Raw genomic sequence first — 57,671 nt, forward strand, 5'->3', positions numbered from 1 at the left:
ACACCTTATTTTATATCAATCTGTTTTTTGAATCGGTGTATTGGTAGAACAGGTTCGGAATATTTTTTAAGTGAGAGTTCTATCTCAGTCTCTTCTAGTATCTCTAAAAACGAATAAACGGCGTTCAAAGAGCTGACCTTCGGCGATAAGTCAAAAAATCTCAAAACATGAGGAGCTGTTTCGAGATTTTCATCCTTAATGCTCCTGCGATTACTCGTCGCAGTTTTTACTTGGTGAGCGCTCAGGTCAAGACACTCTTTTCACAACCTCATGTCTGAACTAGTTTAATGTCACCGCTGTCCCACTACAGGTGACCATTAGCATTCCGTTATCGCTCCCCAATACTTCATAATCCATTTTCATCCCAATGACTGCATCTGCACCTAATGATCGAGCACGCTCTTGCATTTCTGCTAAGGCCTCTTCACGTGCAGCAAGCAATTCATCCTCGTAGCTTTTTGAACGTCCGCCAAAAACATTGCGAAATCCTGCCCCGATATCTTTTAATACGTTGATTCCAGTAATGACTTCACCAAAAACAATGCCTTTATATGCTGTTACTTCTTTATTTTCCACGTTGTTTGTTGTTGTAATGATCATTCGATCACTCCTTTCTTTAAAAATAGTATATCAAAATTTATTTTTTAAGTCGCAATTGGAATTAGCTAGTCAATTACAGCGCATCATTTCCAAAAAATGGACATTCTATTATATACTGGAACTATGCAAAAGAATGTAGTTGATGATCAAAAGAATGAAAGCGCAAACTTGGCGTGACCACAAAAGGAAGAAGGAGAAATGGCATGAAAAAAAGTATCTTACTTGTTTCCCATAGTCAACAGTTAACGGATGGACTCAAAGAAATGATTGAACAGATGCAACAATCAGAAGATGTGTTACTTTTTTCCTTAGGAGGAGTAGAGGGAAGAATTGGTTCTGATCCGATGAAAATCATCGATGCGATCAACCAATCAGCTGATTCCGCCATGTATTTTGTGTTTGCGGATATCGGGAGTGCGGTTTTGAACGCTGAAATGGCCAAGGAAATGTTGGATGAAGACCAACAAAAGAAATACTACCTTGTGGATGCGCCACTTGTTGAAGGGGCTTTTGCTGGAGCGATCACAGCAGGTATCACGGATGATCCTCAACAAATACTAACGGAAGCACAGAATGCGGGAAAGAAAGGGTGGACGTGAAATGAAAAAAATCATGAATAATCCTAGTACGATCGTAGAAGAAATGTTGTCTGGTTTAGTGATAAGTTATCCAGAAATGATTCACCAAGTAGCTGATTCTCGAGTAGTAGCAAAAAATGATCAAGTAGAACAAGTTGGCTTGGTTTCTGGGGGAGGAAGTGGTCATGAACCAGCGCATGCAGGTTTTGTTGGTTCTGGGATGTTGAGTGCTGCAGTTTTAGGAGATGTTTTTACTTCGCCGACGCCTGATCAGATTCAGATAGCTATCAAAGAAGCGGATCAAGGAAAAGGCGTTTTATTGATCATCAAGAATTATACAGGAGATGTACTCAATTTTGACATGGCTAAAGAAATGGCGGCTATGGAAGGGATTGAAGTAGAAAGTGTTGTAGTGGATGATGACATTGCGGTGGAAAATAGCACATATACTGCTGGCAAACGTGGAGTAGCTGGAACAGTTCTTGTGCATAAAATCTTAGGGGATGCCGCTAGGAAAGGTGCATCCTTGCAAGAATTGAAGGAACTAGGAGATAGACTAGTTCCAGCGATCAAGACGATTGGTGTGGCATTGCGTGCGGCCACGGTTCCTGAAGTAGGAAAGCCAGGATTTGAATTAGCCGAAGATGAGATCGAATACGGAGTAGGGATCCATGGCGAGCCTGGTTATCGTAGAGAAAAGTTGCAACCTGCTAAAGTATTAGCTGAAGAATTAGTAACAAAAATTTTAGCTGACTACCCAGAAAAACCAAAAGAAGTTGGAGTGCTAGTTAATGGGATGGGTGGCACGCCATTGATGGAACTTTTTGTTTTTATGAATGATGTCCAATCATTACTCGATCAAGAAGCAGTCAAAGTGACATTTCATAAAGTCGGTGATTTTATGACTTCTTTAGACATGCAAGGATTATCTCTGACGATGATTGACCTAACAACTAAGAAATGGCAGGAAGCATTGGAAAGTGAAGTTCACACAATTTCGTGGTAGAAGGTGGGAGAATGATGGAACTAACGGTCAAAGAAATTCAAGCGTGGTTAACGGATTTTACAGAGAAAATCGATGAAAATAAAAGTTATCTGAGTGAGCTCGACACGCCGATCGGTGATGGCGATCATGGCAATAATATGGGGCGAGGGATGACGGCTTATCAAGAAGTGTTTCAAAAAGAACAACCGAAAACGATCAGTGACACGTTCAAGGTTCTTTCGATGGCAATGATCTCAAAAGTTGGAGGTGCTTCTGGACCATTATATGGTTCTGCCTTTATGAATATGATGAAGGCTACAAAAGACATTGATGTGATTACATCACAAGAACAATTAGGGAAAATCATTGAAGAAGGAAAAAATGGGATTCAAGCTAGGGGGAAAGCAGAAGCAGAAGAGAAAACGATGCTAGATGTCTGGTTACCTGTTACTGAAGCCTTGAAGAATAATCGATTAACAGAAGAAGTGATTGAAGAAGCGAAGGAACATACAAAAGATTTAGTAGCTAAAAAAGGACGTGCCTCTTATCTAGGGGAAAGAGCCATTGGCCATATCGATCCCGGAGCAGCTTCTAGTGCTATTTTCTTTGAAACTTTATTAACTAATATAGAATCATAAATAACAAAATATTTATATAGCTGACTTTTTGACCAGTAAAAATGGGAACAAAAGTCAGTTTTTTTCTATTCCAGAACACTTATGAGAATCTGCTTTCAAATCAAAAAAACAAAGGATAAACAATTTTAAAACAAAAATTTCCAAACTGAGAAAATGTCGGAGAAATAACAGTTGTCGCGCGTGTTATTCTTAACACACTAAAGTAATAAAGGAGATAAGCAGATATGGGGGATTTAAATAACAAAAATAAAAATGTGGCAGTATCTAGTTTAGAAATGGAACAGGAAGAGAAATTTAAGAAATATAAAAAGGAAAGTATAGCAGCGTATGTCACTAACGACAAAGCTAAAATTGCGTCAATTGAACAAAACAAACAAAACCTGTTGAAAAAACACGGAAAATCAGATCTACGTCTAATGAGCGAATATTCTTTTGGTTCATATAAGGAATCATTAGTTGTTCCTAAAAAAGAAGTACAAAAGTGTTTTGAACTAAATAAAGACATGAGTTCAGTAATTAGTATGCAAAACAAGTTAGAGCGTGATGAAGACAAAATGAAAATAAAAATTCAGTCGTTGGAAGAAGAGATAGGCGTAGAATTGACTAGCTACACTAGTGAAAAAAACAACATTGATAACAAATTGAATCGGTTAAATGCAATACCAGTACTAATCAAGGAGAAGACTGATGAAATCGATAAGATCAAAGCTTCACCGTTTAGAAGATTTTTAAGTTATTTTACAGGTGAAATAGGAGCATTGGAAAAAGAGAAGCGTTCATTGGAAGATGAACAAAAGCTTATAAAAGGTAAACTGGAGTCTGATCTAACATCACTTTATGGGAAAGGCTATAATTTGAGTGGAGAGGTTGATAGTGAAAAGATAAAGAAGAAATGGATAAATAAAATAACGAAAGAATATTCTGATTTGAATATGAATGAACAATTTAGTATGGTGAAGAAAGGTTTTATAGATTTAAATAATAGAGTATCAGCCAGTCTATTTCCGTACGTGGCACCGCTATTAGGCGAACTTGCTCGCTCAATTTATACGACCGAAAAAAATTTCTTAGAGACACAGCAGAGATTTGAAAATATCAAGAATTATCGCCCACAAGTACTAAATGCGGAGTTACATGAATATCAGAATAAAGTACAAGCCGAAATGAAAAGAAATGATGAACAAAAAACAAATGGTCCACGTGAATTATATACTCTGATAGAAGGGGTTACGCAGCCACAAAGCCAACCAGGGAAACAGCAAAGCCAACCAGGGAAACAACAAAGATCAACGCCTGAACACGATTCACGTAATTAGTAATATGTTTGGAAAGTTTCGTTTGTCCAAATGCGTTTCGTCTAAGTTTAGGCACAACGCATTCGTTTTCGAAATATCTCGATTATTAAATGGTAAGGAGTAAAAAAATGCCAAGACTACCAAAAGCAGAAGAGCTCAAAACAAAAAAGCAACTTTTTAAGCTTGTTGAAAAAAATGTATTATCAAAAAAAAACATCAAGATTTACCAATTAACTGTGGTAAATGGAAATAAAAAAAAGAGAATAGAGCTGAAAATTCCCATGCTATTGGATAAGGAATTTTTACATACATATAAAACGATCCTAGAGTTAGATAAGCAAAGACAAAAGCAGTATGCTCGAGTTTCTTATTTGAAAAAAGAACGGATGAATCGATTAAATTATTTAAATCATGCAAAAAAATTAGACGTAGAACCACGAGATCAGGAAAATATGAAGGTTCATTTGACTCAACGAATCGATAAATTGCAGGATAGTATGAACAAAAACGAAGAAAAATTAGCAAAAGGTGTGAATTGGTTACAAAAATATATGTTGAAAAAAGAAATTGACGCTCAAAAAGCTGAGTTAGCATTAGGGAAAAAACTTCTAGGAACAAAAAGTCTTGAAAAGTTAAAGAAAGATGCGAGCAAGGAAAGAAAGCAGTTTGGAAAGTTGAATGTTCAACTGGAAAACACTACTCAGAGTCAATCACCACTTCTGGTTGCCAAAATGATGCCTTTGATTAATAGTTTTAAAGGATTGGTAAAACAAGATATAGAATATACAGATAAGCTGATCGCCTCTCTGGAAAAGCATATGGAATTAGAACAAGGGAATGGACAGCGACAAAAAGCTCAATTAAAAGACAAAGTACAGGAAACTACAACAAAGCAGAATCCAGTTAATAGACAACCAATTACACAAGCAAAACAAGATCTAAATGATAAAGGAAGATGATTATCGAGTATTTTCACCGAAATAATTCCATGCTCACTCTTTTCTTGCTATTTTTATTGTTTCTCTCATTGATAGTCTTTACAATGTAGGATAGGGAAATCGTTAAGAAAGAAGTGGCGGAATGGATTTATTAACTAGTGATTATGAATTATTTGATCGTTCGATGTATACCTTTAAGCAGCTAAAAGAAAGTTATACTACTGAAGAATTAGTACAGCTTAAGGTGAGGTATCAAACACACTGGCAAAAGTGGAAAAAAATGAATGAACAAGTGGCAAAAGCAACCCCCTTGCAATGGCAGATGAGAAAACCAAAAATCGAAAGTTGGACGAATGGTTGGAATCTCAGAAGCCATTTTTGGTGTGCGTACCGTAGTGAAGGACGCCAACAGGAAAATGCTTGTTTAGCTACTTTGCTAAATAAAAAACAATTCCAAATCTATTTGATGTTTCAACACTATAAAAGTGAAGAACGCCAAGGAAGTATTTCGTCCTTCAATCATCTACTAACGGTTTTAGAGGAATGGAGTAAGCACATTCCAGTTGAAGAGTATTATATTTGGCCACAACCAGAACATGAACTGGTGGATCACCTGCCGTTAGCCACCTATTTGACGGATAAGCAAAAACAAATCGAATTAAAAAAAGCAATGGAGGATAAAACCTTCCAACTTGGTAAGCTTTATTTTTATCCGAATGAATTAAAAGATGCTGAAAAGTTGATTCTAGATGGTATGCAGGAATTGATGCCTTTATACCTTCGATTGAATGGGAAATAATAACATTCAGTAGGGTGAGAGAAAGGGGTATCTGATCGCTTAGATGATCGAAAACGTTAAAATAATAAAGTAAAAGAAGTAAATTTGTCGTTGATAAATACTAGTTTATAAAATTTTCTTAAGCTTCAAAAAGTTTTAAAATTTTCATTTGATGGTCAAATGAGCGCCATTGAATGGATCATTCATCTTAGAAAAAACGGATGAAATAAAGGGATCAATGAGTTATTTTAGGTAATTGGATGCAAATAATTTTAAAAAAAGAATGTTCGGATTTTACTGTTTTATTCCATTGTTGAAGAAGTATAGAAAGAAATTTTTATCTTTTTTATTGACAAAGAAAAAATAGCGTTCTATGATAGACACATATTAACTTGATAACAGGCAATGATCAAAACGCAGTAGTTATTAAAGCCAATGTTTCAGAGAGCTAGTGGTTGCTGAGAACTAGTACAAGCTTTAAGACGAATTACATTTTAGGAGCCTTTGGCATTGATTTGTCACGTGACAGCGTTAAATGTTTGAGTGATATGTTTTGAATGAAACATATAAAATGGGTGGTACCGCGAGATTTCGTCCCTTGGTTAGTTAACCAAGGGATTTTTTTTATTGATTTTAATTAGTATGAATGATAGCAGGTTCCTGCTTTCACAATAAAATGATACGGAGGGATTTAACATGAATATTATCGACGAATTAACTTGGCGTGATGCCATTAACCAACAAACGAATGAAGAAAGACTTCGTGAACTTGTTGACGAAAAGAGTATTTCACTATATTGCGGAGTTGACCCAACTGGGGATTCTATGCACATCGGACATTTGATTCCATTTATGATGATGAAAAGATTTCAATTGGCAGGACATCATCCATACATTCTGATTGGTGGCGGAACAGGTACAATTGGAGACCCAAGTGGTCGTAAGACAGAACGTGTCTTACAAACAATGGAACAAGTCCAACATAATGTTGATGCTTTATCTAACCAAATGAGAAAATTATTTGGGAAAGATGCAAACATCACGTTTGTGAATAACTATGATTGGTTATCAAAAATCTCATTACTTGAATTTTTACGTGATTACGGTAAAAACTTCAATATTAACACGATGTTAGCGAAAGATATCGTAGCAAGTCGTTTGGAAGTCGGTATCTCATTTACAGAATTTACTTACCAAATCTTGCAATCAATTGACTTCTTGCACTTACACAAAACATATGATGTTCAACTACAAATCGGTGGTGCTGATCAATGGGGGAACATCACAGCTGGATTAGACTTAATCCGTAAATTAGAAGGACCAGAAGCAGAAGCATTCGGTTTAACGATCCCATTGATGTTAAAAGCGGATGGGACAAAATTTGGTAAAACTGCCGGTGGCGCTATCTGGTTAGATCCTGAGAAAACATCACCATTTGAGTTCTACCAATTCTGGTTGAACCAAGATGACCGAGATGTTGTGAAATACTTGAAATTCTTTACTTTCTTATCACAAGAAGAAATTGAAGATTTGGCGAAAAAAGTTGAAACTGAACCTGAAAAACGTGAAGCACAACGACGTTTAGCAGAAGAAGTGACGAGATTCGTTCATAGTGAAGAAGACTTGAAAGAAGCACAAAAAATAACAGAAGCATTGTTCTCTGGAAACATCAAAGAATTAAATGCAGCTGAGATCGCTCAAGGATTTGGTAAAATGCCAAACGTTGAAATTTCAAGTAAGCCTGAAAATATCGTGGAATTATTGGTTTCCACAAAAATTGAACCATCAAAACGTCAAGCGCGTGAAGATGTTTCAAACGGAGCTATAAGTATTAACGGTGACCGTGTTACCGATTTAAATTTTGTCATAGATCCATCGAAGGAATTTGATGGTAAGTTTGTGGTTATTCGAAAGGGTAAGAAAAATTACTTTTTGGCCAAAGTAGTTGATTAGAATTTAGTAATTTTTTGGCTTGAAAATGGTCAACTCTATTACAAGATTCCAATTTTGAAACCCAACCTAAAAGGGTGACGTGGGATCTCGTTAATACAATCTTTACGAGGGAATTTACTTTTGTAAATTCCCTCGTTTTTTTTAATTTTTTTAAATGTGTAAACAATTTACACAATTGACAATTATTATAAAATGATTAAAAAACCACTTGTGATTTAGTTTACAGAAATAAAAAACAGGTGTAATGTAGGGCTCGACAAAATTTAAATATTTTTTAGGAGGGTTTCACATGGAATCATTGTCAAATGAATTAAACCTAAATGCACTATTTATCGGAGACAAAGCGGAGAACGGCCAACTCTATAAAGATTTGTTGAACGATTTAGTAGATGAACATTTAGGCTGGCGACAAAACTACATGCCACAAGACATGCCAGTTATTACACCAGAAGAACAAAGTAGTGCAAGTTTTGAGCACACAGTCAATAAAACAAAAGATGTTTTATCTGAAATCTCAGCTCGTATGCGTACTCACTCAGTACCATGGCATACAGCTGGACGTTATTGGGGTCATATGAACTCTGAAACATTAATGCCATCTTTACTAGCATATAATTTCGCAATGCTATGGAATGGTAACAACGTTGCTTACGAATCTTCTCCAGCAACAAGTCAAATGGAAGAAGAAGTAGGACTAGAGTTTGCGAAATTAATGGGCTATAAAGATGGCTGGGGACACATCGTTGCTGATGGTTCTTTAGCTAACTTAGAAGGTCTTTGGTATGCACGTAACATCAAATCACTTCCACTTGCAATGAAAGAAGTTGCACCTGAATTAGTCTCAGGAAAAAATGACTGGGAATTGATGAACATGTCTACAAAAGAAATCATGGACTTGTTAGATAGTGTTCCAGAAAAAATTGATGACATCAAAGCACATTCTGCACGTAGCGGAAAACATTTACAACAATTAGGAAAATGGTTAGTACCACAAACGAAACATTACTCATGGCTAAAAGCAGCTGATATCATCGGTATCGGGTTAGATCAAGTAATCCCTGTACCAGTTGATCACAACTATCGAATGGATATCAACGAACTTGAAAAAATCGTTCGTCAACTAGCAGCTGAAAAAACACCAATCTTGGGTGTAGTCGGTGTTGTTGGTTCGACAGAAGAAGGAGCCATTGACGGTATCGATAAAATCGTTGCATTACGTCGAGTATTAGAAAAAGATGGTATTTACTTCTACTTGCATGTTGATGCTGCTTACGGCGGTTATGGTCGTTCCATTTTCTTAGACGAAGAAAATAACTTTATTCCATTTGAAGAATTAAAAGATGTTCATGCAAAACATCATGTATTTACAGAAAACAAAGATTATATCTTAGAAGATGTACACCGTGCCTTCAAAGCAATTGAAGAAGCAGAATCTGTAACAATTGATCCACATAAAATGGGTTATGTTCCTTACTCAGCTGGTGGGATCGTCATCAAAGACGTACGTATGCGCGACGTTATTTCTTACTTTGCTACTTACGTGTTTGAAAAAGGCGCAGATATCCCAGCATTACTTGGTGCATACATTTTAGAAGGTTCAAAAGCAGGAGCAACTGCTGCTAGTGTTTGGGCTGCACATCATGTCTTACCACTTAATGTAACTGGTTATGGTAAATTGATGGGAGCTTCAATCGAAGGAGCACATCGTTTCTATAACTTCTTACAAGATTTATCATTTAAAGTCGGCGATAAAGAAATCGAAGTACATCCATTAACTTACCCAGATTTCAATATGGTTGACTATGTATTTAAAGAAAAAGGCAACGACGATCTAGTTGCAATGAACAAATTGAATCATGACGTTTATGACTACTCTTCATACGTTAAAGGTAGCATCTATGGTAATGAATTCTTGACATCACACACTGACTTTGCTATTCCAGATTATGGCAACAGCCCATTACAATTTGTGAACCAATTAGGTTTCTCAGATGAAGAATGGAACCGTGCAGGAAAAGTAACTGTTTTACGTGCAAGTGTAATGACACCATACATGAATAAAGCAGAAAACTTCGAAGAATATGCTGGAAAAATCAAAGCAGCTCTTCAAGAAAAATTAGAAAAAATCTACGCAAATCAATTACTAGCAAGCGAAGAAAAATAATAAAATAAAAAACATTCTGAGTATAAGAAGTAGAAGTCACTTTTATTGTATGCTATAAAACCGAATAAACGGTGGTAGCTCAATCGAAAAATACAGTTGAAGGATCTTTAAAATACAAAAAGTTATTTTTTAGATTCTTCTGCTGGTTTTTCTGAGCTCAGCACTTCTGTTATCTGCTCAGGTGTTTTTTGTTTTACAGGTTGTCTTTGAAGCGATACAAGTAATCTGTTCAAAACAGCCGAGGTTGTAATGAAATAGCTTGCGCTCTTTTAGGTATTTGGTATGAATGAAGAGAAAGATCGAAAAGCTTCAATACAAATACAGCGAATGGAACACAAGACTATTTCAGATTTTTCTTTTTTAGCAAATAATAACTAATAAAATCCAGTCACTAAGCATCGTTTTTATACTAAAAAAGTTGTGGGGAACAACCTCTTGGCTTTTGTCTTGCGACTTGGGATTACTTTGAAGACAACGTTTTTTTATTCAAAAAAAACAAGGAGCGTGTCAACAGTGAGTAAATCACAAGTAAGTAAAATGGGTCTTGGGACCTTTGTCGGTCTGACGATGGCTTTGTGTGCGACAGTTCGGAGTATTCCGACTTTAGCAGCCGTTGGTTGGACATTGATTTTTTATTCAATTTTTGCCGTACTGTTTTTTGCCGGTCCTATTTCGATGGTTTCTGGTGAGCTTTCTACGATGCTTCCACAAGAAGGTGGACCACAATTATGGGTCAAAACTGCCTTAGGAAGTAAATGGGGATTTGTTGTTGCCTGGTTGCTTTGGGTTCAAATGTTCCCAGGGATGGTTATGGTTGCATCAACATTAGGTCCATTATTAGGAAATACATTCGGGAACGTAGAATTAGGCAATAATCATTTATTTGTATTAGGTTGTATTTTAGTTATTTATTGGATCATTACAATTTTGAACTTGAAATTTGATATGGCCAAAGTTGGTGGGAACATCGGCGTTTGGTTAGGTGTGTATATCCCAGTGGTTATCATGTTTGTCCTTGGTTTATTCGCCGCATTCAAAGTGGGTCTAGTATCTAATGGTTACTTAGGAGATTTTTCTTGGTCAAAAGCTTTCCCAGATTTACAACATAGTGAATCATTGAAATATCTTGCAGGTATCACATTTATTTTTGTTGGTATCGAAATGAGTTCTGTTTATATGCCTCGTTTAAAAGATGCAACGAAAAACTACACTAAAGGGGTCTTTATTGCGTTGATTGGTCTTGTTTTATTGAACGTGATCAATGCAATGTTAGTTGCCAATGTTGTACCAAATGGAAAAATGGAATTAGCAAACATTACGCAACCAATCTTGATTTATTGCCAAATCCTTGGCTTACCAACAATTATTGGGAACATCTTCAGCTTTATGGTGTTTATCGGTGTGTTACTTCAATTATCTGCATGGGTAACTGGACCATCTAAAACGATTATCCAAGTAGCACGTGAAGGTTTCTTACCACCTAAATTTGGATTCCATAAAGAAAATGAATATGGTGTTTCTCGTAATGTCGTATTAACTCAATCAATCGTTATTTCATTATTCGCTTTACTTTACGGCGTAATGGATGACGTCAGTGCTGTATTCTTAACATTAACAAATGCTACAACTGTTATTTATTGTATCGTCTATATTTTGATTGCTGTTTCATTGATCAAAATGAGAAAAAGCCATCCAGATTTAGAACGTCCTTATCGAATTGGTAAAAAAGGAAATGGAATGGCTTGGGTAGTTAGCTGCATGTTGATTTTCTCTATCATTGCAGTAGTTGTATCCACTTTAGGAACATCTACCTTGACGGATGCATTATTGGTAGCAGTTATTGCAATCGTTATGTTTGTCATTCCTTTGATTATCAATCGTTTTAAAAATGATTCTTGGGGAAGCGAAGTAGAAAAGAGTTTAAAAGAATAGAATAAATAAGAAGCAAGTAAAAAATGTAAATAGGGAAGGGGGCTATGACAAAAATCTTGTCACAGTCCCTTATTCCTAACAAACGGTGTTCCAGAAGTAGCTCATGTCTGTTACAGCATGGTTTGCCAAATGTATGCTTTTTAATCAGGGAACCTTTGCGAAAATAACGCTAATCATAAGGTTCAGCGGATTTGAGAAAATAATCGTCATTAGCATCGTCTATCCGCTAAAACAAAAAAATGATGCTATGACCAGTTGTCCTACCAAAAGAACGCTTTTTTTAGGTAGGGCTTTTTTTGTAAAAAAAATAGGAGAAGATACGATGAATAAAAAAATATCTGTGAAAGAAAGTATGGCAGTTTTATTCATATTGTTGGCGATATTAGGAATACTGATTATTGGATTTCAATTGTCTCCGCATATTCCTATACTAATCGCTTTCATGTGTTTGTTATTTTACGGACGATTTAGAGGTTTCTCATGGGATGAGATTCATGATGGGATTGTCAAAGGAATTACTCCAGGGATCATCCCAATTTTGATTTTTCTGTTGATTGGTGTTTTGGTAGCTTCGTGGATTTTATCTGGAACAATTCCAACGATCATGGTTTATGGTTTCCAATTGATCTCGGTTCGCTTTTTCTTACCGACTGCTTTTCTTGTTTGTGCAATCGTCGGGATTACGGTGGGAAGCTCATTTACAACGATTTCGACGATCGGTATTGCTTTTTTAGGAATCGGTCATATTTTAGGTTTTAGTGATGCGATGACGACAGGAGCAGTTGTTTCGGGGGCTTTTTTAGGAAATAATTGTTCGCCGTTATCTGATACTACGAACCTGGCGGCAGGGATCGGAGAAGTAAATTTATTTGAGCATATCGCTCAAATGCGTTACACTGATTTGCCGGCATTTTTAATTGCTATGTTATTTTATGTTTTTCTTGGGAATGGAAGTCACACAGCGGATCTACATGCGATCACGGATATGATCCAAAACATGAAAGCAGGTTTCTGGATCTCTCCATGGACGTTGATCCCATTAGTGATCTTGTTTGGTGGAGCGATTAAAAAAATTCCAGCGATTCCAACACTACTAGTTGGTTCAACTGCTGCGATTGTTCTTTCCTTCATCAATCAACCACATTTAACGATGTCAAAAGTAGCTAATATTTTAATGAACGGCTATGTTGCCCATACAGCAGACCCTAAAATCAATGAATTGCTTTCAAGAGGGGGAATTGTTAGTATGCTTGGTTCAGCAAGCTTGATTCTTCTAGCTTTAGCTTTGGGTGGCTTGTTGATCAAATATACGATTGTGGAAACGATTGTTCAGGAATTGCGAGAAAAAATGGATCGGCCTTCTCGCTTGGTTGGCTTTACAGCATTAAGCTGTATCGGGATCAATTTGATCGTAGGCGAACAGTACTTGTCGATCATTTTACCAGGCGAAACCTTTAAGCGATCGTTTGATCGTGCGGGCGTTAATAAAAAGTATCTTACCAGAACTTTGGCAGATGCTGGAGCAACCGTTAATTCACTCGTTCCGTGGGGAGTTAGTGGTACCTTTATTATGGGCACGATGAAAGTCAGTGCATTACAATATCTACCATTTACTTTCTTCTCGATCTTAGCACCGATTTTTACGATTTTGAGTGGTTTCTGGCTTAATCAAAAGATGAAAAAACGTACCAGTGAATAGTCTAGGCACCATCAAGGTTTGAGAACGAGAATCGAAATAGCTTTTTATACTCAGTTTCTTTTTCATGAAAAAGTTATTTGAAGAGTGTAGATTCTTAAAAAATGAACCTGTATAGTAAAAAAACAACTGAAGACACTACAAATAGTTTATTTGTGTGTTCAACAGTTGTTTTATTTTTTTTCTTGTAAGCGAGGAACGACGGTTTCTCGTTTGACGAGTTGATGAGGAATGACTAAACGAACACCGCTGCTGATTTCATCGTGGATCAATTCGTATAATTTTTGCATTGCAACCCTTCCTAATTCAGAAATATCGATATCGATACTGGTTAAATAAGGGTGAGTCAATGTAGCGAAAATAGAGTTATTGAAGCTGATGATCGATAGGGTATCAGGAATTCGATAGCCATACATTTGTGCTAGTTGCATCGTTCGTAAGGCAAAAATATCGTCAATGACTACCAGCGCTGTTGATTGTGACTTTTTCAAAATGGCATCAAAAGCTAAATAATCTTCGGGTTGTTCGATCACTACACTAGGATGAACTGTAAGTCCAGCTAGCATCAAGGCTTTTTGGTAGCCAAAATAACGTTCGAAGTAAAGGCTCTCGTGGGTTGTATTGGTTACGAAAAGAATGTTTTCATGACCGTTTTGAATCAAGAAATCCGTGGCTTGTTTACCTAATAATTGGTTATCATTATCGACATAAATGATTTCATTCTCATGTCGGTAAGGCTGACCAATCAAAGTGAAGGGGATCTCATTCGTATAGAGATAATCTATGACAGGATCTTCACTGTCGGAATAAACTAAAATAAACCCATCGACTTGTTTTTGCAGATGCATTCGCTGCACGTTTTCTAATAAAGTATCAAAATTTTTGGCTGTTGCTATAGCAGTTGTCAGATCATAACGGCGTGCTTCTTCATTGATCGCTTCCATGATCTCAAGATAAAAAGGATTCCCAATCCGTTCTTTTGAATCAAGGGGTGGGAGAATGACGCCAATTGCGCTAGAAATTCTTTTCCCTAGATTTCTAGCAGTGATATTTGGTACATAGCCTAGTTCATCCATGACTTTTCGTACTTTCTTTTTGGTTGCCTCTGAGATGCTTGGATGGTCATTGATGACCCGTGAAACAGTCGAGGTCGCAACACCAGCTTTTTTGGCTACATCCTTCACTGTGATCGCCATAAACGATACACCTCTTTTCTAGACTTGCTTTTCATTTAAACGATGAAATTGATAAGTGGTAGAGCAAATTTTTTCTTGTCCCGGATATAATGCGATTGACCCAAATTCAGGGAAATGAACGGCATCAGGAAGTTCTTGTGGTTCAATTGCCAACCCATAATTTGAGTGCATTTTTTGGCCATTGATTAAAAAATCTGCTTCAAATCCAGTCGTAGAAAATAATACCATACTTTTGCTCGTCGTTGCTATAGACAACTGGCGACCAGCTTGCTTTTCGGTCAAGGTAAGTATTTTCTTCGTTCGTTTAGGCGTACTTAAAACAAAAGCATCATCTAGTCCGTTTGGATCATTCGTTAAAATTTCCATTAGCGAATGTGAGTGTTTAAAATTAAGCGGTAAGTCGCTGAGAGCGATCACTTCACCAGTTGGTATTTTTTCGTGATCTAAGGCTAATATTCCATCTGTTTGGATCGTTAGTTCATGATCGTAGATATCTCGTTTGCCATTGCCAGAAAGATTGAAATACGCATGATTCGTTGGGTTGCAGATGGTTTCAGTCGAGCTGCTTGTCTTGGTGATCATTTCTAATTTATTTTGGGTTATCTGATACGTAACGGTTGCGGTGATCGGACCGGGATAACCGGAAAAAGTATCCTGCAAATAAAAAACAACACCGATCGCTGTAGGAGTCTCAAAAACTTCTACCTCCCAATACTGAAATGCCCAACCGTTTGAACCACCATGGATATGGTGATTTCCTTCGTTTTTTTCTAGTTGGTGATCAGCCCAAGAACCATTTTTAATTCTGCCAGCGACTGGTCCAATCGTTGCCCCAAAATAGCTTTGATCTTTTAAAACGTCTTCTAAGGAATCATAAGATAATAAGACATTTTCTAAGTGACCATTTTTATCTGGAGCCAGAATTTGATGAAGCCTTGCCCCGTAGTTGAGAAGAACGACTGTTAGTTCGTCGTTCTTCAATGTGATTTGCTTCAAGTTGGTGTTGGGAATGGGGGTCACAGTGATGGCGGGTTTAGACATACTGTGCCCACTCATTTTTTAAATAGTCTAGTGTAAGGCAAGTCGTATCAGGTACGACTGGGATATCTTTTCCAAGATCTTCTATTCGTCCAACACCAATTGGAAATGCCCCGCTAGCACGGATTGCTTTGATCCCAGATTGTGCGTCTTCGATCCCGATGCATTCTTGTGGGGATAAGCCAATTTCTTTTGCGGCCAATAAGAAAATATCGGGAGCCGGCTTACCAAGTTTGATTGTTGCGGGATCGGCAATTGCATCGAAAAATGGCGTTAATGCCATTTTAGCAAGGAGGAAAGGTCCGTTTTTACTAGCTGAAGCAAGGGCAATCTTGATCTTGTTTGCTCTCAATTCTTCAAGTAATGGCAATATCCCTGGAAAAACATCTGTAGGCGTGATCGCTTGAATCATTTCAAGATAGTACTCATTTTTTCTGTGCGCTAATTCTTGAAATTCTTGTGGGGAAAACTCACTTTCTTTTTGTCCGTAGGAAAGCAATAAGCGAAGTGAATCTTCTCGACTAACCCCTTTCAATTGTTCGTTGAATGTTCGATCAATGGGAACACCGATTTCCTGACCTAATTTTTTCCAAGCGCGATAATGAAACTCCGCAGTATCTGTAATCACCCCATCTAAGTCAAACAAAACTCCTTTAAACATCTAATTCCTCCTTACGCAAAGGTACCTTTAACTGGTCTTCTAAAAGATACGTTTTTTCGTACACCTTTAATGGGCAACTTTCGCCTGATACTAAAGTCAATTGCACCTGTTCACTAGACACCGAAACAAATAATAAACGACCACGATAATTCACATGGAAGGAGTAGGCTGTCCACGTGTTTGGTAAGAAAGGAGCAAAACGTAACTGTTCGTGATCTGTTTTCATTTGAGCGAATCCTTGGACGATTGCGAGCCAACTACCAGTCATCGACGTGATGTGTAAGCCGTCTTCGGTATCGTTATTATAATTATCTAAATCAAGGCGGGCTGTCCGTTGATACATTTCCACTGCCTTATCCTCCATACCTAATTCAGCAGCTAAAATGGCATGGATGCTTGGTGAAAGGGAAGACTCATGAACGGTCATTGGTTCATAAAAATCAAAGTTCCGTTGTTTTTCTTCTTTACTAAACGAGTCGTTGAAGAAATAGATTCCTTGTAGCACATCCGCCTGCTTAATGAAACAAGAACGTAAAATTTTGTCCCAAGACCAATGTTGGTTTAATGGAAGCTCGCTAGGAGATAGCTCTGATACCGGCAATAATTCTTTATCTAAAAATGTATCATGTTGGACAAAAATACCTAATTCTTCATCTTTAGGAAAATACATATTTTCTGCAATGGTTTGCCAATTCGTTAGTTCTTCGTCAGTGATCGTTACAGTAGTTTCTGTTTGGAATTTTAAATAGTTTTCTCTAGTATACGTTAATACCCAGCAAGCTATCGTATTGGTATACCAGTTGTTATTGATGTTGTTTTCATATTCATTCGGACCAGTCACACCATGGATCATATATTTGTTATGACGTTTTGAAAAATGAACCCGATCTGCCCAAAAACGAGCAATCTCAACTAATACTTCTAACCCTTCTTTTTTCAAATAAGCGGTGTCACCTGTATAGTTCGTATAGTTGTAAATCGCATAAGCGATCGCACCGTTACGATGGATCTCTTCAAAGGTAATTTCCCATTCGTTGTGGCATTCGACCCCTGTAAAAGTAACCATTGGGTACAAGGCGCCTTTTAACCCTTGTTGTTGGGCATTATGAATAGCTTGAGGCAATTGATTATGGCGATATTTAAGGAGATTTTTTGTCACTTCAGGTTTTGCCAAAGCAAGATATAAGGGGACAGCGTAAGCTTCCGTATCCCAATAAGTAGCACCACCGTATTTTTCTCCTGTAAAGCCTTTAGGTCCAATATTCAAACGTTCATCTTCGCCATAATAAGTAGAAAATAGTTGGAAAAGATTGAAACGAATCCCTTGCTGTGCTTCCTCGTCACCTTCGATCACCACATCAGCCAGTGCCCAGCGTTTGCTCCAAGCAGTGGTTTGTTCTGCTTTTGCTTGCAGATAATGACTTTGTAAGTCACTAAATTCTTGGAGAATCTGTTGGACTTGCTGTGCTTCGGGGATGTCACGGCTCGTCAATACAATCACTTCTTTATCAAGTGTCACGGATTGATTCGTTGTTAAGTCGAAAGAAAATTCCCCAAGGACGGCTAATGTATCTTCGTGGTAAATTGGTTGCGCTAATTCTTCATTCACGAAATGTCTCATGGCAGCTGTTACGGTAAATTGTTCGATCGCAAAATTATTTGGAATCGTTTTGGTCATTAAGTAGGCCGTTTCATCAGAAGTACCTCGACCGATTTCATTCCAAAAATGTTCATCATAGTTACTATCTTCATTTTGAACGTTACTATCCAATTTAGAGATGACTTTGACCGTGCCATTTCCTTCGAGCATCGTAACTGTTAAACGAATATAAGCAGCTTCGCTTTTGACGATACTTAAAAAACGTTCAAAGGTGATCTTTAGTTTGTTAGTTGCAGTCGTTACTGTGTAACTACGTGATAACACACCGTTTTTCATATTCAATTCCCAATAAAAGTCTTCTGGTTCGATTGTAGCAAGGTCTAATAATTGCTCATCGATATAGATATCCATGGCAATAAAATTGATTGCATTAATCACTTTGCCAAAATATTCGGGATAGCCATTTTTCCACCAACCAACACGAGTCTTATCGGGGTACCAAACCCCAGCTAAATAAGTTCCTTGATGATGATCACCTGAATAGGCTTCTTCAAAATTCCCTCGCATGCCCATGTATCCGTTACCAATACTAGTTAAAGATTCCTGTAAACGGAGATTTTCCCGATCTAATGTGTTGGTGCTGATCTTCCAAGGATCAATTTGAAATAGGCGCTTGATTTGTTTCATTGTACTCCTCCTAGATAATTTCATTGATACGTTTATAATAAACGCAACCGATTGCGTAAGTCAATATAAATAAAGCAGAATTTTTTAGCGGGGATTTAAAATAAAGGGATAAAAAGGTGATTTTCCTGGAAAACATTAACTGTTTTGATAATAAGTTACTACTAAATGCGAAAAGAAAATGATTCTTCTGATAGCGACTGTTTGGGTAGAAAGTGAATAAAATCAAAAATAAAGCATTTACAAAAAAAGAAACAAAGGCTATAATAACTAACAACGAAACCGATTGCATAAAGGAGAGCAGGAGTTATGAAGAAATTATTTAATTTTGAGTTTTGGCAAAAATTTGGGAAAGCTTTAATGGTTGTTGTGGCAGTGATGCCAGCTGCGGGTTTGATGATCAGTATCGGGAAATCTATCCCGTTGATTGACCCCGATTTAGCTTTTTTAGTAACAACGGGTGGTGTCATTGAAAATATTGGTTGGGCGATCATCGGGAATTTACATCTGTTGTTTGCTTTAGCAATAGGTGGAAGTTGGGCAAAAGAGCGTGCAGGTGGTGCTTTTGCAGCAGGGATCTCATTTGTTTTGATCAACCGGATCACGGGAGCGATTTTCGGAGTGACGAGTGAGATGCTAGCAAATGAAGATGCCTTTACCCATACATTATTTGGCACGAAGATCATGGTCAAAGGATTTTTTACCAGCGTATTAGAGGCACCTGCGTTGAATATGGGCGTGTTTGTAGGGATTATTGCTGGTTTTGTTGGTGCAATGGCCTATAATAAATATTACAATTATCGTAAATTACCTGATGCGTTATCTTTCTTTAATGGAAAACGATTTGTTCCTTTTGTAGTGATTATTTGGTCAACGATTGTAGCTTTAGTATTGGCTGTTGTCTGGCCAAATGTCCAAGCAGGTATTAATAATTTTGGTCTTTGGATTGCTCAGTCACAAGAAAGTGCACCGGTTTTAGCGCCATTTCTTTATGGTACCTTAGAAAGATTATTGTTACCTTTTGGTTTGCATCATATGTTGACGATTCCGATCAATTATACGCAATTAGGGGGCACGTATGAAATCTTATCTGGTGCACAAGCAGGAACGCAAGTCTTTGGGCAAGATCCTTTATGGTTAGCTTGGGCTACTGATTTGGTGAATTTAAAAGGTGCGGGGGATTTGTCACAGTATGAATTTGTGTTGAACAACTGGACACCAGCTCGTTTTAAAGTGGGGCAAATGATTGGTTCTTCTGGTATTTTGATGGGGTTAGCTTTAGCCATGTATCGAAATGTTGATCTTGATAAAAAAGCGCGCTATCGTTCCATGTATTTCTCAGCTGCATTAGCTGTTTTTCTAACAGGGGTTACTGAACCATTAGAATTTATGTTTATGTTTGCTGCAGTTCCACTTTATATTGTTTATTCTGTGATCCAAGGGGCAGCATTTGCAATGGCAGATTTATTACCGTTACGTGTTCATTCCTTTGGAAACATCGAATTGTTAACTAGAACTCCTCTAGCGATGAAAGCTGGACTTGGTGGCGATTTGCTTAACTTCGTCATTTGCGTCATTTTGTTTGGAGTCGTTACGTACTTTGTGGCAAACTTCATGATCAAAAAATTCAATTTTGCTACACCAGGGCGTAATGGTAATTATGATAGTGACAGTAACGATAGCAGTGGGAATGGAGAACAAACGACAGTCCAAGCTGGCACGTCAGACCCACAAATCATCAAAATCATTCACTTATTAGGCGGGAAAGATAATATCAAAGATGTAGATGCATGTATGACACGGTTACGTGTGAGTGTAGCTGATCGTGAGAAAGTAGGTTCAGAAGAAGAATGGAAACGTGCAGGCGCTATGGGGCTAATCGTCAAAGATAATGGTGTACAAGCTGTCTATGGTCCAAAAGCCGATGTATTAAAATCAGATATCGAAGATTTGCTTCAATCGGGGGTGCCTATTCCTGCTCCAGTAGAAGAAGTGGTCGTTGAAAAAGACACAGTTAATAACCAAACGTTAGGTATACGAAAAGAGTTGCAGACTGTAGCAGCTGGTGAAGTGATAGACTTGGCAACAGTCAACGATCCTGTTTTTTCAAAGAAAATGATGGGGGATGGCTTTGCTGTTATTCCGACGACTGGTGAAGTTGTGGCACCTGTTACTGGGAAAGTAGTTAGTATTTTTCCAACAAAACACGCTATTGGAATGGAAACAGAAGAAGGTGCAGAAGTACTAATCCATATGGGAATCGACACAGTCCAAATGGATCAACCAGCTTTTGAAATCCTGGTAACAGAAGGTCAAACCGTTGAAGCAGGAGCAAAACTGGCACAAATGAATCTAACCGAAATCAAAAATGAAGGAAAAGATATAACGATTATGGTGGTATTTACGGATGGGAAAGTCAATGAAATGATTCTCAAACATTTAGGACCAACGGAATTAGGAACAGTAATTGGCGAAATAAAACTGTGATCATTATAAAAGACACCCAACAATAATGAGTAAGATGACCAGTACCAAATTTAATTCCTTATTTGGTTTCCGATAGTCAGTTTTTCTGTTTCTCAAATAAGTCTGAAAACACGAAAACGCTATACTTCGTTTTTGAGTTCTCAGACTTATTTTTTGAATATCTGCGAGCGGGTAAACAGTCACAGCTAATAATCCATGGCTATCCTATCATAAAAGAAATGAAGTAAGTTTTAATCAATAAGGAGAATTGAAGATGAAGATGATGACTTTGAATACACATAGCTGGTTAGAAGAATCACCAGAAGAAAAGATGCGCCAGATCGTAGATAAAATCTGTCAAGCAGATTATGATGTGATTGCTTTACAAGAAGTCAATCAATTAATCACTTCCGAAAGTATCGTGAATGAAGAATTAAACAAATTTTGTCCAGTTATAGAACAATCGCCCGTCCATGTCGATAATTTTGCTTATTGTTTGGTGCGCTACTTAGCCAAACAAGGGAAAGACTATTATTGGAGTTGGGAAATGAGTCATGTCGGTTATGGGATTTATGAAGAGGGGAATGCGCTGCTTTCTAAGACACCACTAACCAGTGAAGCAATCTATGTTTCTGAAACAAAGCAAAAAGAGGATTACCACACTCGGAAAATTTTGATCAGTCAGACGATGATCGATGACCAAACAATCACTCTAGCAAGCTGTCATTTTTCTTGGTGGATAGATGAAACGAAGGGCTTTGCTTTTGAATGGCATCGCTTGATGGAACACTTAGCTAATCTCTCAAATCCACTGTTTTTAATGGGAGATTTTAACAATCCAGCAGGAGAGGCAGGCTATCGCTTGGTTGAAAAAAGCCCTCTTGCGATTGTCGATTCCTATACTGTTGCCCAAGAAGTTCATGGTCAGGCAACCATTGAACAGAAAATCGATGGATGGGAAACGAATACAGAGCAGTTACGAATCGATTATATCTATGTACCACAGGAATTCTCAGTTCCTTCTTATCGTAGTATTTTTGATGGAAAACAAGAAATCATTGTAAGTGACCATTATGGAGTAGAGATAACGGTCAGCCCCATTCAATAAAATAATCAAAAAGTCCCATAGAAAGGATGTATCCATTTTTCTTTCTATGGGACTTTTTGTTTGCAGCAGCTTCAGCTACGTGCAGAAATTTGATTAGATAATGAAATGACTGTTAGCGCGATGGGAAGCACCAAGGAGGAAGGCAATAAAATTCTCTGTTTCTTTGGTCTCTGCATTGTTTTTTTAACTCGGCTGGACTTTTTTTCCGCTGGGCAGAAATGAATTCTCGGACATTTTTCAAGGAGTCGGACTCTTTAGTTACCGGTGTATTTTTTTGTAAATTGGTATTATGTAGTACTTCCTCATGTAAAATATCAAAATGGTCTATAAATCGATCTTTATCGGAATCGGTTAGAATTGGCAAGTTATCTAAAAGATTCAAAAGTACAACGAGGGAATCTTTGATTTTAGGCTCATGAGGTTGCAGATCTTCACCGCTAGGCTCACGATGTGGCAGTTCATTAATTAACTGCTCTATGATGCTTGTCAGCTCTATTACCTCTTCAGGAGAGTTTGCAGTTTTTTTTAAAATGTCTAAAATGGTATTTCTTTTAGAATAATCTTGGTCATTAATACAAGTTGATTCACTCATTGACCGAACATTTGAAATGGGCGTAGGTGATTGATCACCAATTACAGTTACATATAGCGGCTCAGGACCACTCTTTGGCAGCTCATACAGCCGTTCATCAGTTGATTCATTAATTGATAGCGAATCCTCAGGTAGATCTTTAAGTATCATTTTAAGGTGAGACTCAGTATTAAGGGTAGTATTCGTAGATTGATGAACAAAAGCATGTCCGATTTTTTTTTTCAAAGTCAATTGTCGATTCGTTGTTTGAGGCATATGTATCACTCCTTCTTTTCTGTATTCTAGTATAGTTTATAAAAGAAGAGAGTAAATAAATATTTTTTCTTATGTTTAGAAAAAAAGTAGCTACTAACACGATTCGTTTATTAGGACTACTATATTTGACGATTTGTTTGCTATTTTATAAAAAGGTATAAAAAAGAGACAGCTTCCGTGTTGAGATATTCTCTTTTTGATCCACAGAAGCAAGTCCCTTATTTTTTAGTTATCCTCCCAACCTGGTAACGATTTTTGACAAAGAGTCCGATCAAAACGAACCAACCAATCAGGAAGAATGCCATCACAAAGTAAAAGAAAATTGGTAAATCATAATAGAGAGTGATCTCATTGATTCCATTGTGCTGTTTGACGATAGGAGTACCGATATCTGTTAATTGATAATCTGTCAATTTTTTGCCGTGTTGCAGTAACACTGTGCGGTCATAGACAATGACTGGTAAATGGACAGTTTCTTCCCCAGTGTTTTTCCATTTGATCGTTAAACGTCCACCAGGATGAGATTTAATGAACGTGGTTTCTCCTTCCAAGATTTCTTCATTATAGCGATCATATTTATTTGCTTTAGTTTCATGATAGATTGGTAGATAATCGGGTGTTGTCTTTTGAAAAACGAATAAACTAGTCGACATATCATGGTCATAAAATGTTTTTCTTGCCTCTGCTGGTGTATCAAAGAGATACGTGTGACGGCTGACAAATGTTTCGTCTTGCCATTTATCCAGATGCTGATAGAGGTTTTGGATCGTTTGTGCAGAAGCGACAAAGAGAAATAGGACCCTCAACGCACGATACCAATTTTTCTTTTCCCATTGATTTAGCGCAAGCGCTAAAAAGAGTAGAAAGAGCAAGGTAAATGGGACAAAGAAACGAAAAGGAAACTGGATCAAGCTTACGAAAGGTACCTCTTTTTCCACTAGTGTTGTCCAAGGGATCAAACTGGTTGAAAGTAGGAAGAATCCAAGACTTGTCCGTAAAAGTAACTTTGTAAAAATGTCGTAGCGACGGCGGAAAAGAAGATACAGTATCAGTCCGATCAATAAAAAAATTGGAAAAATCTTGGGATATGCTAGCCAATAGCTGCCATCCAGATTGATTGCTTTTTGGCTCATTTCTCGGTTGACAAAAGGTGGCAAAATCTTATTTCCACCATAGACGATAGCTAATCCTGCCCAAATATTTGCTGTCAGTACAAAATAAAAGAGGACAGATTTGGTCAGTTGCCCGATCGCTTTGCCTTTTTCTGTCTGAGTAAAGAAATAATAAAGATAAAAAGGGATATACATCAGTACCAACATAACGGTGGACAGTAAGTGGATCTGAGTCATCAGTGCAATTGAAAAGGTAACTTTCAAGACAGGAAATTTTTTATGAACAACAAAGTCCACTAATGGAATCATACATAAGGGATAAAAACAGGTGCCCCAACTGGTAAAGCCCTGATTGATTGCCCAATATTGAATGGAATAAGTCGTCATAAATAATACCGAGATTGGTATGCTGACCCATTTTTTCACCTGAACATAATTCAATAGTGTCAACATCGACCAACCAGAAATCACAAAGAGAATAAAATTTGATAAGATTTGATAGTGGAACCAACTGCCTGAAACTAAAACGATCAAGCCTTGAAAATAAGCAAACAACGGACCATAGATCGCATTGACGATACGCCCGCTTTGCTGAAATCCATACATGGAAGGGAAATAATGGAAATCCCAATTAGCGAATTGTTCAGCGGTATCGTAAAAACGGTTATAATGAAATGGTGCATCTGCTCCAATGATAAGGTCATGTGTTAGGATATTTGGCATAACAAATAAGAATGCAAATAGTAAAATTGTCAAATACGGAACATATTTTTTCAATTGTCATACTCCTTTTTTGATAGTGTAACTTATTTAATCATAAAGCTTACCTAAAAGAGTGGCAAGAAATTCGAAAAAATATGAAAAAAATTATCATTATTACAGGAAATTTTCAAAATACATCCTTTGTTGCTCGCTTTATTTAGATCAATAGTTAATTAAAAAAACAGCCATAGTATGAGATGCTATGGTTGTTTTTCCCTATTCGTATAAGACTAATAGTCAAATCTACGAATGATTCTTATTTTATCCGTTTATAGTTTTTATCAAAATAACGACCTTCTCGGATATCACTAGGCATTCCTTCATAAGGAGCTTCACTAATGACATCTTCATTATTGAGACCAGCATCGCCCATATAAGTAATGTTAGCGAACTCTGGTACTAACAATTTTGGATAAGTTTCATATTTTTCACGTGCTGCTTCCATCTCAGCTATATGTTCATTTTGGAAAGTAACTGTGATCTCAGGATGTTCTTCAACCCATTTAGGAAAGAAAATCGTTCCATGTAATTTTTTTTCATTGGGCATGAAATCCAAGGCCACGTCAGTACCAGTTGGTTCAGTCCAAGTAATTTTGAAGACGCCATCTGTTAATTTAACGATATCTGCTTCTTGATCTTTGACCCAACGGCCTTTGACCATTCCGCCGTGAATTCGATAGTCGACAGTATGGTCATTTTTAGCATACCATTCATATTCCCAACCATTATCGTACGTATAAATAAAGTGTGTACCGATAAAATCTTCTAGTTCTTTAAATTCTTTCATGAAACAACAGCTCCTTTTAAATTAAAACATGTAATAAAGTACATGTTTTTGATTACGTGATTATGATAGAATGAATAAAAGGATTTGTCAAGGAGGAGAGAGCATGGCGAGAAAAAATACGCTACGCTATATTTTGTTAGGATTGTTGAGTAAAAAAAAGATGACAGGCTATGAATTAAACCAATCGTTCAAAAATGAAATCGGTGAGTTTTGGCAAGCGAAGCATAGTCAAATTTATCCTGAATTAGCAAGAATGGAAGAACGAGGGATCATCAAACATGAAGTTGAAATTACAGGGATGAAATTGGAGAAGAAAGTCTATCAATTAACGGATGAAGGAAAGGCATTGTTAAACGAATGGATTCGGACGCCAACGAATGAATTACCAGTCAATCGAGATGAGTTTGTGTTGAAATTATATTTTGTGAAAGATGTGAATGATCCGATGTTGAGAGAGATCATTGAGCAGCAAAGGGATCTCCATGAAGAAAAGCGAGCGCATCTATTGGCACGCCAAGAGAGGATATTTCCAACAAGAAAAGAACAAGAAGAAAATTATGGACACTATTTGATTTTATCCCATGCGATCAATCGAGAAACAGAATATGCGAATTGGTTGACGGGCGTATTAGAAGAGCAAAAAAGATAGAAATAATAAATGGAATAGAGAATATAAGATAAACTTAATTGAATAACTTCATTTAATGATAGTAGTGAATTGAAAAAGATAGAAAAGAAGCAAAAAATGTAGTCGATTATCGTCAATTTCTTAAACTGTTTTGGTAAAACACATGAGAAATTGGGATATTTGACTACATTTTATTTTCCATTGCTTAAAGATTTTTCAATAATTGTTCGAAATCAATTTTTTCGCTTACGGGGACAATTTTATACGTGAGTTCGTCTGTTGCTTCATCGTGGATGATATAAAGTTTTGAGTCTTCAGTTGTCTCTTTGAAATCACCGATCAATAAAACAGTATATCTTTCATCAATCAATTCGATTTCTTTGATTGCTTTGGAAAAAACTTTGCGGACATGCTTCATTTTTTTTAGACGTTCTTCGGCTTTTTCAGCTGATTTGTTCAACGTATAGCCTTCATCTAAATATTTTTTGATAATCTCAACCTTGATAACAGTAGGTAATTGATATTTTCGAGGACAATTCACACCAGTAGAAACGGAACGAATGAATTCTTTTTGTTCCCAATATCGTAACTGACGTGGAGACACACCGACAATTTCACTTAGTTCACTGATTCCTACCAGTAAATGATCATTTTCTAATAAACGTTTCAGGGATGCTCCTACCATTTTTGTCCCTCCTTTTGTTGTCTAACTTTCCTTAATTATACTTGGGATAACTTATGTGTCAAGTAGGTTGACAAATGAACGAAATAGGACTAAAGTATTCAAGTGGTTTCAGAAAGAATTCAGAAAGAAGGAGAAATATGAATAAAAATCAACCCGTAGATATTTACGGCAAACCATATAATCGGACACTATTAGTTGTCGTTTTATTGATTGGTACCTTTTGTACGGTATTAAATCAAACCTTATTAACTACAGCTTTTCCTACGCTGATGAAAGATTTTGATATCTCTGCATCAAGTGTTCAATGGCTAACAACAGGGTTCTTATTGGTTAACGGAATCATGATTCCGATTACTGCTTGGCTGATCAATAAATTTAGTTCAAGAAGTTTATATTTATCAGCAATGTCAGTCTTTTTAATCGGAACAATTACCTGTTTTGTTGCCCCTAACTTTAGTACTTTATTGATTGGACGTTTGATCCAAGCCTGTGGTGTGGGTGTTTCAATGCCTTTATTACAAAATATTATGTTATCGATTTTCCCACCAGAAAAAAGAGGATCTGCCATGGGGATGTCAGGGATCGTTATTGGATTGGCTCCAGCTTTAGGACCAACATTATCAGGTTATATTATTGATAACTACCATTGGCGTGATCTATTTGGTATGGTCTTACCAATTGTCGTCTTAGTTTTAGTCTTAGCCTTTTTCTTGATGCGAAGCGTTATTCCGTTATCAAATCCAAGTATCGATATTCTATCTGCTATCCTTTCAACAATTGGATTTGGTAGTTTGCTTTATGGATTTTCAAGTGTCGGTGATGCTGGATGGGGCAGTGCGAAAGTGATCGGCTTCTTGATCGTAGGGGTAATATTTATTGCCTTATTTGCATGGCGCCAACTTCGTTTGGAAAATCCATTCTTGGAACTGCGTGTATTTAAATCATCAACCTTTACGATTGCAGCAGTTTTAGCTGGTGTAACGAATATGGCGATGGTCGGTGCTGAAATGGTTGTTCCTCTATATATCCAAAATATCCGTGGTGAATCAGCTTTTCATTCTGGCTTGATGTTACTACCCGGTGCCTTGATTATGGGGGCGATGATGCCGATCACAGGTGCGATCTTTGATAAACACGGTGCAAAACGTTTAGCGATTGTCGGGATGTTCGTGCTAACCGCTGCAACAGCACCATTTGCTTTCTTAACAAAAACAACGCCTATTTTATATATTGTTGTTCTCTATGCGATTCGGATGTTTGGGATCTCTATGGTTATGATGCCAGTAACAACATCTGGTATGAATGCTTTACCAAACAAACTGATCAGTCATGGGACTGCAGTAAACAATACCTTCCGACAAATTGCTAGTTCGATTGGGACAGCTATTTTGATCAGTGTATTGACCAATGTAACAAAAGATAATCTACCTGCAAAATCAGTCTTAGAAAGCACGCCTTTAACTTATAAAGACCAAGCGATCAATGCGACATTATCTGGTTACCACGCAGCATTCTTTGTGGCGATCGTCTTTGGTGTGATTGGTTTTGTGATTGCCTTCTTATTGAAGAGAAAAGAACCTGTTCTAGCGAAAGCGGGGGATAAAGCATGATTATTTTCGTATTGATCATTAGTTTAGTGGCTTTTGCCCTAATGAATATCTTTGCAAAAAAAGCTTGGCAAACAATTGTATCATTACTTTTTGGGTTAGTCTTTGTGGCATCCTTAGGGTTGATCGTGGCTAATTTATCCAACCATTTTGGTATGGAAAAAGTAACTGAAACGAAAACCACTAACATCGTATCAAGTGCTGATTCAGATAGTGCAAATATGCTTTTATATCAAGCGTTAGGTGACGGAACTGAAAAAGTCTACCTTTACCGTACGAGTGAAGACCAAAAGAAACCAAAAGCTACCGGTACTGATAATGAAACCAATAAAGTAGAACGTACGACTGGTCAAGCGCAAAAAGTAGCAAAAACAACTTATTGGGTCTATAAAAATGATATGTATAAATTCTGGTTCAATCTAGCGGATAATAACCACGAATATGCCAGTCGTGTGAATACCTTTAAAATTCCAGCTGATTGGATCGAATTAAGTACGGATCAAGCAAAAACATTAGCGCAACGAGTAAAAGAACAACAAAGTACGATGGAAAGCGACGCAAAGGCTTTTGTACAAGAAGGTCTGATGAAAGCTATGACTGAAAATCCAGCCATGACGCCAGAAGAACAAGCAACATTGTCAAAAGAATTAGCAACGCAATTCCAACAACAAGCATTAACGAAATTAGTTGAAGAAGTCAAAGCAAATAAATAGTCAGCTAATCAAGTAAGTGCAAGAATCAGTTAATTTCAAAAAGGGCTCCTCCCTACAGTTGAACGATCAGCTGTGGAGAGTCCTTTTTTTTGTTATACTGAACAAAAAAGGGGTGGGGAAATGCAAAAAAAATATTCTTTTCAGTCAAAAATTTATGCTTCTGAAATAGGTAAGGGTGGCGCATATATCATTTTTCCTTATGATCTCAGAGAAGAGTTTGGTGTAGGCCGAGTCAAAGTTCAAGCGACATTTGATGGAGTAGCATATGAGGGAAGTATTGTGAATATGGGGGTGAAAAACGAAGATGGAACAATTTGCTACATCTTAGGGATACGTAAAGATATTCGTAAAAAAATTGAGAAAGACATCGGTGATATCGTTTCTGTAGAAGTGATTCCAAAAAATTAAACAAGAAACAACTTCACTTTTGGAATAATTAATTAGCAGCCCATTTTTTGTAATTAATAAGAGAAAGATGTTGATTGAAATAATAAGAAAATTATTTTTTTTAAAAGAATTAAAATAGAAGAAAACAAAATCTTAAATTAGTAGATAGTAGAAAAAAGAGAGAGGCACAAGCCCCCCTCTTCAATCAATATCAATCGCTTATTCTGCACGCAGAGCAATCGCTGCATCTTTTTTAGCAGCCATTCTTGCTGGGATGTGCCCACCTAACATCGTTAAGATCGTAGAGACGATCACGAGGATCAGTGCATGGAGTGGGTTCAGTTGAGCCACATTTTTTAGATCAGTCATTTGATAGAGTAAATGATTGATTGGGAACGTTGCTAACCAAGCAATCAAAACACCTAATAAGCCCGAAGAGATTCCTAAGATACAAGTTTCTGCGTCAAAAACACGAGTGATATCTTTTTTACGAGCCCCTAATGCTTTTAACACCCCGATTTCTTTGGTACGTTCGATGACTGAAGTATACGTGATAATACTGATCATGATCATACTTGTCACTAGTGAGATACCAGCAAAAGCAACCAATACATAAGTGATGGCATCCATCAATCCACCAGTCAATTCAGTCATTGTTCCTGCTAAGTCAGAGTAAATGATTTTATCTTCTTCTGCTTTTCCTTTGTTGTAAGCATCTAAGTAATCAAGGATTTTTTCTTTGTCACCAAAGTTATTTGGATAGATCATGATGCTAGTTGGAATGCTATCACCGCCTAAATAGCTGATCAGTGATTGTTTAGCTGTTTCATCCACTTTTTCGTTGGACATCACGTTCGTATCACTATCTTTTTGCGCTTTTACAATTTCAGAATCTTTATTTTCGTTAACGATTTGTGTCGTTAATTGATCACTATATGCGATTCCAGGGGAAAGAAGATTCATTGTTGAAGAAGATTTCACTCGTAAAATCCCTGCAATTTTTACTTCGTTCGTTGAATTAGCATACATCGTATCATAATCAGTATTTGGAATAAAGTTGCCAGTAGGTAATTTCGTGTAGTAATCATTGTTGTTGATCACTTTGAAAGTTGTCCCAACAATGCGATCAAAGTCTAATTTTTGACCGTCTTTTACATCAAAGCCCAGGTTTTTCAAGGCATTGATATTTGTATTGTTGTTACCATCTACGATCAAGACCACGTCATTCGCAGAAGCAGGATAACTGCCTGAAAGCAGTGAATAGTTCGCTTTTAAAAAGTTTTCTTTTTGATTGTCTAACTGTGTTGGAAAACTGGAAACACCGACACCCGTCATAGCAGACATTGTGCTTGATAACGATAATGATTCGTTTTCAGGGTTTTGGTTAGAGAAACTTACTGGTTGCACTTTACCATCAACTTGGCGAAGCATATTGATACCAGTAGCACGAGTAAAGCCAATATTATTACTTAAATTAGGATCGATATCTTTGACATAATCTACATAAGATTGGTCGATTTTATTGGTGTGCTGTGCTTTATCTTCATCACTGATTTTAGCAGTTACCTGTTTTGTATTTGGATAATCCGCTTTACTCGTACCCAATGAAGCAGAATCTGTTGAACGATTGGTTGTCACTTTGGAGATAGTGATCGGGAATTTTGCCATCGTTTCAGACTGTGTTTTATCAATTTGTTTTTGGAAGCCTGAAGATAATGCCAAGACGATCGCAATCCCGATGATCCCAATACTTGAAGCAAAGGACGTCAAAAATGTTCGCCCCTTTTTCGTGCGGATATTATTAAATGAAAGTTTCAAGGCTGTCCAGAAACTCATTTTTGTCCGACGTAAATTGAATTGATCATCTTTTGGTCGTTCGATATGAGGATGTGAATCTGCCAAGATTTTACCATCTGAAAATTCAATGATTCGATCTGCATATTGATGAGCAAGATCAGGGTTATGGGTAACCATGATTACTAGCTTCTCATTAGATAGTTCTTGGATCAATTCCATGATTTGGATACTTGTTTCGGTATCTAGTGCTCCAGTTGGTTCATCGCATAAGAGGATATCTGGATCGTTGGCTAAAGCACGGGCAATTGCGACCCGTTGCATTTGTCCGCCAGATAATTGGTTTGGTTTTTTGTGCATATGATCCGTTAAACCGACACGGCGTAAGGCTTCCTCAGCCTTTTGACGTTTTTCTTCTTTGACTACACCGCTAAGTGTCATCCCTAATTCAACATTTTCGATGATTCCTAAATGTCCAATCAAGTTATAACTTTGAAAAATAAAACCAATCGAATTATTTCGGTAAGCATCCCAATCACTATCTTTAAAGTCTTTTGTGGACTTTCCGTTGATCACCATATCTCCGGAATCATAGTTGTCTAAGCCACCGATGACATTCAACATCGTTGTTTTTCCTGAACCACTTGGACCAAGAATGGCAACAAATTCTTTTTTTCTAAAGGCAACAGATACGCCGTCTAATGCTTTAGTCGTTGTTTCGCCAACTTTATAATATTTCTTTATATCTTTAAGTTGTAGCATATTCGTCCTTCTTTCTTATTAGAATATTCGGTATACTTAAAAGTATATCAGAACAATAAACGCAGTATAATCAATGAATGTTAACTCAATATGAACAATCAGAAAGAAACAAGAAATTTTTCAAAAAATCGAGGGAATAAAATGAACCGTATATTAGTAGTAGAAGATGATGAAAATTTACAATTGCTTTATCGTTCAGTATTAGAACATGCTGGGTTTTCGGTAGTCACAGCTAGTAGTGGAACAGAAGCACTAGCACGATTGGAAAATTTTCATGTAGAATTGATTATTACCGATATCATGATGCCTGAGATGGATGGTTATGAATTGTTGGAAAGTTTACGAGATGGAAAAATAGAGCTTCCTGTGCTGATGATCACGGCTAAAGCCGATTTTGAAGATAAAAAACGTGGTTTCCAGTTAGGAACGGATGATTACATGACAAAACCCGTAGATGTCAATGAAATGGTTTTACGTGTGGAAGCGTTATTAAGGCGAGCAAAAATCAATCATAGTAATCAATTGAACATTGGAAATACTACCTTAGATCAGGAAACGTATGAAGTGAGACAAAATGAAAAGGTCAGTGTGCTGCCTCAGAAAGAATTTCTTTTGCTTTACAAACTGTTAGCTTACCCGAATAAGATTTTTACGAGACAACAATTGATGGACGATATTTGGGGGTTGGATACAAATACAGAAGAACGAACGATCGATGTACATATCAAACGATTAAGGACACGTTTTGAAGCAAGTGAAGATTTTCAGCTCATCACCGTTAGAGGACTCGGGTATAAAGCGGAGGTCAAAAGATGAAAAAGAAATTATACTCTCAACTGTGGATCTACTTTGCTAGCATTGTGTTTGTTTCAATATTAGTGACTCTACTGTGCTTCTTAGGCTTTATTTTTTTGCTTTCTCATCAAAATGTTACGCCATCTGAACGACCAACACTCTATCCGTTATTCGTTTTTGCTTTTTTTAGCATGATCGTCGGCACGGTAATCTCTGGCTTTGTCGGTCATAGGATCTTGAAGCCAATCAGTGAATTACGTAAAAATATGAGTAAAGTAGCTACAGGTGATTTTTCTATTCGAATGGAGGAACCTCCCAAAGTCGCAGAAGTCCAACAGTTATATAAAGATTTCAACGTGATGGTCCAAGAACTCAATAGCATCGAAACGCTAAGAAATGATTTTGTTTCGAGTGTTTCACATGAGTTTAAAACACCACTAGCGACGATCCAAGGCTATGTCCAATTGTTACAAGCACCAGATATTCCAGAAGAAGAGAAGCAAGTGTTTTTGCAACGATTGATTGAAAATATTACTCAGCTCTCACAGTTGACTGAAAATATCTTGAAACTAAATAAGTTAGAAAACCAAAGTGTCAAAATCGAAAAGCATAAATTTCGTTTAGATGAACAAATACGAGAAGTCATCGTGTTTTTGCAACCTAAATGGGAAGGGTTGAAGTTGCATATCGATTTGGATACGGTCTTTTATGAGGGAAACGAAGAATTTTTATACCAGGTGTGGTTGAATATCATGGATAATGCGATCAAGTATAATCAACCCGATGGCAAGATCGAAATTCGTTTGACTCAAAATGCTACAGATATTTTATTGGAAGTAACGGATTCAGGTGTAGGGATGAACGAAGAAACTCAAAATCGCATTTTTGAAAAATTTTATCAAGGAGACACAAGCCGTCAGATGGCTGGCAATGGCTTGGGATTGTCTTTGGTAAAAAAAATCCTTGAATTGCATGAGGGTACGATACGCTATAACAGCATTCCTGAGGTAGGAACCACAGCTGTGATCAGCTTAAAAAAATAAAAAGCTAAACTTTAATAATGAAGTAGTTGATCTGTTCAATTGTTTTATTATGAACTAGAACCAGATCAATTACGTGATAAAAGAAACATACTAAGATGAGTGGGTAAGGTATTCCGTCGACTAATCTTAGTATGTTTTTGTCTTTCTCAAATGGCTCAACTCTAATAATCTGAAGCATCAATTGATTTCGGGGCGTTATTTATAGATTTTAGATCTAAGTATTATGCTATTTTATTTAAAAATAATCAACATTTATATTTTAAAACAATATTATATGTAGTATAATATGTTGTGAAAGAAGATATTGTATAAAAGAAGGTGAAGGAATGCACATCCAAGTTCCAACGATATTACTTGATGGCACTGTCTTAGCTGCATTGAGTAAAGAAGATATGTATGGTTATGCGTTGACTAAAATCGTACAGGAAAGCCTGTCGGTAAGTGAGTCAACGATGTATCCCGTATTGAGAAGATTAAAAAAAGAAGGATTTTTAGATACTTATGATGAACCCTTTGAAGGAAGAAATCGTCGATATTATCAATTAACACCAGCGGGGTATAATCGGTTAGAAGATATTATTGATGAGTGGATCGTCTTTCGAGATTCCTTAAATCGATTATTGGAGGATAATAAACATGAATGAATATTTAGATGAGGTAATAGAGGAAATCCAAGAGATTCCTGAAGATGACCGATTCGATTTGATTCAATATTATGAAGAATATTTTTTAGATTCTGGCAAAACAATTGATCAAATCATTGAAGAATATGGTACGCCTAAACAGTTTGCGCTTAAATTGAAAATCAATTATTTCTCTGAACAAGATGATTCAGCAACAGATGAAGTCAACCCAAGAAGTTCTAAACGACAAATTCGGTTGATTTGGATGATCGTGATTGGCTTATGTGCCTCCCCTCTGTTGATTCCTTTGGCGATTGGTTTTGTTGCAGTGATCGTGGGGTTATTATGTCTATTAGTCGCTTTGCTGGTAGGTGGTTATGTCGGTTGTATTACTGTTTTAGGGCTTGGATTATTTTCAGTTGTTTCGGGTATTGGTGTGTTGGGGCAGTCGATAGAAAGTGGATTATTTTACGTTGGATTAGGGCTATTCGCTACCGGAACCGTCGTCTTCTGTGCGCCGCTCCTTCTGAAAATGACAAAATGGATATTTAAAATGATGATGAATTTTGTGAAGTGGGTTGGACGTCGTTTTGTAACGAGACGTGCGATTCATTCGTCGAAGTTATAAGAAAAAGAGGTGTGAAGATGAAATTAAAATATTTTTTAATGGCTGGTCTAGGCTTGATGGTTAGTGGTGGCTTACTTGCTGGGACAACCTATGCGTTTGGGACGCACCGAAGCCTTGCTTGGGAAAATGGCCCTCAATTGGTCGAAATGAACCATGACTCACAAGTGATATCGACAAAAGAAAAAATCAACAAAATAGTGGTCAATGCACAATACCAACAAGTTGAGATCAAACGTGGCAAAAATTTTGAAGTTAACTCTACGTATGAAAAAGCAAGTAAACCTCAAGTCACTACTAAAGGAGATACTTTGACGATTAACGGAAATGGTCGTGAACAAAACGTCTTGTTTCATGTAATGAATAACACATCCAAAATCACCCTGACAGTTCCTAGTGAACTTCCTTTAGATCAACTTGTGTTAGAAGGAGAGCAAGGACAACTTTTATTAAATGACGTAGTGAGTGAGAATGTTTCCGTTACAAATAATGGTGGATACATTACATTTAATAAAGTTGATGGAAAAAAAGTCAAAGTAAATTCTGTGCAAAGTTATGTAAATATTGATAATTCAGATATTTCAAACATCGAATTGAATGCCAAGTATGGGAATCTATTCTTAAATGGATTCAAAAATACCCAAGGAACAGTTATGTTAGAAAATTGCTATGTAGACTTTCTTGATAATGGAGAGATTGGATTAGATATTGATCTATTAGGGATGTCAACTGTCACAAAAAATAATGAAGAATTACCAATCAAAACAGTGATCAAAGGAGAAAACAATATAAAAATCACTGGTTATGATAGCAGTGTGGTGATAGCTGACGAAAACCATCAATATGATGTTTAAAAAGGATAAAGTCTGTCATTAAGAGGAAGTAAAGAGAAATAAATCGAAGAGGTTCAAAGATAGGTGCAACTATTTTTGGAACTTTTCGATTTTTTGATTAAGCGATTTTTTTCAAAAGATTTTGAATGACGGACGTTGATTATGGATGATGATCCACGTAAAAGTTTTTTCGAATAACAGTTTATTCACATTTAGATAATGATTTTACATCTTTTATCTCGGATAGGTGTTTGATAGATAGTTTCTCAGATAGGTTAGCTAATATAACAGACATGACTGTTAGGATGCTAAGACATCGGGCAGTATCATGGGGAAGAACGATTTTTTTCATCGCTTAACTTACAAATCTGTAGTAAAATAAGAGAAAATAGAGAAAACACAGCTGAGATAATAAGGTGGAAAAATAGATGAGAATAGATGAAGCGAAACGAGAAGAGCTACAGTTAGAAATAACAAAATTACATAATTATCTCACGGAACTTAATCATAAATATTATGATACAAAAAAAGAACGTGTGATGATCGATTACCCGAATAACTCAGAAGGTCGGCAATTAGAACAAGTTTACAATGAAGTATTCCATCATTTATTGAAAGTAAAGAGGGAATTAGACTATTACTCTTTGCCGATTTTAGATACAGGGATCTTAAAGTACGACGAAGAAAAAGAGCGTTTTGTGTTCAAATCAGTTCGAGAGAATTTGATTCTTTCTGCAGGAATTGATTTAGAGATTTTAGTGGAAGATTATTTTACCGAAGAAAAACATTGGGTACGCACAAGGTTAGAATATCTACCCCAAACTTCCGGAGGACCACAAGTGAGCGGTTGGTATATCACAGAAGATAAGGAATTAGAATTAGAGGGAGTGATGGCACGGATTAGAAAGAAACCAATCATGTAGGAATGGTCTAAGAAAGGAAATAAGTGATGAGTGAAAAGAAAGCGGTTTATGTAAATGGGTATATTGGATTGATCGGTTTGGTGTTATTAGTTGGTATCGGCGGCTTCTTATTCTATTTTGGCATGACAAGTGGAGCGATCTTCCAGACGGTCATGGGTTTCGTTTGTTGGTTGATTGCTATTGCACTACTAAGCTCCGCAACGGTTGTTAGTCCCAACCAAGCAAAAGTTATTTTGTTTTTTGGACAGTACATTGGGACGATACGAGAAAGTGGGTTTTTCTTAACGGTTCCGTTTGCACAAAAAATCAACTTATCTTTAAAAGTACGAAATTTTAACAGTTCGGTTTTAAAGGTGAACGATCTAGACGGCAATCCCATCGAAATATCTGCCGTCGTAGTCTTTAAAGTTGTTGACACGGCTAAGGCGTTGTTCGATGTGGCGTATTACCAAGATTTTGTTGAGATTCAAAGTGAGACAGCGATTCGTCATATTGCCAGCCAATACCCTTATGATACTTTCAATGAAGAAGATTTGACTTTGCGAGGCAATACGACTGCCATTTCTGATGAATTAGCAAACGAGCTTCAGGAGCGGTTATCTGTTGCTGGGGTCGAGGTGATTGAAACGAGATTGAATCATCTAGCGTATGCGACTGAAATTGCTAGTGCAATGTTACAAAGACAACAAGCAAAAGCTATTTTATCTGCTCGGCAAACGATCGTTGAAGGAGCAGTTACGATGACACAAATGGCATTGGAACAAATTGAAACAGGACAAGAAATCAATTTCACAGATGATCGGAAAGTCCAATTAATCAATAACCTACTTGTTTCGATTATTACAGATAAAGGAACACAACCAGTCATTAATACAGGGAAAGTGAAAGAAAAATAGCCATTATTGAGTAAATATCGTATGATTGTAACGAATTTTTCAACTGTATTTTTTCTATAATAGAACAGTAGAGTAGTCAGAGACTGAGCCAAAACTCAGTCTTTTTTAGTATCTCTAAAAACGAATAAACGGTGTTCAAAGAGCTGACCTTCGGCGATAAGTCAAAAATCTCAAAACATGGGGAGCTGTTTCAAGATTTTCATCCTTAATGCTCCTGCGATTACTCGTCGCAGTTTTTACTTGGTGAGCGCTCAGGTCAAGTCACTCTTTTCACGACCTCTTGCTAAACGGCGTTCAAGAAGCAACTCCTCAACAATAAGCGATGATTTTCTAAAATATGAGGAGCTATTTTAAAAAATCCTCTCTTATTCGCTCGGAGTTGAACGCTTCTTTCACAGCCTCTTGCTTTAAACGGTGTTCAAACATCAGCTCCTTGAAATAAGCCTGAATTTTTCAAAACATGAGAAGCTGTTTCAAAAAATTCTTTCTTATTGTCATCAGAGCTACCCGATGTTTTCACGACCTCTGATTCACGGCGTTCAAAGAGCTGACCTCTTGTTCACGGTAAGATCAAAGCAGCATCTTCAAAAAATATGAGAAGCAGTTTTCGGAAATTTCTTCTTATTTCTTGATGCTAAACACTTTTATCTCAACTTCTTTTTATAAAATTTACCGAACCATCGTCTGAATAAAAAACGATTCGATTCAAGCTTGCGAATCACTCTTTTGCTTTGTGATAGATAAATGACAATATTGAAAGATATTTGACAGCTAAATCAAAGGTAAAATACGGTCTTTTTTTTTATAATTGCCCTATCATATGTGAAAGAAGGAGAGGAAATGAAGAAACTACTGGTCGGGATTGGCATTTCCATTGCAGCGTTGGTATTAGGTTCGGTAGTTTTTATCTTTGGGGGCCTAAAAATTGCGGATCGAATGATCATGGGTGGCGATAGCTACTATGTCAAAATTACGACAGATGGAGAAAAAGAGGAAATAAAAGATAATCGTAATGAAATAACCATCCAATATAAATATACTCTTCCCGGATATGATGAAAAGGGAAGTGAAAAAATATTAACATTTAATGGACAAAAACCTCGTCCTTTAAGAAAAGGAGCCTATTTAGAGATTACATGGAATGAAAACAAAGGTGTCACTTCTTATGAAGAAGTCAAACAAAACGATATACCTAAGTTAGCACAAGAAAAACTAAGTAAAGGATAGATGAAAATGGAAAAAATTGTTGAGGTTCAAAATGTAACAAAAATCTACGGTAAGAATAATGAGAAGAAGACACAAGCCTTAAGTGGGATTAGCTTTACAGTAGAAAAAGGAGAATTTATCGGAATCATGGGGGCTTCTGGATCTGGTAAATCAACGTTGTTAAATATTTTATCTACATTAGACAAACCCACAGACGGAAATATCCGAATCAATCAAAACGATGTAACGAAGTTAAAGGGAAACCAATTAGCAGACTTTCGTGCGAAAGAGATTGGCTTTATTTTCCAAGATTTTAATTTACTAGAAAACTTAACTGCACAAGAAAACATTGCAGTACCACTTTCCTTACAAGGTGTTAAACCTAAAGAAATCAAGCGACGGGTCAAAGCAGTAGCAGAACGTTTATCGATTTCTCATATCATGGGAAGTTATCCTTCTGAAATTTCAGGTGGTCAAAAACAACGGGTAGCAGCAGCTCGTGCCTTGGTTACACAACCAACGATCTTATTAGGTGATGAACCGACTGGAGCTTTAGATTCTAAGAGTGCGCGTGATTTGCTAGATACGATGAAAGAATTGAATCAAAAAGATGATGTTTCAATTCTATTAGTAACACATGATCCGTTTTCTGCCAGCTACTGTGAACGAATCTTATTTATCAAAGATGGCGGTATCCACGAAGAAGTCAAACGTGGCGAGCAAAGCCGTGATGAGTTTTATCGTCATATTCTAACGATCTTAGGAAATCTAGAACAGTAAGGGGAGGAAAAAACATGCTTTGGAAATTATCGCTTACTGGGATTAAAGGGCGTTTAAGAGATTATATTGTATTATTTTCAGGTTTGGTTATGACTTCAGCTATTTTTTATATGTTCGAGTCAATCGCAAGCAATGAAGCGTTTTTAGAAAGTAATTCTACCGTTGGATCAACTGTTTTAATTTTTCATTTTGGCTCGGTATTATTAGCAATCATTACTTTTGTATACATCCTTTATGCTAATTCATTTTTAATGGCGATGCGTCAGAAAGATTATGCAATGTTTATGATGTTAGGGGCTAAGGGCAGAAAAATTGCACAAATGATTTTTACCGAAACATTTGTTGTGGGTGCAACGGCGACCGTCGTTGGCTCTGCGATTGGTGTAGGGCTAACAAGTATTGTGGAACGAATACTCGTTGAACAATTAAACATTTCAATTACACATTTTACACCATTTAGTGTAAAGGGTATTCTGATCACTCTTTTCTTTTTTGCTGTTTTGTTTTTATTAGCAGCAATCACCAATGCTTTTTCAATTGTGAAAAAGCCAATTCTTACATTGATTCGTGCGGAAGCTACACCAACACGAATGAAACAAAATAAATTTTTATTTTTACTTGAAGTTGTATTAGGGGTTGTTTTATTAGGCGTTGGTTATTACGTTCTATCAGAAATTGCACGTATTGGATTGTCTGGTTTAGGGATTTCCCTCGTAACGATTTGTCTGGGAACCTATTTCATTTTCCATTCAGTGATTATTTTCTTCTTGTCTTTACTGAAAAAATCAGAAGGTATTTCATTGAAAAAGTTGAACAACTTTACCTTATCACAATTAAGCTTTAGGATTCGTGACTATACGCAAATGCTTTCAATGGTAGCGATCTTATTTGCTTTAGCTTTAGGAGCGTTAACGGTTGGTTTAGGATTCAGAAATCAAATCTCCGCATTGACCAATTCATCAAACGCTTATGATTTAGTTCTAAACAATGCACAAAAGATTGACCAAGGAAAAGTCAGAGAATTAAATCCAACGTCAAATAACATCTATGCTCAAAAAGAAGATGAACAATACGTTTATTACAATTATGATGAATGGGAAAAAGAGCCGCTTAGATATATTGCATATAGTGGGAACACTTTTGCGGATAACAAAGTAAAGACAGCAACTGGTGAAGAAATCGCAAAATCAAGTGAGTTGCAAGAGACATTAAGACAAAACGAATTACCTACGCAACAAGCGAAGGGAATAAAATTAGTTCGTGCGAGTGAATTCGATCAATTAGCGTTGCCAGAAACAACGTTACAATTAATTACAGTCAAAGATTTTGAAGCAAGTTTACCAGGTATCGAAACATTAGTGAAAGAAAATAATCAAGTCAATCCAGAGTTGAAAGATTACCAAGCCATGAGTGGACAAAAATATGAAATGTATCAACAAGTGAATGGTATTTTCTCAGGGATGGAATTTATGGGCTTCTTCCTAGGAATTGCGTTCTTAGCGATGTTAGCAAGTTGCTTGATGTTTAAGATTCTTTCAGGTAGTAAGAGCGATATTGGTCGATATACGATGTTAGAAAAAATCGGCGCGACTCGTGGCTTATTAAGACAATCGATTCGACGAGAAATTGGTGTTTTATTCTTAGCGCCTGGTATTTTAGGAGCGATCCATGTCTTATTTGGTTTAAGACTATTTGAATTTTTAATGAATGATCCATATCGTGATGTGTTGATACCGTTCGGAATTTTCTTTGTCATGTACTTTATTTACTATGTATTGACTGTTTGGTTATATACAAGTATTGTTTTGAAAAGAGAGAAATAAAAATACTCTAAATAGGTGAAATTGGTTGGTTTCATCGATAGCACTTGTTAAAGAGACGAAAAAGAAGCATTGGTTCATCTGAGGTATTGACTAGGTAATATCAGCTTCTGGAATAAATTGTTCCATATGGGTTACTGAAGTGGTTTGATGGACGATCCAATAGTTTAACAAAAGGCACACTCCTTTGATTTTTGTTCGTTACTTGAATCTTACAAGGTTGTGTGCTTTTTGTGTACGCTAAAACAAGAAACATCTGAGACATCACACGTTCACTCTAAACATGAATAAGCCGGAGAAGAGACTGAGACAAAACTTGTCTCAACCTCTTCTCCGGCTTGTTTTCAGAGCTAGACACTTCTGTCATAGCTTTTTTTAAGTTAATCTACTCCACGATGGATGGATGATCGCTAAGTTTTTCAATAAAGGAATGGTATCGGCTTTGACTTTAATGACAGTCGTTTTTGGAATTTCTCTGGCAGATAGTTGCAAGTACAATTCCCAGTAATTTGGTGTTTTCATTGTAGAAAGATATTCTGGTTTTTTCGTAATTGTTTTTAAAGACCAAGTGTCTACATCAACTAGCGACATCTCATTCTTATCCCAAGACACAGGTACTACCAAAGGTTTTGAAACATTTTTAACTTTGGTTTCTTTATTATCTTCTTTTTTCGGTTCATCGTATTTAGTTAAATCATACGATTCAATGATCGCATTCAATTTTTTGGCGTATTGTTTATCTGTAGCATAGCGGCCTTCCAGATACTTCGTTGCCTCTTTATAACTTTTGGCTTCAGATTTCCAAGTTGGTTTGTAGAAATCTTTGTTATTGGACAACCCGCCTTTGATCAATTTCGCATAGTCTTCTAAGCTTTCTTTATAAGAAGGGTATTTACGGAAGGTTGCATGGATTTGGTAATTTGCACCGTTGCTGTCTTGTTCCAAAGTATTGAACAAAACACTTTTTCCTTCATAAGTTCCTTTTATGCCAAACAGATTATAGTTTGGTTCACTTGCCAACAAACTATTGCCAGAACCACTTTCTAAAATCGCTTGAGCCATCATAACAGAAGCGTAAATGCCTTCTTTTTGACCAATTTCTTGCGCGCTTGTAGCAATTTTTTTCAAAAACTGATCCGTTGTTTGATTTTTTGTAAAGTTGAATGAATCATTTAAACCATCTAAAATCGACTGGTTTTTCAGTTGGTCAGTCACGCTTGGTAGACCTGCGATATTGACACGTACTGCAAAATCTGGTCTGAAATCAGCAATTGAAGTAATCCGAACTTTGTCACCTGGTTGAGGGGCATGAATAAATTGTCCATTACCAATATAAATCCCAACGTGGTGAGTGACACCTGAGGAAGGTCCCCAGAATACTAAGTCACCTGGTTGTGCTTGATCTACTGGAATCTGTGTTCCAGCGTATTGTTGTTCACCTGTCCATCCACCGATATAATGACCAGTGGCTTTCATGTAAACATAATAAGCTAAACCCGAACAGTCAAATGTACTTGGTCCTTTTGCTCCCCAAACGTAGGGTCTGCCTAAATATTTATAGGCTTCTTTCACGATTTCTTTTTGAACTGCTGTCGTGTTTGTTGGTAAAGTTGTTTCAATCGGTGTTTTGCTGACAAAATCGGAGGACCCGTCTACAGGATTTTCAATTCCTGACTGTTGACCTTTATTTTTGTCATTTGTTTGGTGATTGGAAGAATTATTGGTATTCGCTGAAACAACTGAATCGTTACTGGTTGACGTTGACGGTTTCGATTGTTCTTTTGAACTATCAGTTGGTTTATTTTTGTCTGTGCTAGGTTTCGTTGTATCATTAGGTTTTGTCGTTTGAGAAGAATCTTGAGTATTTCCAGCTGAATTAGTCGTATCCTGAGTAGAAGAGTCTTCAGATGGAACAGTTGGTGTGTTGAATGAAGCAGTCAATGATAGATCCATTACACCAACGACAAAGAATCTTTTTTGATAATTCACTTCTTGGGCACCATTTACTTGGAAAGAAAGTAATTTTTCACCTTTAGGAGGGGTGATTTCATAGAACACTTTCGTTCCTTCTTTCAACCCACTGACCGTGCCATTAGGTTGGATGGTCAACTCTTTTTCTTCTCGAGGGGCGCTACTGATAACAGACAGCTTAATTTTCCCCAGTAATTCGGGATTAACTGTCAGTGTATGTGTCGCAACTTCTTCCGCAGGTTTCTCAGTTGATTCACCTGTTTCAGTCGTTGATGAATCAGTGGTTGATGATTCATCCGTTGAGCCAGTTGTAGCTGATGAATCTGTGGTGGACGATTCAGTTGTGTCTGTACTTGATGCTGTTGAAGTTACAGAATCACTTCCCGAAACAAGTGAGCTACTTGTAGTTGTTGGTTGGTTTTCTGTTGCAAAAACAGCTTGAGTCGATAAAATCGTTGGAGCAATCAGCCAAGATGCAGCAAGTAGGCGTATTGCTTTATTTTTGTTCATATGCGGTACTCCTTTTCTTTTTGCTTGTGACGAGTCTCTATGCTCATGCAACTGTTGTTAATACATAACAAAGATCTGATTTTTTTGATTAATAAGCTACGATTCTTTTTTCTAATAAGTCGCTTCGCTTTAACATTTTAATTATTCTGCATGCCATTAATTTGTTGGGGGAGAACAAATTTGGGGGAAATGGTCATACTACTTAAATTGTACCAAAGGAGATAGATTTCTACAAAATATTTGTAAAAATAACGACCGTAAAAAACAAAAAAAATAAAACACAAAAATACTTCATCATGTTTTATTTTTTTCTTCATAATTTATTCACAAATGCTACTTACACGCTTAGTTGAAGCTCTTTTTTTCAATTCTACTGGTAATAATTTTTCGCTCCATTCTTTTTCAGGCGACTGGATACGGGCTAATAATAATTGAGCAGCAGATTGACCTAATTCAAAAATTGGTTGAGCGATCGTCGTTAATTTTGGTTTGACATATTCACACATATCCACATTATCGTATCCAATCACACTATAATCTTCGGGGATTTTCTTTCCATGTTCTTCCAACCCACGATAAATACCAAAAGCGAGCTCGTCGTTTAAGGCAAAGATTGCGGTCGCAGAGGAATTAAGAATCGTTGGAACGACCTGGTACCCACCATTTTTAGAAAAATGAGTAGGTAGTAACAATAAATTGTCGTGCGAGAGCTGATAAAAATCTAGTGCATGTTTAAAACCCTCGATCCTACGATAGACGTTTTCAGGGGGATTTTGTGGATAAACGAGCGCAATGGATTGGTGACCTAAATGAAGTAAGTGTGTACCAGCCAAGTATCCTCCACGAAAATCATCTGTGCTGATCGCATCACTAAATCCTTCAGCCTTTTTTTGATCCAACACAATAAAAGGTCGATTTTGTTTCTTGAGATTTTCATTGATTGCTGTAGTCGAAACAGCGGAAGTAGCTATGATAAACCCATCGACGCCTCGTCGTGCTAATTCGGCTAAATACTCAATTTCTTTTTGATGGTCAGAATCAGCGTTACATAAAATCGTCACGAAGTTTTGTTTGTATAACACATCTTCAATTCCACGCATTAGCGTATTAAAAAAAGGGTTGGTGATATCCGGCACGAGGACACCAATCGTTTTTGTTTCTTTCGTAATCATTTGGCGAGCGACATAGTCAGGTTGATAGCCGAGAATGTCTTTTGAAGCAAGCACTTTTTCAACTGTTTTAGCGCTGAATTTTTCTTCATTACCATTTAAAATCAATGAAACAGTGGCAATGGAAACACCAGAATGTTTTGCCACGTCTTTAATCGTTATTTTCTTTTTCTTCATTCTGATACTCCTATCTAACGGTTACCTTTATTTTCCCATGGAAAACCAGCAATGTAAATGAAAAACAAGGCGTGTTTGGTTCCTCTATCTGGCTTCTTCGATTGCTTGAAGGATTTCTTTGGTTGTACGCACTCGTGCTGTTTTTGGAAACATTTTTTCAAAAAAGAGCGTATGAAGTTCTAGATCTCGATCACTACAACCATCTTCGATAACAATAACATGGTAACCATGTTGAAAAGCATCTAAAGCGGTGGCATAGACACCGTTTGAAGTTGCTACACCTGAAAGAATGAGCGTATCGATCTTTCTTCGACGAAGTTGGGCATCTAAAGACGTTCCAAAAAAAGCACTTGGATTATGTTTAGTGATCGTGAGTGTGTTTTGTGTTCCTTTGGTGGTAGGTTCAAGTAATAAATCAGTAAATTCTTTAGGGGGGGTATAAAAAGCACCTGCTTGTGCTCGGTCATTTTTAGCACTCAAATACTGAAAGCTGGTAATATCGACATTGACTAGTATATTCCAAGCAGTTGTATGCTTTAACTGCTCAGCAATCAGTTGATTGTTTGAGAGGATGGTGGTTGCATCATAAGGGAATAATTGCCCAGAATTCACAATTCCTTTTTGGAGATCGATCGGTAAAAAAGCTGTTTTTGCTAATTCGAGTGGAATAGGTGATTTTGTAGTAGTCATGGGTTTTCCTTCTTTCAATAAATAGATCGTTTTCCATGTAAGTAAAACATAATTTCTGTATTTGTCAATGAATCGTCTATCAAATCTTTAGTCTGATTCATTTCAATGGTAAAATAAAAAGTAGTGACTTTATTCGTAAAGAGATGGAGATGAGAGAAGAAGGATGAGCTATGTAGAAGTAATCAACGAATGTAAACGGTACAAAATGGGAGAAACAACGATTACCGCAAATGATAATATTTCATTTGCGATCAAAAAAGGAGAACTAGTCATTATACTTGGTCCAAGTGGTGCAGGGAAGTCAACAGTTCTTAATATATTAGGCGGGATGGATAAGCCAGATGAAGGGCAAATCATCATTGATCAGACAGACATCGCTCAGTTCAACGATAAACAATTGACCGCCTATCGTCGAACAGATGTCGGATTTGTATTTCAATTTTATAATTTGGTACCGAATTTAACAGCAAAAGAAAATGTCGAGTTGGCAACAGAAGTTTCACCAGATGCGTTAGATCCAGTGGAGGTATTGACACAAGTAGGTCTGGCACATCGGCTGGACAATTTTCCTTCACAGCTTTCAGGAGGAGAACAGCAGCGTGTTTCCATTGCTCGAGCATTAGCAAAAAATCCGAAATTACTTCTATGTGATGAACCAACAGGTGCGTTGGATTTTGAAACAGGGAAACAGGTGTTGAAGTTATTACAAAATGCGAGTAGAGAACATGGAAATACGGTGTTGATCATTACTCATAATTCTGCCTTAGCACCGATTGCTGATCGTGTCATCCATATCAACGATGCGAAAGTCCGTTCGATTGAAACAAACGATCATCCTTCAACCATTGATGAGATTGTGTGGTAAGGAGGGGCTATGAAAACAAAAACATATCTTAAAGCAAGTGCTAGAGAAATCAAACGATCGAAAGGCAGATTTATTGCCATTGTATTGATCATTTTGCTAGGGACCTTGTTATTCGTAGGCGTTAAAACGGCGGGGCCGGTTATGCAAAAAACGATGGATCACTATGTTGAAAAAGGCAATCTATCGGATTTACAAATCATTTCAACTGGTGGTTTAACGGAACAAGACGTAACTAGAGCCGAAAAAATCCCTGATGCACAACTGGAAACGGGAAAACAATTTTATTATTCCAGCTCAAGTAAAAACGAAGTTGTGCAAGTTTTTTCTTATAAAAAATCAAATAAACAAAACCTTTTAGAAGTAGTAGATGGGCATTTACCAAAGAATAAAGACGAACTCGTACTAGATGAAAAAGCAAAAAGTCTAGGCTATAAAATAGGCGAAACGTATACGATCGATTCTGACAACGTGAAAAAGAAAGACTATCAAATTGTTGGATTTGTACGATCGCCACTTTTCATCAATAATTTAGAACGTGGTTTTGCCAATGTCGGGAACGGCACAATCGATTATTTTGTTTATTTACCTGAAACAGAATTTAACACAGACATTCAATCGGTTATTTACTTAACGTTTAAAAATGTTTCATCCTTTGATACTTATAGTAAAGAATATCGGGACAAAATGGCACAAAACCAAAAAAGCGTGGAGAAACTTTTTCAAGATCGACCAGCTGCACGTTTAACTGAACTAAGGGAACAAGCTAAGGAGTCTTTACAACCAGAAAAAGAAAAGGTGAGTGCTGGTCAAGAACAAATTAGTCTGGCACAAAGTCAATTGGCAGCTGCCAGATCCCAACTAGAGCAACAACGTTCAATGATCGAACAATTGCCTGAAGTACAACGAACAGTAGCAACTAATGAACTAGCTACGCAAGAAGCACAGCTAGCTGAGCAAGAAAAGCAAGTCGCTGAACAACAAGAAAAACTGAATGATGCACAGGCCCAAATTACCGAAAATGAAGAAAAGATCAATCGTTTGGAAAAACCAACCTATCGTTTCCAAGAGCGTTCAGATAATGTGGGCTTTCAAGAATTTGGTGATTTAGCTGAACGGATCGCAGCCATTGCTAATGTTTTTCCTGTTTTCTTCTTCTTTATTGCAGCATTGATCACTTTTACGACGATGACACGGATGGTCGAAGAAAACCGACGAGAAATCGGTACGTTGAAAGCATTAGGCTATACTAAATTTGAAATTGCAAAAAAATATGCTATTTATGCAAGTTTAGCTTCTGGTCTAGGAATTATTTTAGGAACCGTCTTAGGAACCAATCTATTACCAAGAATTATTTTTGAACTATCGAATGAACGCTATGATATCGGATCAGCAGTCATTTTTTATGATTGGTCTCCGATTTTACAAGCGGCAGTGGCGTTTTTTATCGCTGCATTTGGTGCAGCGATGATTGTCTTATTCAAAGATTTAAGAGAAAGACCGGCAGCTTTATTACAACCCAAAGCGCCAAAACCAGGCAAAAGAATATTATTGGAATATATCACACCACTGTGGTCAAGATTAAGCTTTAATCAGAAAATCAGTTATCGAAATCTGTTCCGTTATAAATCCAGAATGTTTATGGCAATCGTTGGGATTGCTGGTTGTGCTGGTTTAATGGTAGCAGGCGTAGGATTGAAAGACTCTTTAAGCTCTGTTTCTGATAAACAATTTGGCCCAATTACGAATTACCAAGCAATTGTCACTTTAGATGGAGAAACAGAAAACAGTGAAACAAAAGCAAAGGAACAGTTAGAATCCGATCCGAAAATTACTGATTTGCTAGCAGTAAACATGCAAACGATCGAGCTTCGGCAACAAGGACAAGCGACTCAAAGCGTTACGATGATCATACCGGAAACGTCAAAAGGTCTATCACCGTTTATTCACTTGATCTCATTAAAAGGACGTAACATGGAGTTGAATGATTCAGGAATCGTCCTCACACAAAAAGCTGCCGAACTGTTTGATGTATCTGAAGGAAACCGCCTTTCATTGTACACGGATGACCAAAAAGAGTTATCGGTTACGGTGAAAGCCATTGCTCAAAACTATTTAGGAAACTTTGTTTATATGAGCCCTGCCTATTATCAAAAAGTATCAGGAAACGAAGCTTCTACAAATGCTTATTTAGTTCAAGCTGACCCAATGTCTAAAAAACAAGAGAATGCTTTGTCAGAAAAGCTATTGGGAACCAATGCAGTAACAAATACGTCTTTTGTTTCGAAACAAATGGAAACCCAAGAAGAATCACTTGCGAACCTCGATTCAATCGTTGTGATTTTTGTCGTTTTATCAGGGCTGTTAGCGTTTATCGTGTTGTATAATTTAACCAATATCAATATTTCTGAACGAGTGCGGGAATTATCAACGATCAAAGTACTAGGCTTTTTTGATAAAGAAGTAACGATGTATATTGTGCGGGAGAATATTATTTTTACTTTAGTTGGTATTGTAGGTGGATTTGGCATCGGCTACGTCCTAACTGACTTTATTTTACAACAGGCTTCAATGGAGACGGTGATCTTCCCATTAGTGATCACTTGGAAAGCATATGCTCTTTCTGCTGTTTTGACTATTGTCTTTACAGTTATCGTCATGGTGGTGACCCACTTCAAACTAAAACACATCAATATGATTGATGCTTTGAAATCAAACGAATAAAAAAAGCTTCTTGCTAAAAGTTGAGTAGACTTTTGCAAGAAGTTTTTTTATTAGGTAACTGGTTGATGAAAAGAAAATTTGGTATAGGGAAAATAATACGCAGGTTTTGTTATGCCAATTTGTTTGATGTGCGACAGTTTATAATGGGTGAGGTCTTCCTATTAGAGGACTTAGCTCTGTCCTTGATAAACGCTTCCTTTTCCTTTATAATAGGATTTGTAAACTTGTATATATAAGTTAGGGAAATAGCTGATTGGAGGCGAATGAGGATGTCGTTTAATGAGAAAGTAGTTTATCAAATTTATCCTAAATCTTATCGTGATAGTAATGGTGACGGGATTGGCGATTTAAAAGGGATCAAAGAAAAATTACCTTATCTGCATGAACTAGGGGTCGATATGATTTGGTTGAACCCCATTTATCCGAGTCCACAAAAAGATAATGGCTATGATATTTCTGATTATGTAGCGATTGATCCACTATTTGGAACGATGGAAGAATTTGAAGAACTAGTCACACAAGCAAAGAGCTATAATATAGAGATTATGCTTGATATGGTTTTAAACCATGTCTCAATAGAACACGAATGGTTTCAAAAAGCTTTAGCTGGCGATCGTTTTTACCAAGATTTTTTTATTCTAAGAGATGAGCCAACCGATTGGGTATCTAAATTTGGTGGTAATGCATGGGCGCCTTTTGGAGATACGGGTAAGTATTATTTACATCTCTATGATCAAACACAAGCAGATTTAAATTGGCGAAATGAAGCAGTTCAAGCAGAGTTGTTCAAAGTTGTTCGTTTTTGGATGTCTAAAGGGGTCAAAGGCTTTCGCTTTGATGTGATCAACGTGATCGGGAAAGATGAAGAACTCAAAAATAATGCAGAGAACCAAGGAAAAGCAGAATATACTGACAAGCCGATTACTCATACGTATCTTCAACGATTGAATCGGGAAACATTTGGTCAAGATCCAGAAATCATCACAGTTGGAGAAATGAGTTCAACGACGATTGAAAATTGTATTTTGTATACGGAACCAAGTCGGAATGAGCTTTCGATGGTGTTCAATTTTCATCATTTGAAGGTTGATTACGAAAATGGAAACAAATGGAGTACGCCACCTTTTGATTTTGAAGCTTTAAAAAGTCTGTTCCATACATGGGGCGAAGCGATGAGTAAAGGAAATGGCTGGAATGCGTTGTTCTTAAATAACCACGACCAGCCAAGAGCCCTCAACCGCTTTGTAGCAATTGATAAATACCGCACAGAAGGGGCTAAAATGTTAGCGACGATGATCCATTTGAATCGTGGGACGCCTTATATTTATATGGGGGAAGAAATTGGGATGATCGATCCAGACTTTCAGCATATCGATGATTACGTCGATGTAGAAAGTTTAAATGCTTACCAAGAAATGCTGAACCAATCCTTCTCGGAAGAAGAAGCTTTTCGGCGAATCAAGGCGAAATCCAGAGATAACGCTCGGACACCGATGCAATGGACAAGCGATGAAACAGCTGGCTTTACCACAGGAACACCTTGGTTAGGTTTAGCAGCAAATCATGAGGTCATCAATGTAGAACAAGAACGTACATCTGAACAATCGATTTTCGCATACTACAAAAAATTGATTCAATTGCGAAAACAATATCCTGTAATTGCATCAGGGGACTATCAAGCTTATGAACCCGATCATCCTCAAGTATACGGTTATTTAAGACAATTAGACGGACAAAAATTATTGGTTTTAACTAATTTTTACGAAAATGAAACGACCATAACGATCCCAGAAGAATTTGTTAGTGCCCAACCGCTTATCAGCAATTATGCCAATACTCTTATCCAAGAGGAAGTGACCCTAAGGCCTTATCAAGCGATCGCACTGTTGATCCAGTAAATAAAAGATCAAGAGCAAAAAATTGGTAAACGATGAGCCGATAGTAACTGAGCATGATCTTTGTCTCTAAAGTAAAAAAACTTTCATGAGTTTGACAAATTACTGATGTCCTTATGAGCAACTGTTTTGAAAAAAACGATGAATCGGTTGTAGATAAAATTTTACACGAGATATTTCGAAAGAAAATTGTATTTTTAATGAACCATCAGCTGGTGGTAAAACATTCGACGCTTAATCCATGAGTTATTGGATTAAGGTCGTTTTTATTTTGTCTAAAAACAAATGTGAGATAAGAAGAAAGAATCATGAAAAAATCGATTGAGTAATGATAAAATTGAGTATCGCAAATCAAAGAATATGATGGAAGCAATAACAATTTAATGTATGCTCTCATCTAAGAAAAAAGAGGATACAATATCATTAATATACCTAGTGTAAGATGGACTATAAATCTTTTATTTGTATTTTGCATAAAACTTGCCTGAAGTTTTTCTGAAACCCAAACAAATTGTAATTCGTTTTTGGGATGGTCTATTAAATACTGTTTAAATATTTCGCGTTCTTTTTTTTGGGATTTAATTAAGTAAACACCTGTAACAGCACTGATGGTAAGGGCTATTCCCAAATAGGGAATTATATAATTCAAATTTTTAGGAACGTCTTCAATAGGGAAAAAGTAGTGAATAACACGTTCCAAAATAAAAAAGACAATAACATAAATGATAAATGAAAATTTTCTTTTTAGAGCAAAAGAAGGATCCTTTTTTTCATAATATTGTGAGATTGCTTTTTTTCGTTTCTTTTGTTCTTGTTCAGTTAGGTTTGGAAAAGTACGCTCTCTTTCTTGTTTATATAGAGCCATGATATCTGAATACTCCTGTTGGATCTGCCTGACTTTGTAGACTGTATAAATAAAACTACCATAATATATTAAAGTAAACATAAATTTAATTAAAAGCATTATTTAGTTCTCCTTAAAGACCTTTTTTTAATTATAGCAAACAACATTTGAAAGTAGCTTTAAAAATGTAATAAAAAAGAGAGTAGAGCAATAATCAGATTTTTTTCTGACTATTGTCCCACTCTCTTTTTCTTTTACCTATTAACCTTTACATAAAGCGTAACATGTAGGTGAAATATTTCTTCAGATGATAAGTAGTGGAAGAAGCTTGATTGATTTCCTCGATCAATGAAAGAAATATATACAAAAAAAGTTATGGTAAACGATCAAAATTCAAGAATATTAATTGGGAATATTGAGCGTTTATGCTTAATTAGAACAAGTAAAATAAATGTTGCAGGGGAGATGATCCATACGATTTTGTCAGCTTCGGTAACAAAATGGACATTGGAAAGAAAAATCAATTGAAAACAGGGGAAACACCTAAAGCTGATGAAGTGGTATTGACGAGAAAATAATGATCAAAAATAAGAGCAAAAAAGGAGTAAATATGAGTAAGAAAAAATTAACAGCAAAACGTAAAAAACAGCTATTAACGATGTTTGCGGTGGCTGGGGTGATGGGAAATACTGGGATTGCACCAACGATGGCATTAGCGGATACTTTGACACCAACAGCTGAAACTGCTACTGAACAAACACAGGCGAATGAAGCAAAAGAAGCCATCGATCAAACGATACAAAACGTCACAGATCCGTTAGTAAACCCAACGGATTCAACCACTACAGCTAGTGATTCATTAGCACCAACGGATGAAGCAACGGATGAAACAACGGATGACGCCCAAGAACAAGCAACAGCACCGACTGCCGAAAGTGAAGGGGATGCAACTAATCCAACAGCTGAAGCGCCAAAAGTAGCGCAAAAATCGAACGTGGCAGCAGTTTCTAAGATAACAGGCACATGGGGTACCAGCTCGTATACGTTTGATGAAAATACAGGGGTATTGACGATCGGAGCAGGTGAGTTAAGTGGCTATAAAGAATCGCCATGGAGTAGCAGAAAAGTGGATAATGCCGCAATCAAAAAAATTATCTTGTCGGGAAAAGTAGTTGCTCCGGAAGATTCTAGCCTCTTATTTTCTGATTATCCCCTTAGGAATTTAACTGAAATCGAAGGATTGAGTCAACTAGATACCAGTAAAGTAACATCTATGAAATCTATGTTTACCGATATGAAAAGCGTAACAAGTTTAGATTTAAGCAACTTTGACACTAGCAAAGTAACATCTATGTATAATATGTGTACTGGTACTCCACTTAAGAAATTAACACTAGGAGACACATTTAAATTTGTTAATGGACAAGGAGGTCTTACTTCTGCTTGGAAGCGAGAAGATGGCAAAGGAAAGGCTTATACAGCAGCAGATTTCATGAAAAACTATGGAACGGGTGATTTGACTGCTGGCACGTATGTTTCTGCTACAGGATGGTGGGGCACCAGTCCGTATAATTTTGATAAAAACACAGGGACATTGACGATCGAAGCAGGCGAATTAAGTGGCTATGAAGAATCACCATGGAACAGCGGAACAGTGGATCTTGAAGCAATCAAGAAAATTGTTTTGTCTGGAAAAGTAGTGGCTCCAGAAAATTCAAACTACTTATTTAGTACAAGTACCGGTGGTAAGGATCTTACGAATGTAACTGAAATCGAAGGGTTAAGTCAACTGGATACCAGTAACGTAACAGATATGAATTATATGTTTTATGGTATGAGCAGTGTAACAAGTCTAGATTTAAGCAACTTTGACACTAGCGAAGTAATAACGATGAATTATATGTTTTATAATACTCCACTTAAGAAATTAACACTAGGAGACACATTTAAATTTGTTAATGGACAAGGAGGTCTTACTTCTGCTTGGAAGCGAGAAGATGGCAAAGGGACGTTTTATTCAGCAAAAGATTTCATGAAAAACTATGGAACGGGTGATTTGACTGCTGGCACGTATGTTTCCGTTAAAACAGACACGTGGGGTACTAGTCTGTATATGTTTGATGAAGATACAGGAACGTTAACAATCGGAGCAGGTGAGTTAAGTAGCTCTGCAGAATCACCATGGAACAGAGACAAGGTAGATGTTAAAGCCATCAAGAAAATTGTCTTGGCTGGAAAAGTAGTTGCTCCAGAAAATGCTAGTTTATTATTTACTGGAACAAGCAATAAAGGTGACCTTACGAATGTAACTGAAATCGAAGGGTTAAGTCAACTGGATACCAGCAACGTAACAGATATGAGATCTATGTTTTACGGTATGAGTAGCGTAACAAGTTTAGATGTAAGTGGTTTTGATACCGGTAACGTAACAGATATGAAATCTATGTTTAACGGTATGAGTAGCGTAACAAGTTTAGATGTAAGTGGTTTTGATACCAGTAACGTAACAGAGATGGAATATATGTTTCGCCACATGAGCAGCGTAACAAGTCTAGATTTAAGCAACTTTGACACCAGAAAAGTAACAGATATGAGTTATATGTTTGACGATATGGGTAGCGTAACAAGTCTAGATTTAAGCAACTTTGACACCAGCAACGTAACAGATATGAGTTATATGTTTGACGATATGGGTAGCGTAACAAGTTTAGATTTAAGCAACTTTGACACTAGCAAAGTAACAAATATGAGTAATATGTTTGCTGATACTCCACTTAAGAAATTAATTCTAGGAGATACATTTAAATTTGTAGAAACAGATGGAAAAAACGCAAGTCTTACTTCTGCTTGGATGAGAGAAGATGGCAAAGGGACGTTTTATTCAGCAGAAGATTTCATGAAAAACTATGGAACGGGTGATTTGACTGCTGGCACGTATGTTTCCGTTGAAACAGACACGTGGGGAACTAGTCCGTATATGTTTGATGAAGATACAGGAACGTTAACAATCGGAGCAGGTGAGTTAAGTGGTTTTGTAGAATCGCCATGGTACAAAAACAAAAAAGTAGATGCTACAGCCATCAAGAAAATTGTCTTGTCTGGAAAAGTAGTTGCTCCAGAAAATTCTTTTTTATTATTTAGTGGAAATACCTCGGCTGACAAACCTACGAATGTAACTGAAATCGAAGGGTTAAGTCAACTGGATACCAGTAACGTAACAGATATGAGTAAAATGTTTAAAGGTATGAGTAGCATAACAAGTCTAGATGTAAGTGGCTTTGATACCAGTAAAGTAACAAATATGCAACATATGTTTTCCGGTATGAGCAGCGTAACAAGTCTAGATGTAAGTGGCTTTGATACCAGTAACGTAACAGATATGGCTAATATGTTTCGTGGTATGAGCAGTGTAACAAGTTTAGATGTAAGTGGTTTTGATACCAGTAATATAACAACTATGGAGAATATGTTTTACAATATAAGCAGCGTAACAAGTTTAGATGTAAGTGGTTTTGATACCAGTAACGTAACAACTATGAAGGATATGTTTGCTGATACTTCACTTAATAAATTAACACTAGGCGATCACTTTAAAGCGGTTGGAGACACTGGTTTATCAGCACCGAAAGCATTGAACGATGGAGATCAGCTGACAGGAAATTGGATTCGTGAAGATGGTCAGTCCAAAGGCTATTCACCTGCTGACTTTATGACAAATTACGGCACTGGTGATTTAACGGCAGGAACTTATGTGGCAGAACTAGTGAAAAGTGAGTTGAAACCACAAGAATATCATGTAGGAGAGGTCAATATTACTGGAACCTACACAGGGGATATGTCTCTCGGACGATTAACCGTTAATGGCAAAGTTGTCAGCTGGGGCGGTAGCTTCAAAGATGGTCAATTCAGTTATTATGTCGGTGTTGGAAAATTAAAAGTCGGCGACAAAGTCGTATTAGATGGCTACAACAAAGAGAAGAAATTGATAGATTCTAAAGAGATTGAAGTGATTTCCGAATCTTCAGGATCAATTGATCAGGTGGACACTTATAAGCTAGGTGATTCAACCATTACTGGAACTTACACGGGGGATATCCATAAAGGAAAACTAGTAGTGAATGGGGAAGTAATCAGCTGGGGCGGAACCTATAAAGATGGTAAGTTTAGCTATTATGTGAACTCTCAAATTATCAAAGCAGGTGATCAAGCAACGATTCAAGGCTACGATAAATTCGATACACCACTAGGTGATCCACAACCGGTAACTATAGGAGAACAACTGGGTCAATTAACAGAAGCCCATCGTGTGGGAATCAGTACAGTGATCGAAGGAAACTATACAGGCGATGTTTACCAAGGAATCTTGTTGGTCAATGGCGAAAAAGTTAGTCAAGGTGGCAGCTTCAAAGATGGCAAGTTCAGTTATTATGTAGGAAACCTCAAAGTGTCAGAAGATGATCAGGTAGTCTTGATGGGTGCCAACAATCGAGGACAGCAAATTCCAGGATCAGAGATTGGGGTCACTATTCAAACACCAACAGCTGAAATCAACGAATTGACTTATAAACTTGGCACACAAACGATCAAAGGAGCCTATGGTTCTGATACCCAAGTCCACCAAGGACACTTGTTTGTCAATGGTAAACTGATCAGTAAAGGTGGGAGCTTTAAGGATGGGGCAATCAGTTATTATGTGAAGCCAGACCTAATCAAAGCTGATGATCAAGTAACAATGAATTTCTATGATGGAAGTGGCAACTTATTGGCTGAAAACCAAACAGTTTCTGTAAACTAAGGAAAAATAAATTTATGTAAGTCTAAAAACTGGGGCATTGATTAGAAAAAATCTGATCAATGTCTCAGTTTTCTTGATTTAAGATACGCTCAAAAT

44 protein-coding genes and 1 other annotated feature are annotated in these 57,671 nt (G+C 36.9%); of the genes, 30 read left to right on the forward strand and 14 right to left on the reverse strand.

What is annotated here, in order from left to right; all coding sequences use genetic code 11:
- Nucleotides 1-279 precede the first annotated feature (279 nt).
- Nucleotides 280-600 carry a putative heavy metal-binding protein gene (locus tag AB3I12_RS03445; protein ID WP_034699311.1) on the reverse strand — a complete coding sequence of 107 codons (321 nt, stop codon included), beginning with the start codon at nucleotides 598-600 and terminating at the stop codon, nucleotides 280-282.
- Nucleotides 601-803: 203 nt separating this feature from the next.
- Between AB3I12_RS03445 and dhaM the strand changes: the two genes are divergently transcribed.
- From dhaM to nhaC, 10 genes are all read left to right on the forward strand, one after another.
- Nucleotides 804-1,199 (forward strand): dihydroxyacetone kinase phosphoryl donor subunit DhaM, encoded by a 396-nt coding sequence (dhaM, locus tag AB3I12_RS03450; protein WP_010736909.1) that lies wholly within the window; start codon nucleotides 804-806, stop codon nucleotides 1,197-1,199.
- A gap of 1 nt (nucleotide 1,200) precedes the next feature.
- Nucleotides 1,201-2,184, forward strand: a complete 984-nt coding sequence (dhaK, locus tag AB3I12_RS03455; RefSeq protein ID WP_063626476.1) for a dihydroxyacetone kinase subunit DhaK — start codon at nucleotides 1,201-1,203, stop codon at nucleotides 2,182-2,184.
- A gap of 14 nt (nucleotides 2,185-2,198) precedes the next feature.
- Nucleotides 2,199-2,801, forward strand: coding sequence for a dihydroxyacetone kinase subunit DhaL (dhaL, locus tag AB3I12_RS03460; protein WP_063626477.1), 603 nt, complete (start codon nucleotides 2,199-2,201; stop codon nucleotides 2,799-2,801).
- A gap of 224 nt (nucleotides 2,802-3,025) precedes the next feature.
- Nucleotides 3,026-4,117 carry a hypothetical protein gene (locus tag AB3I12_RS03465; RefSeq protein WP_063626478.1) on the forward strand — a complete coding sequence of 364 codons (1,092 nt, stop codon included), beginning with the start codon at nucleotides 3,026-3,028 and terminating at the stop codon, nucleotides 4,115-4,117.
- A gap of 107 nt (nucleotides 4,118-4,224) precedes the next feature.
- Nucleotides 4,225-5,055 carry a hypothetical protein gene (locus AB3I12_RS03470; protein ID WP_231105530.1) on the forward strand — a complete coding sequence of 277 codons (831 nt, stop codon included), beginning with the start codon at nucleotides 4,225-4,227 and terminating at the stop codon, nucleotides 5,053-5,055.
- Nucleotides 5,056-5,176: 121 nt separating this feature from the next.
- A complete protein-coding gene (locus AB3I12_RS03475) occupies nucleotides 5,177-5,833 on the forward strand; it encodes an HI_0552 family protein (protein WP_063626479.1) in 657 nt (218 codons plus the stop codon).
- Nucleotides 5,834-6,208: 375 nt separating this feature from the next.
- Nucleotides 6,209-6,414: a binding site (T-box leader), on the forward strand.
- A gap of 94 nt (nucleotides 6,415-6,508) precedes the next feature.
- Nucleotides 6,509-7,765 (forward strand): tyrosine--tRNA ligase, encoded by a 1,257-nt coding sequence (gene tyrS, locus AB3I12_RS03480; protein ID WP_010736915.1) that lies wholly within the window; start codon nucleotides 6,509-6,511, stop codon nucleotides 7,763-7,765.
- Nucleotides 7,766-8,054: 289 nt separating this feature from the next.
- Nucleotides 8,055-9,929 (forward strand): tyrosine decarboxylase, encoded by a 1,875-nt coding sequence (tdc, locus tag AB3I12_RS03485; protein ID WP_063626480.1) that lies wholly within the window; start codon nucleotides 8,055-8,057, stop codon nucleotides 9,927-9,929.
- 513 nt (nucleotides 9,930-10,442) lie between these two features.
- The gene (tyrP, locus tag AB3I12_RS03490) at nucleotides 10,443-11,861 is read left to right on the forward strand and encodes a tyrosine-tyramine antiporter (RefSeq protein WP_010720263.1); all 1,419 of its coding nucleotides are present in this window, start codon (nucleotides 10,443-10,445) and stop codon (nucleotides 11,859-11,861) included.
- A gap of 322 nt (nucleotides 11,862-12,183) precedes the next feature.
- Nucleotides 12,184-13,560 (forward strand): Na+/H+ antiporter NhaC, encoded by a 1,377-nt coding sequence (gene nhaC / locus AB3I12_RS03495; RefSeq protein WP_010720262.1) that lies wholly within the window; start codon nucleotides 12,184-12,186, stop codon nucleotides 13,558-13,560.
- 170 nt (nucleotides 13,561-13,730) lie between these two features.
- On the opposite strand, the gene AB3I12_RS03500 is transcribed toward nhaC, so the two are convergent.
- Genes AB3I12_RS03500 through AB3I12_RS03515 form a run of 4 tightly spaced genes read right to left on the reverse strand, consistent with a single transcriptional unit; the run spans nucleotide 13,731 to nucleotide 18,739 of the window.
- Nucleotides 13,731-14,753, reverse strand: coding sequence for a LacI family DNA-binding transcriptional regulator (locus AB3I12_RS03500; protein WP_063626481.1), 1,023 nt, complete (start codon nucleotides 14,751-14,753; stop codon nucleotides 13,731-13,733).
- Between the two features lie 18 nt (nucleotides 14,754-14,771).
- Nucleotides 14,772-15,794, reverse strand: coding sequence for an aldose epimerase family protein (locus AB3I12_RS03505; RefSeq protein ID WP_063626482.1), 1,023 nt, complete (start codon nucleotides 15,792-15,794; stop codon nucleotides 14,772-14,774).
- A complete protein-coding gene (pgmB, locus tag AB3I12_RS03510) occupies nucleotides 15,787-16,452 on the reverse strand; it encodes a beta-phosphoglucomutase (RefSeq protein WP_063626483.1) in 666 nt (221 codons plus the stop codon). Before pgmB ends, AB3I12_RS03505 begins: the two co-directional genes overlap by 8 nt.
- The gene (locus tag AB3I12_RS03515; protein WP_063626484.1) at nucleotides 16,445-18,739 is read right to left on the reverse strand and encodes a glycoside hydrolase family 65 protein; all 2,295 of its coding nucleotides are present in this window, start codon (nucleotides 18,737-18,739) and stop codon (nucleotides 16,445-16,447) included. The genes pgmB and AB3I12_RS03515 overlap by 8 nt, the downstream gene beginning before the upstream one ends.
- Before the next feature lie 306 nt (nucleotides 18,740-19,045).
- Between AB3I12_RS03515 and AB3I12_RS03520 the strand changes: the two genes are divergently transcribed.
- Together AB3I12_RS03520 and AB3I12_RS03525 are read left to right on the forward strand one after the other, a co-directional pair.
- Entirely contained in the window at nucleotides 19,046-21,223 is a 2,178-nt protein-coding gene (locus AB3I12_RS03520; RefSeq protein WP_063626485.1) for a PTS transporter subunit IIBC, read from the forward strand.
- A gap of 253 nt (nucleotides 21,224-21,476) precedes the next feature.
- A complete protein-coding gene (locus AB3I12_RS03525) occupies nucleotides 21,477-22,310 on the forward strand; it encodes an endonuclease/exonuclease/phosphatase family protein (protein WP_063626486.1) in 834 nt (277 codons plus the stop codon).
- Between the two features lie 112 nt (nucleotides 22,311-22,422).
- On the opposite strand, the gene AB3I12_RS03530 is transcribed toward AB3I12_RS03525, so the two are convergent.
- From AB3I12_RS03530 to AB3I12_RS03540, 3 genes are all read right to left on the reverse strand, one after another.
- Nucleotides 22,423-23,157, reverse strand: coding sequence for a hypothetical protein (locus AB3I12_RS03530; RefSeq protein ID WP_063626487.1), 735 nt, complete (start codon nucleotides 23,155-23,157; stop codon nucleotides 22,423-22,425).
- Between the two features lie 218 nt (nucleotides 23,158-23,375).
- Nucleotides 23,376-25,046, reverse strand: a complete 1,671-nt coding sequence (locus AB3I12_RS03535; protein ID WP_063626488.1) for a hypothetical protein — start codon at nucleotides 25,044-25,046, stop codon at nucleotides 23,376-23,378.
- Between the two features lie 241 nt (nucleotides 25,047-25,287).
- On the reverse strand, nucleotides 25,288-25,818 hold the full coding sequence (locus tag AB3I12_RS03540) for a phenolic acid decarboxylase (RefSeq protein ID WP_034699269.1): 531 nt from the start codon (nucleotides 25,816-25,818) through the stop codon (nucleotides 25,288-25,290).
- Between the two features lie 103 nt (nucleotides 25,819-25,921).
- Here AB3I12_RS03540 and AB3I12_RS03545 point away from each other — a divergent pair, with 103 nt between their 5' ends.
- Nucleotides 25,922-26,467 (forward strand): PadR family transcriptional regulator, encoded by a 546-nt coding sequence (locus AB3I12_RS03545; protein ID WP_063626489.1) that lies wholly within the window; start codon nucleotides 25,922-25,924, stop codon nucleotides 26,465-26,467.
- A 184-nt stretch (nucleotides 26,468-26,651) separates the two neighbouring features.
- Here the strand turns inward: AB3I12_RS03545 and AB3I12_RS03550 are convergent, their stop codons facing one another.
- Complete coding sequence (locus tag AB3I12_RS03550; RefSeq protein ID WP_010720251.1) at nucleotides 26,652-27,131, reverse strand: MerR family transcriptional regulator; 480 nt, start codon at nucleotides 27,129-27,131, stop codon at nucleotides 26,652-26,654.
- Between the two features lie 137 nt (nucleotides 27,132-27,268).
- On the opposite strand from AB3I12_RS03550, the gene AB3I12_RS03555 reads away from it, so the two are divergent.
- From AB3I12_RS03555 to AB3I12_RS03565, 3 genes are all read left to right on the forward strand, one after another.
- Nucleotides 27,269-28,741, forward strand: coding sequence for an MDR family MFS transporter (locus AB3I12_RS03555; protein WP_034699264.1), 1,473 nt, complete (start codon nucleotides 27,269-27,271; stop codon nucleotides 28,739-28,741).
- Entirely contained in the window at nucleotides 28,738-29,451 is a 714-nt protein-coding gene (locus AB3I12_RS03560) for a DUF4811 domain-containing protein (protein ID WP_010736929.1), read from the forward strand. Before AB3I12_RS03555 ends, AB3I12_RS03560 begins: the two co-directional genes overlap by 4 nt.
- A gap of 120 nt (nucleotides 29,452-29,571) precedes the next feature.
- Nucleotides 29,572-29,859, forward strand: coding sequence for a DUF1905 domain-containing protein (locus tag AB3I12_RS03565; RefSeq protein WP_034699260.1), 288 nt, complete (start codon nucleotides 29,572-29,574; stop codon nucleotides 29,857-29,859).
- Between the two features lie 198 nt (nucleotides 29,860-30,057).
- On the opposite strand, the gene AB3I12_RS03570 is transcribed toward AB3I12_RS03565, so the two are convergent.
- The gene (locus tag AB3I12_RS03570) at nucleotides 30,058-32,394 is read right to left on the reverse strand and encodes an ATP-binding cassette domain-containing protein (RefSeq protein WP_063626490.1); all 2,337 of its coding nucleotides are present in this window, start codon (nucleotides 32,392-32,394) and stop codon (nucleotides 30,058-30,060) included.
- Between the two features lie 141 nt (nucleotides 32,395-32,535).
- Between AB3I12_RS03570 and AB3I12_RS03575 the strand changes: the two genes are divergently transcribed.
- The 10 genes from AB3I12_RS03575 to AB3I12_RS03620 all read left to right on the forward strand — a co-directional run bounded on the left by AB3I12_RS03575 (nucleotide 32,536) and on the right by AB3I12_RS03620 (nucleotide 41,941).
- The gene (locus AB3I12_RS03575; RefSeq protein WP_010720244.1) at nucleotides 32,536-33,210 is read left to right on the forward strand and encodes a response regulator transcription factor; all 675 of its coding nucleotides are present in this window, start codon (nucleotides 32,536-32,538) and stop codon (nucleotides 33,208-33,210) included.
- Nucleotides 33,207-34,232: a HAMP domain-containing sensor histidine kinase gene (locus tag AB3I12_RS03580; protein ID WP_010736934.1), complete on the forward strand. Its 1,026-nt coding sequence runs from the start codon at nucleotides 33,207-33,209 to the stop codon at nucleotides 34,230-34,232. The genes AB3I12_RS03575 and AB3I12_RS03580 overlap by 4 nt, the downstream gene beginning before the upstream one ends.
- Before the next feature lie 326 nt (nucleotides 34,233-34,558).
- Entirely contained in the window at nucleotides 34,559-34,876 is a 318-nt protein-coding gene (locus tag AB3I12_RS03585; protein WP_010736935.1) for a PadR family transcriptional regulator, read from the forward strand.
- Entirely contained in the window at nucleotides 34,869-35,483 is a 615-nt protein-coding gene (locus AB3I12_RS03590; RefSeq protein WP_010720241.1) for a DUF1700 domain-containing protein, read from the forward strand. The genes AB3I12_RS03585 and AB3I12_RS03590 overlap by 8 nt, the downstream gene beginning before the upstream one ends.
- 17 nt (nucleotides 35,484-35,500) lie before the next feature.
- Entirely contained in the window at nucleotides 35,501-36,334 is an 834-nt protein-coding gene (locus AB3I12_RS03595; RefSeq protein ID WP_010736937.1) for a DUF4097 family beta strand repeat-containing protein, read from the forward strand.
- A 407-nt stretch (nucleotides 36,335-36,741) separates the two neighbouring features.
- On the forward strand, nucleotides 36,742-37,236 hold the full coding sequence (locus AB3I12_RS03600) for a DUF5348 domain-containing protein (protein ID WP_010720238.1): 495 nt from the start codon (nucleotides 36,742-36,744) through the stop codon (nucleotides 37,234-37,236).
- Between the two features lie 26 nt (nucleotides 37,237-37,262).
- Nucleotides 37,263-38,132 (forward strand): SPFH domain-containing protein, encoded by an 870-nt coding sequence (locus AB3I12_RS03605; protein WP_063626491.1) that lies wholly within the window; start codon nucleotides 37,263-37,265, stop codon nucleotides 38,130-38,132.
- A gap of 840 nt (nucleotides 38,133-38,972) precedes the next feature.
- Nucleotides 38,973-39,359, forward strand: a complete 387-nt coding sequence (locus AB3I12_RS03610; protein ID WP_063626492.1) for a YxeA family protein — start codon at nucleotides 38,973-38,975, stop codon at nucleotides 39,357-39,359.
- A 6-nt stretch (nucleotides 39,360-39,365) separates the two neighbouring features.
- Complete coding sequence (locus tag AB3I12_RS03615) at nucleotides 39,366-40,118, forward strand: ABC transporter ATP-binding protein (RefSeq protein WP_010720235.1); 753 nt, start codon at nucleotides 39,366-39,368, stop codon at nucleotides 40,116-40,118.
- A gap of 14 nt (nucleotides 40,119-40,132) precedes the next feature.
- Complete coding sequence (locus AB3I12_RS03620; RefSeq protein WP_063626493.1) at nucleotides 40,133-41,941, forward strand: FtsX-like permease family protein; 1,809 nt, start codon at nucleotides 40,133-40,135, stop codon at nucleotides 41,939-41,941.
- 372 nt (nucleotides 41,942-42,313) lie between these two features.
- On the opposite strand, the gene AB3I12_RS03625 is transcribed toward AB3I12_RS03620, so the two are convergent.
- From AB3I12_RS03625 to AB3I12_RS03635, 3 genes are all read right to left on the reverse strand, one after another.
- The gene (locus AB3I12_RS03625) at nucleotides 42,314-44,419 is read right to left on the reverse strand and encodes a glucosaminidase domain-containing protein (RefSeq protein WP_063626494.1); all 2,106 of its coding nucleotides are present in this window, start codon (nucleotides 44,417-44,419) and stop codon (nucleotides 42,314-42,316) included.
- A 320-nt stretch (nucleotides 44,420-44,739) separates the two neighbouring features.
- The gene (locus AB3I12_RS03630) at nucleotides 44,740-45,765 is read right to left on the reverse strand and encodes a ribose utilization transcriptional repressor RbsR (protein ID WP_010720232.1); all 1,026 of its coding nucleotides are present in this window, start codon (nucleotides 45,763-45,765) and stop codon (nucleotides 44,740-44,742) included.
- Between the two features lie 84 nt (nucleotides 45,766-45,849).
- Nucleotides 45,850-46,455, reverse strand: a complete 606-nt coding sequence (locus AB3I12_RS03635) for a cysteine hydrolase (protein ID WP_063626495.1) — start codon at nucleotides 46,453-46,455, stop codon at nucleotides 45,850-45,852.
- 163 nt (nucleotides 46,456-46,618) lie between these two features.
- On the opposite strand from AB3I12_RS03635, the gene AB3I12_RS03640 reads away from it, so the two are divergent.
- The 3 genes from AB3I12_RS03640 to treC all read left to right on the forward strand — a co-directional run bounded on the left by AB3I12_RS03640 (nucleotide 46,619) and on the right by treC (nucleotide 51,939).
- Entirely contained in the window at nucleotides 46,619-47,320 is a 702-nt protein-coding gene (locus AB3I12_RS03640) for an ABC transporter ATP-binding protein (RefSeq protein ID WP_010720230.1), read from the forward strand.
- A 9-nt stretch (nucleotides 47,321-47,329) separates the two neighbouring features.
- Nucleotides 47,330-50,041, forward strand: coding sequence for an ABC transporter permease (locus AB3I12_RS03645; RefSeq protein ID WP_063626496.1), 2,712 nt, complete (start codon nucleotides 47,330-47,332; stop codon nucleotides 50,039-50,041).
- 269 nt (nucleotides 50,042-50,310) lie between these two features.
- A complete protein-coding gene (gene treC, locus AB3I12_RS03650; RefSeq protein WP_063626497.1) occupies nucleotides 50,311-51,939 on the forward strand; it encodes an alpha,alpha-phosphotrehalase in 1,629 nt (542 codons plus the stop codon).
- 394 nt (nucleotides 51,940-52,333) lie between these two features.
- Here the strand turns inward: treC and AB3I12_RS03655 are convergent, their stop codons facing one another.
- Nucleotides 52,334-52,900, reverse strand: coding sequence for a hypothetical protein (locus AB3I12_RS03655; protein ID WP_063626498.1), 567 nt, complete (start codon nucleotides 52,898-52,900; stop codon nucleotides 52,334-52,336).
- Nucleotides 52,901-53,390: 490 nt separating this feature from the next.
- Between AB3I12_RS03655 and AB3I12_RS03660 the strand changes: the two genes are divergently transcribed.
- Complete coding sequence (locus AB3I12_RS03660; protein ID WP_081248801.1) at nucleotides 53,391-57,575, forward strand: BspA family leucine-rich repeat surface protein; 4,185 nt, start codon at nucleotides 53,391-53,393, stop codon at nucleotides 57,573-57,575.
- Nucleotides 57,576-57,671: the final 96 nt, after the last annotated feature.

The organism is Enterococcus sp. C65, from assembly GCF_040887165.1.
GTDB lineage: Bacteria > Bacillota > Bacilli > Lactobacillales > Enterococcaceae > Enterococcus_B > Enterococcus_B hirae.

Excerpts from the sequence above, each read along its gene's own strand:
- AB3I12_RS03475 (WP_063626479.1), top strand. The coding sequence starts at position 5,177 with ATGGATTTATTAACTAGTGATTATGAATTATTTGATCGTTCGATGTAT.
- AB3I12_RS03615 (WP_010720235.1), top strand. The coding sequence starts at position 39,366 with ATGGAAAAAATTGTTGAGGTTCAAAATGTAACAAAAATCTACGGTAAG.
- AB3I12_RS03630 (WP_010720232.1), bottom strand. The coding sequence starts at position 45,765 with ATGAAGAAAAAGAAAATAACGATTAAAGACGTGGCAAAACATTCTGGT.
- tyrS (WP_010736915.1), top strand. The coding sequence starts at position 6,509 with ATGAATATTATCGACGAATTAACTTGGCGTGATGCCATTAACCAACAA.
- AB3I12_RS03605 (WP_063626491.1), top strand. The coding sequence starts at position 37,263 with ATGAGTGAAAAGAAAGCGGTTTATGTAAATGGGTATATTGGATTGATC.
- AB3I12_RS03660 (WP_081248801.1), top strand. The coding sequence starts at position 53,391 with ATGAGTAAGAAAAAATTAACAGCAAAACGTAAAAAACAGCTATTAACG.
- nhaC (WP_010720262.1), top strand. The coding sequence starts at position 12,184 with ATGAATAAAAAAATATCTGTGAAAGAAAGTATGGCAGTTTTATTCATA.
- AB3I12_RS03500 (WP_063626481.1), bottom strand. The coding sequence starts at position 14,753 with ATGGCGATCACAGTGAAGGATGTAGCCAAAAAAGCTGGTGTTGCGACC.
- AB3I12_RS03565 (WP_034699260.1), top strand. The coding sequence starts at position 29,572 with ATGCAAAAAAAATATTCTTTTCAGTCAAAAATTTATGCTTCTGAAATA.
- dhaL (WP_063626477.1), top strand. The coding sequence starts at position 2,199 with ATGGAACTAACGGTCAAAGAAATTCAAGCGTGGTTAACGGATTTTACA.
- AB3I12_RS03655 (WP_063626498.1), bottom strand. The coding sequence starts at position 52,900 with ATGCTTTTAATTAAATTTATGTTTACTTTAATATATTATGGTAGTTTT.
- pgmB (WP_063626483.1), bottom strand. The coding sequence starts at position 16,452 with ATGTTTAAAGGAGTTTTGTTTGACTTAGATGGGGTGATTACAGATACT.
- AB3I12_RS03640 (WP_010720230.1), top strand. The coding sequence starts at position 46,619 with ATGAGCTATGTAGAAGTAATCAACGAATGTAAACGGTACAAAATGGGA.
- dhaM (WP_010736909.1), top strand. The coding sequence starts at position 804 with ATGAAAAAAAGTATCTTACTTGTTTCCCATAGTCAACAGTTAACGGAT.
- AB3I12_RS03620 (WP_063626493.1), top strand. The coding sequence starts at position 40,133 with ATGCTTTGGAAATTATCGCTTACTGGGATTAAAGGGCGTTTAAGAGAT.
- tdc (WP_063626480.1), top strand. The coding sequence starts at position 8,055 with ATGGAATCATTGTCAAATGAATTAAACCTAAATGCACTATTTATCGGA.
- AB3I12_RS03520 (WP_063626485.1), top strand. The coding sequence starts at position 19,046 with ATGAAGAAATTATTTAATTTTGAGTTTTGGCAAAAATTTGGGAAAGCT.
- AB3I12_RS03545 (WP_063626489.1), top strand. The coding sequence starts at position 25,922 with ATGGCGAGAAAAAATACGCTACGCTATATTTTGTTAGGATTGTTGAGT.
- AB3I12_RS03525 (WP_063626486.1), top strand. The coding sequence starts at position 21,477 with ATGAAGATGATGACTTTGAATACACATAGCTGGTTAGAAGAATCACCA.
- AB3I12_RS03625 (WP_063626494.1), bottom strand. The coding sequence starts at position 44,419 with ATGAACAAAAATAAAGCAATACGCCTACTTGCTGCATCTTGGCTGATT.
- AB3I12_RS03515 (WP_063626484.1), bottom strand. The coding sequence starts at position 18,739 with ATGAAACAAATCAAGCGCCTATTTCAAATTGATCCTTGGAAGATCAGC.
- AB3I12_RS03470 (WP_231105530.1), top strand. The coding sequence starts at position 4,225 with ATGCCAAGACTACCAAAAGCAGAAGAGCTCAAAACAAAAAAGCAACTT.
- dhaK (WP_063626476.1), top strand. The coding sequence starts at position 1,201 with ATGAAAAAAATCATGAATAATCCTAGTACGATCGTAGAAGAAATGTTG.
- AB3I12_RS03645 (WP_063626496.1), top strand. The coding sequence starts at position 47,330 with ATGAAAACAAAAACATATCTTAAAGCAAGTGCTAGAGAAATCAAACGA.
- AB3I12_RS03540 (WP_034699269.1), bottom strand. The coding sequence starts at position 25,818 with ATGAAAGAATTTAAAGAACTAGAAGATTTTATCGGTACACACTTTATT.
- AB3I12_RS03550 (WP_010720251.1), bottom strand. The coding sequence starts at position 27,131 with ATGGTAGGAGCATCCCTGAAACGTTTATTAGAAAATGATCATTTACTG.
- AB3I12_RS03505 (WP_063626482.1), bottom strand. The coding sequence starts at position 15,794 with ATGTCTAAACCCGCCATCACTGTGACCCCCATTCCCAACACCAACTTG.
- AB3I12_RS03635 (WP_063626495.1), bottom strand. The coding sequence starts at position 46,455 with ATGACTACTACAAAATCACCTATTCCACTCGAATTAGCAAAAACAGCT.
- AB3I12_RS03445 (WP_034699311.1), bottom strand. The coding sequence starts at position 600 with ATGATCATTACAACAACAAACAACGTGGAAAATAAAGAAGTAACAGCA.
- AB3I12_RS03590 (WP_010720241.1), top strand. The coding sequence starts at position 34,869 with ATGAATGAATATTTAGATGAGGTAATAGAGGAAATCCAAGAGATTCCT.
- AB3I12_RS03560 (WP_010736929.1), top strand. The coding sequence starts at position 28,738 with ATGATTATTTTCGTATTGATCATTAGTTTAGTGGCTTTTGCCCTAATG.
- AB3I12_RS03570 (WP_063626490.1), bottom strand. The coding sequence starts at position 32,394 with ATGCTACAACTTAAAGATATAAAGAAATATTATAAAGTTGGCGAAACA.
- AB3I12_RS03465 (WP_063626478.1), top strand. The coding sequence starts at position 3,026 with ATGGGGGATTTAAATAACAAAAATAAAAATGTGGCAGTATCTAGTTTA.
- AB3I12_RS03610 (WP_063626492.1), top strand. The coding sequence starts at position 38,973 with ATGAAGAAACTACTGGTCGGGATTGGCATTTCCATTGCAGCGTTGGTA.
- AB3I12_RS03595 (WP_010736937.1), top strand. The coding sequence starts at position 35,501 with ATGAAATTAAAATATTTTTTAATGGCTGGTCTAGGCTTGATGGTTAGT.
- AB3I12_RS03530 (WP_063626487.1), bottom strand. The coding sequence starts at position 23,157 with ATGCCTCAAACAACGAATCGACAATTGACTTTGAAAAAAAAAATCGGA.
- treC (WP_063626497.1), top strand. The coding sequence starts at position 50,311 with ATGTCGTTTAATGAGAAAGTAGTTTATCAAATTTATCCTAAATCTTAT.
- AB3I12_RS03585 (WP_010736935.1), top strand. The coding sequence starts at position 34,559 with ATGCACATCCAAGTTCCAACGATATTACTTGATGGCACTGTCTTAGCT.
- AB3I12_RS03600 (WP_010720238.1), top strand. The coding sequence starts at position 36,742 with ATGAGAATAGATGAAGCGAAACGAGAAGAGCTACAGTTAGAAATAACA.
- AB3I12_RS03580 (WP_010736934.1), top strand. The coding sequence starts at position 33,207 with ATGAAAAAGAAATTATACTCTCAACTGTGGATCTACTTTGCTAGCATT.
- AB3I12_RS03555 (WP_034699264.1), top strand. The coding sequence starts at position 27,269 with ATGAATAAAAATCAACCCGTAGATATTTACGGCAAACCATATAATCGG.
- AB3I12_RS03575 (WP_010720244.1), top strand. The coding sequence starts at position 32,536 with ATGAACCGTATATTAGTAGTAGAAGATGATGAAAATTTACAATTGCTT.